The organism is Vreelandella lionensis, assembly GCF_002087295.1.
Classification (GTDB): Bacteria; Pseudomonadota; Gammaproteobacteria; order Pseudomonadales; family Halomonadaceae; genus Vreelandella; species Vreelandella lionensis.
This window is the reverse complement of record NZ_MWVI01000094.1, coordinates 57,672-115,116: the sequence shown is the minus strand read 5'-3', so window position 1 is coordinate 115,116 and position 57,445 is coordinate 57,672. Positions and strand designations below refer to the sequence as shown.

At 53.8% G+C, this 57,445-nt stretch carries 49 protein-coding genes, 4 tRNA genes and 8 pseudogenes (2 of these 61 only partly in view); 42 read left to right on the top strand and 19 right to left on the bottom strand.

All coding sequences use genetic code 11. The features are described from left to right. Positions 1-163: the beginning of a nucleotide 5'-monophosphate nucleosidase PpnN gene (gene ppnN / locus B4967_RS14450; protein ID WP_083025964.1), read on the bottom strand. The gene continues 1,220 nt to the left of window position 1, outside the view; the window shows 163 of its 1,383 coding nt (coding positions 1-163); its start codon is at positions 161-163; its stop codon lies beyond the left edge, outside the window. Between the two features lie 215 nt (positions 164-378). Here ppnN and B4967_RS14445 point away from each other — a divergent pair, with 215 nt between their 5' ends. Then, on the top strand, positions 379-1,281 hold the full coding sequence (locus B4967_RS14445; RefSeq protein WP_044630534.1) for a LysR family transcriptional regulator: 903 nt from the start codon (positions 379-381) through the stop codon (positions 1,279-1,281). Between the two features lie 39 nt (positions 1,282-1,320). Here the strand turns inward: B4967_RS14445 and gcvP are convergent, their stop codons facing one another. Beyond that, positions 1,321-4,215: an aminomethyl-transferring glycine dehydrogenase gene (gene gcvP, locus B4967_RS14440; protein WP_083025962.1), complete on the bottom strand. Its 2,895-nt coding sequence runs from the start codon at positions 4,213-4,215 to the stop codon at positions 1,321-1,323. Positions 4,216-4,300: 85 nt separating this feature from the next. Next, a complete protein-coding gene (gene gcvH, locus B4967_RS14435) occupies positions 4,301-4,690 on the bottom strand; it encodes a glycine cleavage system protein GcvH (RefSeq protein ID WP_083025960.1) in 390 nt (129 codons plus the stop codon). A gap of 409 nt (positions 4,691-5,099) precedes the next feature. On the opposite strand from gcvH, the gene B4967_RS14430 reads away from it, so the two are divergent. Then, positions 5,100-6,503, top strand: coding sequence for an alanine/glycine:cation symporter family protein (locus B4967_RS14430; protein ID WP_083025958.1), 1,404 nt, complete (start codon positions 5,100-5,102; stop codon positions 6,501-6,503). 90 nt (positions 6,504-6,593) lie between these two features. Beyond that, a complete protein-coding gene (gene gcvT, locus B4967_RS14425) occupies positions 6,594-7,706 on the top strand; it encodes a glycine cleavage system aminomethyltransferase GcvT (protein WP_083025957.1) in 1,113 nt (370 codons plus the stop codon). 68 nt (positions 7,707-7,774) lie between these two features. Here gcvT and B4967_RS14420 read toward each other — a convergent pair whose 3' ends face one another. The 3 genes and pseudogenes from B4967_RS14420 to B4967_RS14410 form a co-directional block, all read right to left on the bottom strand. Next, on the bottom strand, positions 7,775-8,746 hold the full coding sequence (locus B4967_RS14420) for a LysM peptidoglycan-binding domain-containing protein (protein ID WP_192859217.1): 972 nt from the start codon (positions 8,744-8,746) through the stop codon (positions 7,775-7,777). Then, positions 8,683-9,563 (bottom strand): annotated as a pseudogene (locus B4967_RS14415) (acyltransferase). The gene B4967_RS14420 and the pseudogene B4967_RS14415 overlap by 64 nt, the downstream one beginning before the upstream one ends. 112 nt (positions 9,564-9,675) lie before the next feature. Further along, the gene (locus B4967_RS14410) at positions 9,676-10,575 is read right to left on the bottom strand and encodes a LysR family transcriptional regulator (RefSeq protein ID WP_083025956.1); all 900 of its coding nucleotides are present in this window, start codon (positions 10,573-10,575) and stop codon (positions 9,676-9,678) included. 204 nt (positions 10,576-10,779) lie between these two features. Here B4967_RS14410 and B4967_RS14405 point away from each other — a divergent pair, with 204 nt between their 5' ends. Further along, positions 10,780-11,478, top strand: coding sequence for a CoA transferase subunit A (locus B4967_RS14405; protein WP_083025954.1), 699 nt, complete (start codon positions 10,780-10,782; stop codon positions 11,476-11,478). Between the two features lie 49 nt (positions 11,479-11,527). Continuing rightward, the gene (locus tag B4967_RS14400) at positions 11,528-12,190 is read left to right on the top strand and encodes a CoA transferase subunit B (RefSeq protein WP_044630542.1); all 663 of its coding nucleotides are present in this window, start codon (positions 11,528-11,530) and stop codon (positions 12,188-12,190) included. 39 nt (positions 12,191-12,229) lie between these two features. Here the strand turns inward: B4967_RS14400 and B4967_RS14395 are convergent, their stop codons facing one another. Together B4967_RS14395 and B4967_RS14390 are read right to left on the bottom strand one after the other, a co-directional pair. Then, positions 12,230-12,997, bottom strand: coding sequence for a VOC family protein (locus B4967_RS14395; protein WP_083025952.1), 768 nt, complete (start codon positions 12,995-12,997; stop codon positions 12,230-12,232). A gap of 114 nt (positions 12,998-13,111) precedes the next feature. Further along, positions 13,112-13,375 carry a GrxA family glutaredoxin gene (locus B4967_RS14390; protein WP_083025950.1) on the bottom strand — a complete coding sequence of 88 codons (264 nt, stop codon included), beginning with the start codon at positions 13,373-13,375 and terminating at the stop codon, positions 13,112-13,114. 150 nt (positions 13,376-13,525) lie between these two features. Between B4967_RS14390 and B4967_RS19740 the strand changes: the two genes are divergently transcribed. From B4967_RS19740 to B4967_RS14380, 3 genes are all read left to right on the top strand, one after another. After that, positions 13,526-13,693 carry a hypothetical protein gene (locus B4967_RS19740; RefSeq protein ID WP_243470609.1) on the top strand — a complete coding sequence of 56 codons (168 nt, stop codon included), beginning with the start codon at positions 13,526-13,528 and terminating at the stop codon, positions 13,691-13,693. Next, a complete protein-coding gene (gene hybE / locus B4967_RS19735) occupies positions 13,693-13,965 on the top strand; it encodes a [NiFe]-hydrogenase assembly chaperone HybE (RefSeq protein ID WP_243470611.1) in 273 nt (90 codons plus the stop codon). Before B4967_RS19740 ends, hybE begins: the two co-directional genes overlap by 1 nt. Positions 13,966-14,047: 82 nt before the next feature. Then, positions 14,048-14,821: a 3-hydroxybutyrate dehydrogenase gene (locus tag B4967_RS14380; RefSeq protein WP_083025947.1), complete on the top strand. Its 774-nt coding sequence runs from the start codon at positions 14,048-14,050 to the stop codon at positions 14,819-14,821. A 51-nt stretch (positions 14,822-14,872) separates the two neighbouring features. Here B4967_RS14380 and B4967_RS14375 read toward each other — a convergent pair whose 3' ends face one another. The 3 genes from B4967_RS14375 to B4967_RS14365 are packed head-to-tail and all read right to left on the bottom strand — an operon-like array spanning position 14,873 to position 17,145. Beyond that, a complete protein-coding gene (locus B4967_RS14375) occupies positions 14,873-15,412 on the bottom strand; it encodes a response regulator transcription factor (protein ID WP_083025945.1) in 540 nt (179 codons plus the stop codon). Between the two features lie 36 nt (positions 15,413-15,448). Further along, a complete protein-coding gene (locus tag B4967_RS14370) occupies positions 15,449-16,720 on the bottom strand; it encodes an ATP-binding protein (protein ID WP_083025943.1) in 1,272 nt (423 codons plus the stop codon). Between the two features lie 8 nt (positions 16,721-16,728). Beyond that, a complete protein-coding gene (locus tag B4967_RS14365; RefSeq protein WP_044630548.1) occupies positions 16,729-17,145 on the bottom strand; it encodes a hypothetical protein in 417 nt (138 codons plus the stop codon). Between the two features lie 153 nt (positions 17,146-17,298). On the opposite strand from B4967_RS14365, the pseudogene pyrC reads away from it, so the two are divergent. Beyond that, positions 17,299-18,335 (top strand): annotated as a pseudogene (gene pyrC, locus B4967_RS14360) (dihydroorotase). A gap of 74 nt (positions 18,336-18,409) precedes the next feature. Here the strand turns inward: pyrC and mtnN are convergent. Both mtnN and folD read right to left on the bottom strand, forming a co-directional pair. Next, the gene (mtnN, locus tag B4967_RS14355; protein ID WP_044630550.1) at positions 18,410-19,120 is read right to left on the bottom strand and encodes a 5'-methylthioadenosine/S-adenosylhomocysteine nucleosidase; all 711 of its coding nucleotides are present in this window, start codon (positions 19,118-19,120) and stop codon (positions 18,410-18,412) included. Between the two features lie 46 nt (positions 19,121-19,166). Then, on the bottom strand, positions 19,167-20,033 hold the full coding sequence (gene folD, locus B4967_RS14350; RefSeq protein ID WP_083025941.1) for a bifunctional methylenetetrahydrofolate dehydrogenase/methenyltetrahydrofolate cyclohydrolase FolD: 867 nt from the start codon (positions 20,031-20,033) through the stop codon (positions 19,167-19,169). Between the two features lie 211 nt (positions 20,034-20,244). Between folD and B4967_RS14345 the strand changes: the two genes are divergently transcribed. From B4967_RS14345 to B4967_RS14330, 4 genes are all read left to right on the top strand, one after another. Beyond that, positions 20,245-20,321 (top strand) — tRNA-Pro (locus B4967_RS14345). A gap of 88 nt (positions 20,322-20,409) precedes the next feature. Continuing rightward, a tRNA-Arg gene (locus tag B4967_RS14340) sits at positions 20,410-20,486 on the top strand. Between the two features lie 62 nt (positions 20,487-20,548). Next, positions 20,549-20,623 (top strand) — tRNA-His (locus B4967_RS14335). A 33-nt stretch (positions 20,624-20,656) separates the two neighbouring features. Further along, positions 20,657-20,731 (top strand) — tRNA-His (locus tag B4967_RS14330). Positions 20,732-20,849: 118 nt separating this feature from the next. Here B4967_RS14330 and amt read toward each other — a convergent pair. After that, the gene (amt, locus tag B4967_RS14325; protein WP_083025938.1) at positions 20,850-24,224 is read right to left on the bottom strand and encodes an ammonium transporter; all 3,375 of its coding nucleotides are present in this window, start codon (positions 24,222-24,224) and stop codon (positions 20,850-20,852) included. Between the two features lie 336 nt (positions 24,225-24,560). Between amt and B4967_RS14320 the strand changes: the two genes are divergently transcribed. The 4 genes from B4967_RS14320 to B4967_RS14305 all read left to right on the top strand — a co-directional run bounded on the left by B4967_RS14320 (position 24,561) and on the right by B4967_RS14305 (position 28,700). Then, a complete protein-coding gene (locus B4967_RS14320) occupies positions 24,561-25,802 on the top strand; it encodes an NAD(P)/FAD-dependent oxidoreductase (RefSeq protein WP_083025935.1) in 1,242 nt (413 codons plus the stop codon). 144 nt (positions 25,803-25,946) lie between these two features. Beyond that, complete coding sequence (locus B4967_RS14315) at positions 25,947-26,114, top strand: putative motility protein (protein WP_243470608.1); 168 nt, start codon at positions 25,947-25,949, stop codon at positions 26,112-26,114. A gap of 179 nt (positions 26,115-26,293) precedes the next feature. Next, positions 26,294-27,883 (top strand): peptide chain release factor 3, encoded by a 1,590-nt coding sequence (locus B4967_RS14310; RefSeq protein WP_083025931.1) that lies wholly within the window; start codon positions 26,294-26,296, stop codon positions 27,881-27,883. 19 nt (positions 27,884-27,902) lie between these two features. Then, entirely contained in the window at positions 27,903-28,700 is a 798-nt protein-coding gene (locus B4967_RS14305; protein ID WP_083025929.1) for a TatD family hydrolase, read from the top strand. A gap of 2 nt (positions 28,701-28,702) precedes the next feature. Here the strand turns inward: B4967_RS14305 and ygfZ are convergent, their stop codons facing one another. Further along, a complete protein-coding gene (gene ygfZ / locus B4967_RS14300) occupies positions 28,703-29,653 on the bottom strand; it encodes a CAF17-like 4Fe-4S cluster assembly/insertion protein YgfZ (RefSeq protein ID WP_083025927.1) in 951 nt (316 codons plus the stop codon). 189 nt (positions 29,654-29,842) lie between these two features. Between ygfZ and B4967_RS14295 the strand changes: the two genes are divergently transcribed. The 7 genes and pseudogenes from B4967_RS14295 to B4967_RS14265 all read left to right on the top strand — a co-directional run bounded on the left by B4967_RS14295 (position 29,843) and on the right by B4967_RS14265 (position 37,515). Next, positions 29,843-30,040, top strand: coding sequence for a hypothetical protein (locus tag B4967_RS14295; RefSeq protein ID WP_044630087.1), 198 nt, complete (start codon positions 29,843-29,845; stop codon positions 30,038-30,040). Next, positions 30,040-30,447 carry an OsmC family protein gene (locus B4967_RS14290; protein WP_083025926.1) on the top strand — a complete coding sequence of 136 codons (408 nt, stop codon included), beginning with the start codon at positions 30,040-30,042 and terminating at the stop codon, positions 30,445-30,447. The genes B4967_RS14295 and B4967_RS14290 overlap by 1 nt, the downstream gene beginning before the upstream one ends. A 25-nt stretch (positions 30,448-30,472) precedes the next feature. Then, the gene (uvrB, locus tag B4967_RS14285) at positions 30,473-32,497 is read left to right on the top strand and encodes an excinuclease ABC subunit UvrB (protein WP_083025924.1); all 2,025 of its coding nucleotides are present in this window, start codon (positions 30,473-30,475) and stop codon (positions 32,495-32,497) included. 3 nt (positions 32,498-32,500) lie between these two features. Then, complete coding sequence (nei, locus tag B4967_RS14280; RefSeq protein WP_083025922.1) at positions 32,501-33,325, top strand: endonuclease VIII; 825 nt, start codon at positions 32,501-32,503, stop codon at positions 33,323-33,325. Positions 33,326-33,505: 180 nt separating this feature from the next. After that, positions 33,506-35,011: a fumarate hydratase gene (locus tag B4967_RS14275; RefSeq protein ID WP_083025919.1), complete on the top strand. Its 1,506-nt coding sequence runs from the start codon at positions 33,506-33,508 to the stop codon at positions 35,009-35,011. Positions 35,012-35,123: 112 nt separating this feature from the next. Continuing rightward, positions 35,124-36,540, top strand: a pseudogene (cls, locus tag B4967_RS14270) (cardiolipin synthase). Positions 36,541-36,597: 57 nt separating this feature from the next. Then, positions 36,598-37,515 (top strand): LysR substrate-binding domain-containing protein, encoded by a 918-nt coding sequence (locus tag B4967_RS14265; RefSeq protein ID WP_083025917.1) that lies wholly within the window; start codon positions 36,598-36,600, stop codon positions 37,513-37,515. Here B4967_RS14265 and B4967_RS14260 read toward each other — a convergent pair. Continuing rightward, positions 37,512-38,605 (bottom strand): annotated as a pseudogene (locus B4967_RS14260) (bifunctional nicotinamide-nucleotide adenylyltransferase/Nudix hydroxylase). The gene B4967_RS14265 and the pseudogene B4967_RS14260 sit on opposite strands and share 4 nt — an antisense overlap. A gap of 178 nt (positions 38,606-38,783) precedes the next feature. Here B4967_RS14260 and B4967_RS14255 point away from each other — a divergent pair. Both B4967_RS14255 and yccX read left to right on the top strand, forming a co-directional pair. After that, positions 38,784-39,682, top strand: a pseudogene (locus B4967_RS14255) (YihY/virulence factor BrkB family protein). A gap of 17 nt (positions 39,683-39,699) precedes the next feature. Next, on the top strand, positions 39,700-39,975 hold the full coding sequence (gene yccX / locus B4967_RS14250; protein WP_083025915.1) for an acylphosphatase: 276 nt from the start codon (positions 39,700-39,702) through the stop codon (positions 39,973-39,975). A 29-nt stretch (positions 39,976-40,004) separates the two neighbouring features. On the opposite strand, the gene B4967_RS14245 is transcribed toward yccX, so the two are convergent. Beyond that, complete coding sequence (locus tag B4967_RS14245) at positions 40,005-40,955, bottom strand: D-2-hydroxyacid dehydrogenase (protein ID WP_083025913.1); 951 nt, start codon at positions 40,953-40,955, stop codon at positions 40,005-40,007. A gap of 198 nt (positions 40,956-41,153) precedes the next feature. Here B4967_RS14245 and B4967_RS14240 point away from each other — a divergent pair, with 198 nt between their 5' ends. From B4967_RS14240 to B4967_RS14180, 13 genes and pseudogenes are all read left to right on the top strand, one after another. Further along, positions 41,154-41,429 (top strand): FmdB family zinc ribbon protein, encoded by a 276-nt coding sequence (locus B4967_RS14240; protein ID WP_044630077.1) that lies wholly within the window; start codon positions 41,154-41,156, stop codon positions 41,427-41,429. A gap of 67 nt (positions 41,430-41,496) precedes the next feature. Beyond that, positions 41,497-43,278 carry an aspartate--tRNA ligase gene (gene aspS, locus B4967_RS14235; protein ID WP_083025911.1) on the top strand — a complete coding sequence of 594 codons (1,782 nt, stop codon included), beginning with the start codon at positions 41,497-41,499 and terminating at the stop codon, positions 43,276-43,278. 82 nt (positions 43,279-43,360) lie between these two features. Continuing rightward, positions 43,361-43,913: pseudogene (ruvC, locus tag B4967_RS14230) on the top strand (crossover junction endodeoxyribonuclease RuvC). 68 nt (positions 43,914-43,981) lie between these two features. Then, entirely contained in the window at positions 43,982-44,590 is a 609-nt protein-coding gene (gene ruvA / locus B4967_RS14225; protein WP_083025985.1) for a Holliday junction branch migration protein RuvA, read from the top strand. 55 nt (positions 44,591-44,645) lie between these two features. Continuing rightward, the gene (gene ruvB / locus B4967_RS14220; RefSeq protein ID WP_083025909.1) at positions 44,646-45,683 is read left to right on the top strand and encodes a Holliday junction branch migration DNA helicase RuvB; all 1,038 of its coding nucleotides are present in this window, start codon (positions 44,646-44,648) and stop codon (positions 45,681-45,683) included. After that, the gene (gene ybgC, locus B4967_RS14215; RefSeq protein WP_083025907.1) at positions 45,680-46,096 is read left to right on the top strand and encodes a tol-pal system-associated acyl-CoA thioesterase; all 417 of its coding nucleotides are present in this window, start codon (positions 45,680-45,682) and stop codon (positions 46,094-46,096) included. The genes ruvB and ybgC overlap by 4 nt, the downstream gene beginning before the upstream one ends. Before the next feature lie 11 nt (positions 46,097-46,107). Continuing rightward, a complete protein-coding gene (tolQ, locus tag B4967_RS14210) occupies positions 46,108-46,803 on the top strand; it encodes a protein TolQ (RefSeq protein WP_083025905.1) in 696 nt (231 codons plus the stop codon). A gap of 11 nt (positions 46,804-46,814) precedes the next feature. After that, positions 46,815-47,252, top strand: a complete 438-nt coding sequence (gene tolR / locus B4967_RS14205) for a protein TolR (protein ID WP_083025903.1) — start codon at positions 46,815-46,817, stop codon at positions 47,250-47,252. Further along, positions 47,245-48,403 (top strand): annotated as a pseudogene (tolA, locus tag B4967_RS14200) (cell envelope integrity protein TolA). Before tolR ends, tolA begins: the two are co-directional and overlap by 8 nt. After that, positions 48,403-49,689 (top strand): Tol-Pal system beta propeller repeat protein TolB, encoded by a 1,287-nt coding sequence (tolB, locus tag B4967_RS14195; protein WP_083025901.1) that lies wholly within the window; start codon positions 48,403-48,405, stop codon positions 49,687-49,689. Before tolA ends, tolB begins: the two are co-directional and overlap by 1 nt. Positions 49,690-49,734: 45 nt before the next feature. Then, positions 49,735-50,280 (top strand): peptidoglycan-associated lipoprotein Pal, encoded by a 546-nt coding sequence (gene pal / locus B4967_RS14190; RefSeq protein WP_083025899.1) that lies wholly within the window; start codon positions 49,735-49,737, stop codon positions 50,278-50,280. Between the two features lie 48 nt (positions 50,281-50,328). Further along, positions 50,329-51,141 (top strand): annotated as a pseudogene (gene ybgF, locus B4967_RS14185) (tol-pal system protein YbgF). A 33-nt stretch (positions 51,142-51,174) separates the two neighbouring features. Then, positions 51,175-51,936: a YciK family oxidoreductase gene (locus tag B4967_RS14180; protein ID WP_083025898.1), complete on the top strand. Its 762-nt coding sequence runs from the start codon at positions 51,175-51,177 to the stop codon at positions 51,934-51,936. A 20-nt stretch (positions 51,937-51,956) separates the two neighbouring features. Here the strand turns inward: B4967_RS14180 and B4967_RS14175 are convergent, their stop codons facing one another. Together B4967_RS14175 and ubiG are read right to left on the bottom strand one after the other, a co-directional pair. Then, positions 51,957-52,628: an HAD-IA family hydrolase gene (locus tag B4967_RS14175; RefSeq protein WP_083025896.1), complete on the bottom strand. Its 672-nt coding sequence runs from the start codon at positions 52,626-52,628 to the stop codon at positions 51,957-51,959. Continuing rightward, the gene (gene ubiG, locus B4967_RS14170; protein ID WP_083025893.1) at positions 52,629-53,372 is read right to left on the bottom strand and encodes a bifunctional 2-polyprenyl-6-hydroxyphenol methylase/3-demethylubiquinol 3-O-methyltransferase UbiG; all 744 of its coding nucleotides are present in this window, start codon (positions 53,370-53,372) and stop codon (positions 52,629-52,631) included. Between the two features lie 205 nt (positions 53,373-53,577). Between ubiG and B4967_RS14165 the strand changes: the two genes are divergently transcribed. From B4967_RS14165 to tamA, 3 genes are all read left to right on the top strand, one after another. Then, positions 53,578-54,870, top strand: coding sequence for a nucleotide sugar dehydrogenase (locus tag B4967_RS14165; protein WP_083025891.1), 1,293 nt, complete (start codon positions 53,578-53,580; stop codon positions 54,868-54,870). 9 nt (positions 54,871-54,879) lie between these two features. Continuing rightward, positions 54,880-55,713, top strand: a complete 834-nt coding sequence (locus B4967_RS14160) for a hypothetical protein (protein WP_083025889.1) — start codon at positions 54,880-54,882, stop codon at positions 55,711-55,713. Between the two features lie 66 nt (positions 55,714-55,779). Continuing rightward, positions 55,780-57,445: the 5' portion of an autotransporter assembly complex protein TamA gene (gene tamA / locus B4967_RS14155; protein WP_083025887.1), read on the top strand. 185 nt of this gene lie beyond the right edge of the window; the window shows 1,666 of its 1,851 coding nt (coding positions 1-1,666); the start codon lies at positions 55,780-55,782; its stop codon lies off the right edge, out of view.

Here is a 57,445-nt window from a genome sequence, read left to right as displayed (position 1 = left end):
CGCAATTAAGTACGGCAAGCGCGCAGCGGCGCAGTAAATCGTGCAAACCACTTTTAGACGTGCTCTTGAGCCGATTAACCTCATGCTGCGAGAGGACTTCAAGGCTTCCTTCAGGAGAAATAATGCTGGAAATCGTGGCACGAGGCGCTGGGGTTTGCGTCATTAGTCTGGCTGTCCCTAAGAGTGTTAGTAACGAACCTGCATACTAGCACGGCGCTTGGCGCTGTTCAGCAATGCGGCTAAGCGCCCGTCTTAGCAGCGTTTGTGCTACGCTAGGGGCCTGCAAGCGCACACGGCAGCGGGTGCGATAGCACGTCACAATAGTGCTTCACGTCAGCGCCTTACGATGATGGATAATGAGGATGTTGCTTAAACCCTATGTTTAATGCCCAATACTTTCGGACGTTTATAACGTTAGTGGAAACCGGCAGTTTCACACGAACGGCGCGTCGTTTAGAGATGACGCAGCCTGGGGTTAGCCAGCATATTCGTAAGTTGGAGAGCTATCTTGGCAAAACGCTGTTAGAGCGCCGTGGCAGAAGTTTTACCCTGACCGAATCGGGCCGCCGTGCCTATGATTACGCACTTAAGCTGTTTGCCGAACATGAGCAGTTCCGGCATGGCTTGGATGATGACTCGCTGGATAGCGGCGAATGCCGGATTGCATCCCCAGGCAGCGTAGGGCTGATGTTTTACCCGTATATTCTCGGTCAACAGCAGATGCACCCCAACCTGACCGTTAACTATAGCTTTGCGTTCAACCATGAGATCGTCAACGACCTGCTCGAAGGCCGCTACGATATCGGTATCGTGACCGAGCAGGTCAATCACCCGGAACTCACCTGCACGGTGTGGCATAAAGAGCCGCTCTGCTTGGTCGTACCTGCCGATTTTGCAGGCAGCACGTTGTCGGAGCTGATGGGGATTGGCTTTATCAACTATTACGATGGGATTAACCACGCCAATGCGCTGTTACGTGCGAACTACCCCGATGAGTTTCGCTCCATGACCCACTTTCGACACCAGGGATTCACTAATGAAGTGAGCATGGTGCTGGATGCAGTGGCGAGGGGGCTTGGCTTTACGGTGGTCTCGCGCTTAGTGCTCGAAACGTCGCCGTGGCAGCGGCAGGTGAAGGCGTTAGCGCTTCCTCAAGCGATTAACGAAGTGCTCTATCTTCTTCGTCGTCAAGATTCGGTCCTACCTAAACGCTATGAAAAGCTGTTGAACGGCTTTCATGATCAGCGTCTCCAAGAAAAAACGCCCCTGATACCCGAATAAACGGGCCAGGGGCGTTTCCTATCGCGCTATGGATTCTGCTTAACGGCGATACTCGTCAATGCTGGGGCAGGAGCAAATCAGCTGCCGATCACCAAAGACGTTATCGACGCGATTCACTGAGGGCCAGTACTTCGACGCCATCACTGCTTCGGTGGGGAAGGCACCTAGCTGGCGGTCATAAGGCCGGTCCCATGCGCTATCCATTAGGTCGGCTTGTGTGTGTGGCGCATTCACCAGCGGGTTATTATCCAGCGGCCATTCGCCGCTCTCTACTCGTGCAATCTCTTCACGAATCGCAATCATAGCATCGCAGAAGCGGTCAATTTCGTAGAGTGATTCAGATTCCGTGGGCTCAATCATCAGCGTGCCCGGTACTGGGAACGACATGGTGGGGGCATGGAAGCCATAATCCATCAAACGTTTGGCGATATCTTCTTCACTAATACCAGACGCGCTCTTCAGCGGGCGGATATCGATGATGCACTCATGGGCGACATTGCCGTTCTGGCCGCGATAGAGAATCGGATAGGACGCTTCTAAACGCTTAGCAATATAGTTGGCGTTAAGAATGGCCAGCTCGGTGGCTTCACGCAGGCCACGGGCACCCATCATCTTAATGTACGCCCACGAGATCGGCAGAATGGAAGCGCTGCCAAAGGCTGCCGCCGACACCGCGCCGCTCTCTGGGTTAACCCCGTTGATGGGCGTCACCACATGGTTAGACACAAACGGGGCCAAGTGTGCTTTAACACCAATCGGCCCCATCCCCGGACCGCCGCCGCCGTGGGGGATACAGAACGTTTTGTGCAAGTTCAGGTGAGACACGTCGCCGCCGAAGTCGCCAGGGCGAGTGAGGCCAACCTGAGCATTCATGTTAGCGCCATCGACGTAAACTTGGCCGCCATGCTGGTGCACCACTTCGCATACTTTGCGAACGTGCGACTCAAAGACGCCGTGGGTCGACGGGTAGGTAATCATCACCGCTGAAAGCCGCTCGCTGTGCTGCTCGGCTTTGCGGGTCAAATCCTCTAAATCGATGTTGCCGTTAGCATCGCACTCCACCACCACCACTTCCATGCTCAGCATGGCGGCAGAGGCCGGGTTAGTGCCGTGGGCGGAGCTTGGAATCAAGCACACATCACGGTGAGCTTCACCTTGAGCTGCCTGATAGCGGCGAATCGCCAGCAAGCCCTCGTATTCACCCTGCGCGCCTGAGTTAGGCTGCATCGAGATATGGTCATAGCCGGTGACTTCGACTAAGAACGCTGCCAGCTCATCAATCATCTGATGGTAGCCCGCCACCTGATCACGCGGCGCAAATGGGTGCAGGTTGGAAAACGCAGGCCATGTGACAGGAATCATCTCGCTAGTCGCGTTGAGCTTCATGGTGCAGGAACCCAGCGGGATCATGGCATGGGCCAGCGACAGGTCTTTGTTCTCAAGACGCTTCAAGTAGCGCAGCATTTCGGTTTCGCTGCGGTAGCGATTGAAGGTCGGATGTTCAAGAAAATCGCTTTCCCGCTGGTAGGCAGCCGGAATACCGCTCAGCTTATCGGTCACTACCTGGTCGTCCAACACTGCCACGGCCAGACCATGCTCATCGCCCAGCAGGACGTCGAATAGGGCGGCGACATCGTGAGCGGTGGTCGTTTCATCCAGGCTGATACCCACATCGCCATTGGCGAAGTAGTGCAGGTTAATATCGTGGGTCATGGCGCGGCCGTGAATTTTGCCCGCGTCTACCTGGGTAAGGCGTAGCGTATCGAACCAGGTGTTATTCGCTAGTTGCACGCCGGCTTGCTGTAGGCCAGTAGCCAACACAGTAGTCAGGCGGTGAACGCGACCAGCAATTTTGCGTAGGCCTTCTGCGCCATGATAGGTGGCGTAGAAACCGGCAATATTGGCTAGTAGCGCTTGTGCGGTACAGATATTCGACGTCGCTTTCTCACGGCGAATGTGCTGCTCGCGGGTTTGCATGGCCATGCGCAGCGCGGTTTTGCCACGGCTGTCTTTAGAGACGCCGATAATCCGCCCTGGGATCGAGCGCTTGAGTTTGTCGGAGGTAGCGAAGAACGCCGCATGTGGACCGCCAAAGCCCATGGGCACGCCAAAGCGCTGCGAGTTACCTACGACAATATCCGCACCCATCGCGCCCGGCTCTTTCAGCAGCACCAGGCTAAGCAGGTCGGTGGCCACGCAGGTCATAATGCCGCGCTCTTGAGCCGCCTTTAGCATCGGGGCTAAGTCGCTGACGCTGCCGCTGGCAGAGGGGTACTGAACCAGAGCGCCAAACACATCGTGTTCGGCAAGGCTTTCGGCGGGGCCGGTGATCAGCTCAAAGCCAAAGAACTCGGCACGGGTTTTGACGACGTCTAACGTTTGTGGAAAGAGGTCGTCAGCCACGAAGAACGCGTTCGACTTGCTCTTTTTATTGCCGCGCTTACATAGTGCCATGGCTTCTGCGGCGGCGGTGGCCTCATCCAGCAGGGAAGCGTTGGCAAGCTCCATGCCGGTTAAATCCATAATCACCTGTTGGAAGTTTAGCAATCCCTCCAGACGGCCCTGGGAAATTTCGGGCTGGTAAGGCGTGTAAGCGGTATACCAGCCGGGATTTTCCAACACATTGCGCTGAATCACTGCAGGCATATGAGTGTTGTAGTAACCCTGGCCAATATAGCTTTTGCTAACGCGGTTCTGGCGCGCTAACTGGCTCAAATATTCAAGGGCTTCCGCTTCACTGCGTGGGTCGTCAAGGGCAAGTTCGCGACCTAGGCGAATATCGCTAGGCACGGTTTGCTCAATCAGGTCTTCCATGCGCTGCATATTGAGCGCTTTTAACATGGTGGCGACATCATCGGGGCTGGGCCCGTTATGGCGTTTGATAAAAGCATCGTGGTCGGCCAGTTCGGCCAAACGGCGTGATTCAAAAGGCATGGGGAGATTCCGGACGTAATGAGAAAACCGTGCAGAGGCGATAATAAAGCGCCTGCCGCAGGGGCAGGCGCTTTGGCTACATGACTTAGGCGTCGGCGCTCAGCGTCGCTTGATACGCATCGGCGTCTAAGAGACCTTCAAAGGCTTGGTCGGTTACACGCACTTTCATAATCCAGCCGCCTTCATAGGGGGCGTCGTTCACCGTTTCGGGAGCGTCTTCGAGGGCTTCGTTCACTTCAATTACTTCGCCGTTGACCGGCGAGTAAAGGTCAGAGGCCGCTTTCACGGATTCAATGACGCCAAACTCTTTCCCTTTGCTTAGGGATTGGCCAACTTCAGGCAGTTCAACAAATACCACATCGCCTAGCGCTTCTTGCGCGTGGTCGGTGATACCGACGGTGACCGTGCCATCTTGATGATCAAGCACCCATTCATGGCTGGCAGCGTAACGAAGATTGGCAGGAAGATTGCTCATAGTGATTCCCTTATAAAATCAGTGGACAGAACGAAAGCATACTAGCGCTTGTCGTTCGCCTTGGCGACTGTGGCCAGCTCGCAGTGAGCGTAAGTGGGTATATGGTACCGTGTTTCTTATCGGAAACAAATTTCTTCATTGCCTCCAAAAGGCTAAAAATGGATGCTCTTTTTCCGTTGTTTCAGTGCGCCAGCCAGTTTCAAAAAGAGCAGCTTTCTCTATCAGCAGGCGACATTGGCATGGAAGCGCACTAAGAAAATGGTGTAAAACATACCCATCATCCGTTTTTCCAGCGTTAATTAAGCGCTATGGTAGGAACGCTTGGTGATTTCATCTGCTATCGGTTGGAGCGGGTGAACAACCTAACCTTCATAACAAATGCATTAATCAATTGGGTAAGGAGAGTCGTGTGGAAACGTTAACAAGCCTATTAGGGGCCATTAACGGCGTGGTGTGGGGCCCGTTAATGCTGATCCTGCTATTGGGGGTGGGTATCTACCTGCAGATTGGCTTGAAACTGATGCCGATACGTAAACTCGGCATGGGTTTCAAGCTAATGTGGCAAGGCCGCGATGCCAAGCCATCCGATAAAACCCCTGCAAAACCCAGCGATGAGGGGGAAATTTCTCCCTTTAACGCGCTGATGACAGCACTGTCTGCGACGATTGGTACCGGTAATATTGCCGGTGTGGCAACGGCCATCGCATTAGGTGGCCCAGGTGCTGTGTTCTGGATGTGGATTACCGCACTGGTGGGTATGGCGACCAAGTTTGCCGAGGCAGTGCTGGCGGTGCGCTACCGGGAAACCGATAGCACTGGCTACCATGTAGGCGGGCCGATGTTCTATATCAAGAATGGCTTGGGCCGTAAGTGGCTGTGGCTGGGCGGCCTGTTCTCGTTCTTTGGTGCTGTTGCCGCGTTCGGGATTGGTAATACCGTACAGTCTAACTCCGTGGCTGACGCCATGGATGCCACCTTTGGTGTGCCTCACTGGTTAACCGGCGTTATCATCATGGTACTGGCCGGTGCAGTGATATTGGGTGGCATCAAGCGCATTGCCAAGGTTGCTGGTAAGCTGGTACCGGTGATGGGCATTGCTTATGTGATTGCGGGCTTGCTGGTGCTGATCGTTAATGCGGGCCAAATCGGTGACGCCTTTGGGCTGATCTTCTACTACGCCTTCAACCCCATGGCAGCAGCCGGTGGCTTTGCCGGTGCTGCGGTAATGGCCGCCATCCGCTTTGGCGTGGCGCGGGGTATTTTCTCCAATGAAGCAGGTCTGGGCAGTGCACCGATTGCTCACGCTGCTGCGCAGACGAAAAACCCGGTTCGTCAGGGCTTGATTGCCATGCTGGGTACGTTCATCGATACCATCATCGTGTGCACCATCACGGCGTTGGTGATCTTGACCTCTACCGTGTGGATGGAAGGCGAAGCGGGCGCTTCGCTCACGGCGCTCTCCTTTGATGCGGCGCTGCCTGGTTTTGGTAACCAAATTGTGGCCATTGCGCTAGCAATTTTTGCTTTTACCACCATTCTTGGCTGGTCGTTCTACGGTGAAAAGTGCTGCCAGTTCCTGTTCGGTACGCGCTCTATTATGCTGTACCGAGTGCTGTTCGTACTGGCTATTCCGGTGGGTGCAATTGCGCAATTGGGCTTTATCTGGCTGATGGCAGACACCTTCAACGCGATGATGGCGATTCCTAACCTCATTGCCCTGGCGCTGCTGTCTCCGGTTGTCTTTAAGCTCACTCGGGATTATTTTGCTGGTAAGGACGTGCTGCCGGGTGAAGCCCTGGATCATGATAAATAAGGCCTGCCTGTAAGCAGGTAATGCACGATGTAATAGAGCCGGGAAGCCTAGTAAGGCTTCCCGTTTCTCTTTTTTGACAGAGGAAATGCCATGACTGATCTGAACCACACGCCACTTCATGCGCTTCACACGCAGCTAGGGGCCAAGATGGTGCCTTTTGCCGGGTACGATATGCCGGTGCAATACCCGCTAGGTGTTAAAAAAGAGCATGAGCATACCCGCGAGCGGTGTGGCTTGTTCGATGTGTCGCATATGGGACAGATTCTGGTCTCCGGAGAAAAGGTCGCTGAAGCGCTGGAAAGTCTTATCCCAGCGGACTTGGTAGGCTTGCAAAAAGGCCAGCAGCGTTATGGCCTTTTTACCAGCACCGATGGCGGTATTATCGATGATTTGATGGTGGTGAATGCTGGCGATCACTTCTATCTGGTGGTGAACGCGGCATGCAAAGACCAAGATATTGCCCATTTGCGCGCCAATCTTGGTAACACTCATCAAATTGATGTGCTTGATCGCGGCCTGCTGGCGCTTCAAGGGCCACAGGCCCGCGATGTGATGCAGCGCCTCTGCCCGCAAGCCTGTGAGCTAACGTTTATGCAGCATGGTCGTTACACCCTAGCAGGATGTGACGTGTGGATCAGTCGCAGTGGCTATACCGGCGAAGATGGCTTTGAAATCTCTGTCGCGGCTGACGAGTGCCAGGCGCTTGCCGAAGCGCCGCTGGCCGAGCCTGAAGTAGAAGCGATTGGCTTGGGCGCGCGTGATTCACTGCGCTTAGAAGCGGGCTTGTGCCTATATGGTCACGATATGGATATGCAAACCACGCCTGTCGAGGCCAGCTTGATCTGGGCCATTGGCAAGCCGCGTCGCCATGGCGGCGAGCGAGCAGCGGGTTTCCCCGGAGCCGATGTGATCTTGCACCAAGTGGATACCAAAGATCATACCCGCAAGCGGGTTGGGCTGGTGGCAGAAGGGCGCGCGCCGGTGCGAGAAGGCAGTCTGCTGGTCGATGAGGCGGGCAATGAAATTGGCGTAGTGACTTCCGGAGGTTTTGGGCCGAGCGTCGGTAAACCTATTGCCATGGGGTACCTCGCCCGTGAGTGGGAAGCGCCCGGTACTACCGTCTACGCGTTAGTACGCGGCAAGCAGCTACCCATGAGCGTTTCCGCGATGCCATTTGTGGCCCCTGGTTACTATCGCGGTTAATTAGCGAGCGCAGTTAATTCAAAAAAGGTGCAAAAGCCCCTCGCGGGGCTTTTGCATGCGGAATATGCTTACCTTAGCACCTGTCGTGGGTCGATGGGTTTCCCCCCCTGGCGTAAGTCAAACAGCAGATCATAACGCTGTGTCGCGTTACTTTGTCCTACATCACACAGCTCATCACCTGTACTCACCTGGTCCCCTACGCGGACGAGAATCCGCTCGCAGAGCGCGTAAACGGTTTGCAAGTTATCGGCATGGTGCACAATCACGACATCGCCGAGCTGTCGCATGCTATCTGCAAAGCGTACTTCACCAGGGGCAACGGCCTTAGCACGAGCGCCTGCCTGAGTTGCCAACAACATGGGCTGTAGTGTGCCGCGGCTGTCGGCACCAAACCGACGAACCACACGATAATCTTCTAAAGGCCACGGCCATCGGCGTGCCGAAGCTGGCACACTAGCGCTTGGCGCAGGGGCGGGCGTTGATGCATTACGGTTATTGGCGCTACTAGCGGCTGAACTACTGCTTGATGATGCCGTTCTAGCGGTACTGCTAAGCGGTACGCTAATGATTTGCCCCACACGCAATGCCGTGGGGGAAGTGCCTTGGTTAGCACTCTGGATTCGCCCCGTTGTGGTGCTAAAGTGCCTAGCAATACCTGAGAAGGTATCGCCGGGCCGGATTTGATAGCGATAAGGGCCGCCAGAAGGCGCTCGCTCCTGCTGGGTTGGGATCAATAGGCGCTGACCAACGGCTAAACGGCGAGAGTCAACCCCGGGGTTGAAGCGCTCTATCCGTTCAAGTGTTACGTTAGCCCGTGCCGCGAGCCGCCCTAGCGTATCCCCACGCCTAACCTCTACCCAGTTGCCGCCAATAGCGCTGGCGCTACTAGCGGCGGGCACCCGCTGGCTAGAGGGGGGGGCAGAGCTGGCGCAGCCAGTTAGCACGCTGGCCAATACACAAATAGTGAGCCAGTGGCTTAGTCGTGGTCGCTGAGGCGATCTAGCAAGGTATCTTTTTCCTGCCAGAGTGAGTTGATCCATGCGTGGAAGCGTTCCTTGTGCTGCGGTTCGTCATGGTAGTTGGCAGTTTGCATCCATTCAGGAATGGCTAGCTGCCGGGCTTCAAGCGTAATGGGGGCTTCTTTACCGCATAAAAAACCCATAAACGTGGGTGATGGGTTGGTATAGCTAATAGTGACGTCAAGAATACCATCCAACTGATCACCCAGCAGGCTAAGTACTTGGGCAATTCCTCCTGCTTTAGGGCGAAGCAGATGCTGGAATGGACTGTGCTGCGACTCACGTTTGGCGACGGTAAAGCGGGTTCCCTCGACAAAATTAAAAATAGCGATAGGGGCATGGCGAGCTTGGCGGCACATGCGCTCAGTGGATTCCCGGTCAACTGTGGCTAGCTTGGGGTTATTGGCGATCTGCTCACGGCTAAAGCGACGCATAAAGGGAAACTCAAGCGCCCAGAAGGCGAGACCAACAATCGGGATCCAGATAAGCTGGTGTTTGAGAAAAAAGCGCGGCATAGGAATGCGTCGGTGCAGTGCCATAAATAGAATAAAGATATCGGTCCAACTGCGATGGTTAGAGATGACCAGCCACCACTGCTCAGGGCTTAATGTATCTGGCACGTTGATCGAGACATTAGGTTTTAACCAGTGGCGCATCCACCACAAATTGACGCCAATCCAGTTTAGTGCGACGGCACATAGCCCTTTAAGCAGCCACTCTTTTTGCCGCCGCCCAGGGACGATGACTTTAGCAGCGTCAGAATAATCAGGGGGACACCCCAAACCAGCGTGTTCAACGTCAGCAGCAAGATGCTAACGCCCCCTTTAATAATTGGCATACCACAATCCTCACAGCAATTCGTCTGCGTGCTAAAGGCCTTTTAAACACGCGCTTAGCGATAAATGCTAATAGATCAGCGCCACGCTGCCCAGCATAACCGTATCAAAGCGTTATGCATCAATGGGTAGGTAAGGTGCTTTAACACTCTCAAGCAACACGCTACGCAGCGCATGCGCCGCCACAGAAAGCTCTTCCTGGGTCAGGATCCCCACTCGGCAAGCGATGCTTGGCTCGACAAGTGGTATGCAGAGCGCACCTAGCTCATGCATTTGCTGAATGCACATGGAAGGCACAGCGCTGACCCCTAGGCCTTCCGCGACCATTCGTCCGACGGTAGAGAGCTGGTGGCTTTCAAAGGCGACAGGGAGGTCTATATGGCGCTTGCCAAGCTCTTGCTCCAGTAAACGCCGTACCATGGAAGGGCGTTGTAGCGTGATAAAGTCATTCTCAAGCAGCTGCGTCCAGGGCAGTGTGTCGCGGTGAGCCAGGGGCGAGGTGGGAGGAACCACGGCGACAAACTGATCTTCAAACAAAGGTGTAAAACTTAAGCTTCCCTGGCCCTCCGGCGAGAAGGCAATGCCAATCTCTACCTGTCGGGAGCGCACCATATCCGTGACTTCTTCATTGATCACATCGTGCACCGTAACGTTGATTTTGGGGTACTGTTGTCGAAACTTAACCAGTGCACTGGGTAATAGATTGCAGGCAAAAGACGGCATGGCCGCAACGCTGAGTCGCCCTAGCTGTAACGTAAACCGCTGGCGCAGGCGTTCCTCGGTGTTATCCCACTGCGCCAGCAGGTGTTTGGCAAGCGGGAGCAGCGACTCCCCCTCTGGGGTTAGCCGCACGCTGCGGGTGCTACGGATAAGCAGTTTGCCGCCTAGCGAATCTTCTAACCCTTTGATGGCAAGGCTTAGGGCGGGCTGTGAAAGGTGCAGGCGCTCACATGCCTGGGTAAAGCTCAGGGTCTGTGCCACGGCTAAAAATGCACGAAGCTGCTTGACGGTCATGGCGTCTCTTTATAAGTTATTAAAATAAATTGATAAGAAAAACAAACTTAACAAATATATCATCTAGGACAACACTGGCAATACTGATCTGATCGTCATACGCACTATGTATGGCGCGACATTCCAACAAACGCTTCTTACACACTATTCTCGACAAACGTTCTCAACACCGATACGTACTCAACAACAATGTGAGGCATAACAATGGCAGGATTCGACAAGCGTGTAGCTTCTTACGAAGAAGCAATGGAAGGCATCGAAAGCGGCATGACCGTCCTCGCAGGTGGCTTTGGTCTGTGTGGTATTCCAGAAAATCTGATCGCAGAAATCAAACGTCGTGGTGTGAAAGACCTTACTGTTGTCTCTAACAACTGTGGCGTCGATGGTTTTGGCTTAGGCCTTCTGCTCGAAGATCGGCAAATTAGCAAAATCTTCGCCTCCTACGTAGGCGAAAACGCGCTGTTTGAGCAGCAAATGCTGAATAATGAAATTGAGGTGGTACTGACCCCTCAAGGAACGCTGGCAGAAAAAATGCGTGCTGGCGGAGCGGGCATTCCCGCCTTCTACACGGCTACTGGTTATGGCACCCCGATTGGAGAAGGCAAAGAAGAGCGTGTGTTCGATGGCCGCCACTATATTTTAGAAGAAGCCATTAAAGGCGATTTTGCGATTGTGAAAGGCTGGAAAGCCGACCGCTATGGCAACGTGATGTATCGCCATACTGCACAGAACTTTAACCCCATGGCCGCCACGGCAGGCAAGATCACCGTTGTAGAAGTTGAGGAGATTGTTGAACCAGGCGAACTGGAGCCAAGCCAGATTCATACGCCGGGTATCTACGTGGATCGTATTATTCAAAGCACATTCGAGAAGCGTATTGAGAAGCGCACGGTGCGCAGCTAAGCGCAACAACGCCAACAATCAACTAACTGCTAAGACAAGAGGTGGCACCATGGCTTTAACTCGCGAACAGATGGCACAGCGCGTTGCCCGTGAACTGCAGGATGGTTTTTACGTCAATTTAGGCATTGGTATTCCTACCCTGGTAGCTAACTATATCCCAGATGGTATAGATGTCATGCTCCAGTCTGAAAACGGCTTGCTGGGCATGGGGCGCTTCCCCACTGAGGAGGAAGTGGACCCCGATATGATTAACGCGGGTAAGCAGACCGTTACCGCGCGTCCTGGCGCTGCCATTTTCTCATCCGCTGAGTCGTTCGCCATGATTCGTGGCGGACATGTGGACTTAACCGTACTGGGTGCGTTCGAGGTTGATCAGGAGGGCAATATCGCCTCTTGGATGGTCCCCGGTAAGCTCATCAAGGGTATGGGTGGAGCGATGGATCTTGTGGCTGGCGCAGAAAATATTATTTGCACCATGACCCATGCATCCAAACACGGTGAATCCAAATTGCTGGAAAAATGTAACTTGCCGCTCACTGGCGCCGGGTGCATCAATCGAGTGCTAACGGATCTGGCTTACCTGGAAATTAAAGACGGTGCCTTCATCCTCAAAGAGCGCGCGCCCGGCGTTAGCGTTGAGGAAATTGTCGAGAAAACCGCAGGCAAGCTGATCGTTCCTGACCACGTTCCGGAAATGACCTTCGACGAGTAACACTGACAGCGAGCATGGTGAAATGGCGTGGGCCTTGGCTCACGCCATTTCACACCGGGCATGAAAGGGTAATAAAATTTCAGCAACACGCTCATGATCATCGCTTAGCTGTTTTTGGGTGAGTGCCAAGCCTCCCAAGCATAAACGGTGCTCATCGCCATCGCTAAAGACCACTTTTTGCGGCGTGGCAGGGTAAAAGCGATGTTCAAGCAGTGTGGATACCGAGAATACGCCATTCTGTTGACCGCTTAGTGATGGCATGCCTGCGTTTTCCAATTGCTTGCTAATCGTATCGATCGACTCATTAATCCGGTAACAGTCAAAGCCTGCATGGTGTAAACGTGGCCCCATCACGGACAGCCAGGCAGCAAGCGGGTGGGCATTTTGTAACTGCTGATAAAGCTCCCAGGAGGGCATCGGCCATGGCCTGCCGCGGCAAAGCAGGTTTTGCCCCTTACAGTCGGCGGGGTGGCTCTGATGCACTAGCGAGGTCAGTGCTTCACGGGGTACTTTCGATAGGGTGCCTATCTGTAGTTCTGCCAATACTAGCCAACTGCTCTCATCCGCAGGAGCCATTAAGTGGATGAGCAGCCCTTTATCGGCCATGGCATAGTGCCCCACCGAACGATAGCCCATACGCGCTAGCGGCACGCTTAAGGCATTCATGGCAAAAGGGCCGTAGTTAAGCGTCACCAGCGTTAAATATTCAGCAGTGGTGCTAAGCGGCCATAGCCTTAAGCTGCCAATATCTGGATGGGTATGGATATAGTCGAGCCACAGCTGTTGTACAAACTCCTCGCGCTGCATTGGGGTTCCTCGCCGCCTATAGACGTCCGTGAGTAAACAGGTAACTGAGAGGTCAGTATAGGCAAGCAAGGAGTTCGTAGGTTCAACGGGGTTTAACGGCGATTTTAACGGCCGCTAAGAGGCCATTAATTGCTTATCGCGGACAAACTGGTCGAATTCGGTAAAGCCGCCAACGTGCTGCTGGTCGACAAAGATTTGCGGTACGGTATGAATGGGTTTGCCCGCAGTTTTGGCGATATCTTCCTTGGTAACGCCTTCTGAGGGCATGTCCACATAGCGGTAGCCATCAATTTTGCCGTTACTCTCGAGGTGTTCGGCAAGATGCTTGGCACGTACACAGAATGGGCACGACATGCGCCCAAAAATGACCACAAACATGGCAACAACTCCTTTACGATACAGAAATAAGTAAGTGCTTGGATTAGGAATCAGCGCCCATTGTGGCGTAGGGCACAGGTTTTCGCCAATAGCACCACACTACGTGCCCTATAAAGCCGCACAATGAGCAATGGAACAGTAGGAGAAGCCATGCAAACCCTGGCACCGCATGAATATGGTTATTTAGCTGAGCTTGCTAAGTGCTACCGCGATGAGCACTTGGCAGGACTTAAGCAGCAGGCGCACTTCAATCCGCGATTAGGCGTTGATGCGCTCTGTTTTCAGCATATTGAGTCGCGCATAGCGACTCCAGCGTGATGGCTGGCTCTTTAATTACGCCTTGTGAGCTATGGCTTGTCGCGCTGCCAGAGCAGTCTGCTTTACAAGCGCCGCTTGAGTCACAGTGTGCGTTAACGCTTCCTTCAGGCCGTTACTCACTGCAACTAGAGCGTTTGCCCGCGGGTATCGAGCTTTATAAGCGAAAAATCTTAGAAGATTTAAGCGATCTTGAAACGCTTCAAGAGACGGCACGATTAGCACAGCGCATGATGGAACAGCTAATGACCCCGAACGCTGTACCGCAAGGGTAGAGTAGGCAGAAGCTGCCGGCGACTCCTATACTCATGAGCGTTTATACATTCATTACCGTGCAGTTAATAAAAGGAAGTCTGAATGTCATCCCAAAAAGCTTCAACCCCTCGGGTTGCCGTGGTGACTGGTACCAGCAGTGGTATCGGTGAAGCCGTTGTTAAACACTTTTGCGAGCAGGGCCATCAAGTCCTGGCCGTCGATTTTAATCCTGCTGGAAAAGAGATTGCAGAAGCGGCAGGCGCGGCGTTTTACCAAGCGGATCTCACCGACGCAGATGCATGCCGTGGCGCGATTGCTGAGGCAGTGAAACGCTTTGGTGGCGTGGATATTTTGGTGAATAATGCCGGAATTCAGCATGTCGCTTCTATCGAGACTTTTCCCGAAGAGAAGTGGCGGCAAATTATCGACCTGATGCTGACCGCGCCATTCCTTCTCACCCAGGCCGCTTGGCCTTATATGCGTGAAAAGGGCTGGGGGCGAGTGGTAAATATTGCCTCAATCCATGCGCAGGTGGCATCGCCGGGTAAGGCGGCGTATATCAGCGCCAAACACGGCATGATTGGGTTAACCAAAACCGCTGCGCTGGAAGGCGGCGAACAGGGCATTACCGCCAATGCGATTTGCCCTGCGTATGTTAAAACCCCGTTAGTAGATAACCAGATTGCCGATCAGGCCAAGCTGCATGGTATGGATGAGCAAGAGGTGATCGAGAAAATCATGCTCAAAAACGCCGCGATTAAGCGCTTAATCGAACCCTCCGAAGTTGCTCAGTTGGTCGCTTACCTGACGTCAGATGCGGCGGGCGCAGTCACTGGCGCTAGCTGGGATATTGATCTCGGCTGGACAGCACACTAATCCAACCCCCCGCCTGTTACGATAGCTAGTGGAGCTTGATAACGGGCGGGCTCAGCGGCGAACCGGGCGTTTTTGCAACTTGCGCTGTAGTGTGCGGCGGTGCATGCCTAGCGCCCGAGCCGTGGCGGAAATATTGCCATCATGCTCTTGCAGCACTTTTTGGATATGCTCCCAGGTAATCCGGTTGATGGAAGGGGGATTATCCGCCAGCTCGATATTGGGGTCAGCGTCAGGGTGTTCAAAGGCCGCCATCACATCGTCGGCATCTGCCGGTTTACACAGGTAGTTGATCGCGCCAAGTTTGATAGCTTCTACCGCCGTAGCAATGCTGGAGTAGCCCGTGAGCACAACGATGCGACAGCTTGGTACTGCGGAGAGCAGTTCAGGCAGCAGCTTAAGGCCAGAGCTATGCTCCAGCTTTAAATCAAGCGTGGCCATGGTGGGCATAAACTGTTCCGCGATATTCAGCGCTTGGTCGGCGTCGTGAGCGACCATCACTTCAAAGCCGCGGCGGGTCAGTGCGCGGCTTAGCACGTGGCAAAACATTTCATCGTCATCGACAATCAGCAGACGTTGCTCTTGGTTCTGCATAGTACCCTCATTTGTCTAAATAGCTGCCGTCTCACCCTAGGTTGGTGCTGAGCAACGCGGCAGGGTGACCTCGGTCAGCGTTCCACCTTCTGGATGGTTATAAAGGCTAACGCCGCCGCCGAAGCGGTTAATCGTGGCGTGGGTGAGAAATAGGCCAATGCCCATGCCTTTGCTTTTAGTGGAGACAAAGGTATCGCCTAGCTGATCCGCAATTGACATCGCCACGCCTGGGCCGTGATCACGAATATCAATCACCACCTCCTCGTCTTGCCAATCCAGGCGAATAGCAATGTGCTCGGGGTTGGCATCGGCGGCGTTATTCAACAAGTTAGTCAGCGCTTGGTCTAAGGTGGCATCAACTGCCAGCCAAGGTCTGCCGCGGCGTTCAGCGACTTCAAAACGATGGCTAACATCGGGCCGAATTACGAGCCAGCGCTGTACCACGCCTGCCAGCCATACTTCCGCATCGAGTATTTCAGGTTCGGCCATACGCCGACGGTCAGCATTGCTGACCAAGTGCTGCAGGCGCGATTTACAGATATCCACCTGCTGGCGCAGCAGCGCAATGTCTTGCCCTAGTGGGCTCTCTTGCTCCGCGTCTGCCTGCATCTCTTTCAATAGCACGGCCATCGTAGAAAGCGGCGTTCCCAGTTCATGAGCAGTACCCGCTGCTTGGGTGGCCACGGCGAGCACTTGCTCGTTGCGTAGCGCAGCCTCCCGGGTGCGGGAAAGCGCTTTATCCCGGCTGCGCAGGGCGTGGGCCATTTTATAAATAAAGAAGGTGACTAGGCCGGCAGAAAGTCCGAAGTTTAGCCACATTCCTAGGATATGTAGGCTTAACGGGCCATCGCTACTGATATGTCCTAGCTGCGGTATCGGGTGGTAGTAAAACATCAGGAAGCTGTAGCCTGCCATGGCGCAGGCGGCGATGATCCACGCGTGGCGCCAAGGTAGGGTGGCTGCGGCAATAGTCACCGGCACCAAGTAGTAAGTGATAAACGGGTTGGTGGAGCCCCCTGAAAAGTAAAACAGCAGCGTGAGCCCTGCGATGTCGGCTAGTAAATGCGATAAATACTCGCCATGGCTAACGGCTCTAGGCCTACCCAGCCGCCACCACGTGGCAATGTTCAACATGCCCATGGCAATGACTACGCTGACCACGGCTGTGACGGGCAAGTTAAACGCTAGTAGTTCGATGCCTACAATAATGGCCATCAAAAAACCCGTCCAGGTGATCCCCCGAACGATGGTGAGCCGTACCAGATTGCGGTTAGGCGTAGAGAGCGGCAGGGGCAGAGCAGTAGGCATGAGGCGGCTTATTTACTTGATGTTTTGACGCTATGGATAACGAACTTAATAAATAGGGTCATGACAAACGTCATCCAACCCGCAGAGGCTAACAGGTTAAAAAGCAGCATCTTAGGAGGGAGCCAGGCCGAGCCGAGCAACGCTTCCAACATAATGTGGAAAAACATCGCCAGTAGCAGCGGGAGCGCCAGCGTGTGAATCCACATGTCAGTGCGGCGCTTACGAATGTGGTAACGGCGCAGTAAATAGCGCATAGGTCGATGTGCCCAGCTAAACAGGACCAGCGTTGCCACCACAAATAGCATCGCCAGAGTAGGTTCGGTGCTTTGACGGTGCATTGATATAGAAATCGACCATGCGAGCCCCAGCCACGCCAATCCCTCGATGCTGGCGATAAAATCCGCATAGCGTCGTACGTTCTGCATAAACAACTGAATCCTTGATCTTACAGCGTGCCGCCATGATACGACACTTGCGCTTATCTGTGGGGGTAACGCGCAGATTTATCCTATCGCCGTATTGAGTATACTGTGGCAGCTCTCTGAACTCCCTTACCCAAGATCAGAATAGGATTTGCCGTGGACGCTATTACCATTACCCGCCCCGATGATTGGCACCTGCATTTACGTGATGATGAGGCGTTAAACGCCGTGGTGGGGCATACTGCTGCGCAAATGGGGCGCGCTATTATTATGCCTAACCTGAAACCGCCGGTGACGACGACAGAGCAGGCAATAGCATATCGCGAGCGAATCCTGGCAGCGCTACCAGAGGGCAGTGCGTTTGAGCCTTTGATGGTGCTTATCTGACGGATACGACGCCCCCTGAAGAAATTAAGCGCGCGGTAGAAAGCGGTATTGTTAAAGCCGTGAAGCTCTATCCAGCAGGGGCGACGACCAACTCTGCGTCAGGTGTGACGGATATTGCTCACTGTGACGCCACGATTGCTATGATGGCCAAGCTGGGCATGCCGTTATTGGTGCATGGAGAAGTCACTGATCACGAGATCGATATTTTCGATCGGGAAGCGATGTTTATTGAGCGGGTGATGAAACCGCTGCTGGCGCGTCATCCTAGTTTGAAAGTGGTATTCGAGCACATTACCACTCAGCAGGCCGCTGAGTTTGTGGCCAGCGCCTCCGATAACGTAGCGGCGACTATCACCGCTCACCATTTGCTGTTCAATCGCAACAAAATGTTAGCGGGCGGCATTCGTCCTCACTACTACTGCTTGCCTATTCTCAAGCGCGAACAGCACCGCCAAGCCCTGCTGAAAGCGGCGACCAGCGGTAGCCCGAAATTCTTTTTAGGCACGGATAGCGCACCCCACGCGAAAGGCGATAAAGAGTCGAGCTGCGGCTGTGCTGGTGCGTATACCGCTCCCGCTGCCATCGAGCTATACGCGACGGCGTTCGAAGAGATGCAGGCGCTGGATAAGCTAGAAGCGTTTGCTAGCCTGCACGGCCCACGCTTCTACGGCTTGGCGCCGAATACGGATACGGTAACCCTTGAGCGCCGTCAATGGGTATTGCCGGAGAGTTACCCCTACGCATCGGGACAAACCATTGTGCCCCTGCTGGCAGGTGAAACACTGCAATGGGCGATGAAAAAGTAACGCGCTGTATAAGTCTCAAAGAAAACGGAGCCATTAAGGCTCCGTTTTCGTTAGTGCAGTTAGGCCGATGACACTTACTTAGTTTCGCCCAGGGCGATGAGCATCTGATCCACCATCCGTGATGAGTGGTCGGCGGCAATATCGAGGAACTGCTCGAAAGAGAGGTGGTTGTCGCCACTGCCAGGGATGTCAGAGAGGGCGCGAATGACGACAAACGGGCAGTCATAGAGGTAGCAAGTTTGGGCAATCGCAGCGCCCTCCATTTCCACTGCCAGCATGGTGGGAAATTGGGCGCGTGTGGTGGCTACCCGCTCGGGGTCGGCCATAAAAGCATCGCCAGTGGCAATCATCCCTTCGCGTACGTTTACCTCGCCAAGCGCTGCAATCGCGCCGCGAGCGATGTCGCGCAAACGGCTATCCGCATGATAGGCAGCCGGCATGCCTGGTACTTGGCCTAGCTCATAGCCAAATACCACTGCATCGACATCGTGGTGGCGAACTTCATCGGAAATGATAACGTCGCCAATGGCTAAGTCGGTGGCAAACCCGCCAGCTGAGCCAGTATTGATGATCGCATCCGGCTGATGGCGCTCTAATAAAATCGCCGTGCCAACCGCCGCGTTCACTTTTCCAATACCCGATTGCAGAATGATTACTTCCAAGCCGTGGCGCGTACCGGTATGAAATACAAATCCGGCGTGCTCGTAGCGCTCGGCATTATCAAGCTGCCCCGCTAAAATATTCACTTCCTGCGCCATTGCGCCAATAATTCCAATCCGTTGCACTGTCGCATTCTCCGTCGTAATTCGTGAGGTTTAATTGTTGAAACGCTCAGTGCTTAATGCTGCTGATCGTGTCTTCGGCGGCTTCAAGAGTGTTTTCCAGCAACGTGGCAACAGTCATGGGACCAACGCCACCCGGTACGGGAGTGATATAGCTGGCGCGCTCTGCAGCCGCAGCAAAGTCGACGTCACCGACGAGGGTACCGTCATCTTGACGGTTAATGCCGACATCAATCACCACGGCGCCTGGTTTGATCCATTCGCCCTTCACAATGCCGGGCTTGCCAACGGCAACAACGACTAAATCTGCACGGCTGACATGGCCGGCTAAATCCTGGGTGAAACGGTGGCATACCGTAGTGGTGCAGCCTGCCAGCATTAGCTCAAGTGCCATCGGGCGTCCAACGATGTTAGAAGCTCCCACAATGGTGGCGTCCATGCCGCGTACCGCGATACCGCTTTGCGCCAGCATGGTCATAATGCCTTTTGGCGTACAGGGGCGTAGTGAAGGTAAGCGCTGGGCCAGGCGGCCAATGTTATAAGGGTGAAAACCATCGACATCTTTGTCAGGGCGGATGCGTTCCAGAATTGGCCGAGCGTCGAGGTGGGCGGGCAGAGGGAGCTGAACCAGAATGCCATCCACAGTTGCGTCGTTATTCAACTCATCGACCAATGCCTCTAACGCTTCCTGGGTGGTGTCCGCTGGCAGGGCATGTTGATAAGAGAGAATGCCAGCCTGCTCACATGCGCGATGTTTATTGCTTACGTACACATGAGAGGCTGGATCTTCGCCGACCACAACAACGGCTAGTCCGGGTGCACGAGCGCCAGCTTGCTGACGTGCGGTAATTTTCTCGGCAACGCGTTGACGGACATTAGCGGCGATGGCTTTACCATCGATGAGTTGGGCGGTCATGTAATGAGATCCCTATGAAGGTTGAAAAGCAAAGCAAACTGACAAGCGCTGGTGGCAGAACGCGCTTTTAAGGGGGGCAATTTTCGCATGGTAGGGCGGCAAGGCAAAGCGCCTATCGAATCAATCACTTTAAGTGTTGACTTTAAAATTAGAAATAGTAATATATGCCTCGCTTGAGACGGGACACGCAGCAACGTCTAAGGTAAGAAATCGGGATGTAGCGCAGTCTGGTAGCGCGCCTGCTTTGGGAGCAGGATGTCGGGGGTTCGAATCCCTCCATCCCGACCACGTACCTAGCACGGAAGGTGTTAGTCTGCTTCTCCAAACTTTGGTTGTGGTCAAGTGCTCATCAGTATTCACTCTGGATACACTATGTGCGCCCATAGCTCAACCGGATAGAGCAACGGCCTTCTAAGCCGTAGGTTGCGGGTTCGAGTCCTGCTGGGCGTGCCAATCAAATACTTTTCAGTGTTTGTTCTCCAGTTGGGTATTCTCAAGTTTGCTTTTTGTCTGTGGTGGATGTAGCTCAGTGGTAGAGTCCCGGATTGTGGCTCCGGTGGTCGTGGGTTCGATCCCCATCATCCACCCCATTGACAAGGCAGCATTAAAAGTTTCAGGTTGTGGTGGATGTAGCTCAGTGGTAGAGTCCCGGATTGTGGCTCCGGTGGTCGTGTGTTCGATCCCCATCATCCACCCCATTGACCTGTAATTTACTCTCTTATATCTCCTCTTCTTTTACAAAGCTCTCCAGCGTTTCTGCTGGTTAAATAAGCATTTCTTTTTGGCTTTTTTAGCCCTTGTCTGTTTTATACCCCTCTATCGCGGCATCACTTTAATCTGGTTACCTGCTGTAGCGGTAATAGGCTCCGGTTTGCCCAGCAAATACCCCTGTGCATAGTCAATTCCTAATGAACGCAGCTTGTCCAGCGTTGCTTGATTCTCTACGTATTCGGCAACTGTATCGATATTGAGCGCTTTGCCAACGGCGTGAATCGCCTCTACCATGGCGCTATCAATCGGATCGTGGTGGATATTGCGGATAAAATTGCCATCAATCTTCAAATAGTCGACTGATAGCTGTTTTAAGTAGCTGAAAGAGGAGAGTCCGGTGCCAAAGTCGTCCAGCGCGAATCGGCAGCCGAGTGCTTTCAGCGCTTGAATCAGTTCGCTCACCTTTGAAAGCTGCGCAATAGCCGCACTTTCAGTAATTTCAAAACATAAGGTGCCTTCAGGTAACCCGGCGCGACGTACCTGCTGTACCAACTCCTGACAAAAATCGCTGTCTGATAGCGAATCCCCAGATAAATTAATACCCCAGTGGCCTATGGTATGGTTCTCCGCGCAGCGATAACGGTCACCCAACCACGCCAACGTGTTGCGAACCACCCAGCGATCAATTCTGACCATAAAGTGATAGCGTTCGGCGGCGGGTAGAAAACTGCCGGGTGTAATGAGTATGCCGTTCTCCTCCAAACGCAGTAAAATTTCCCGATAGCCCGGCCCGTTGCCGCATACGGCGCTAATCGGTTGCGCGTAAAGTCGAAAGGCGTCGTTATCTAGGGCATTTTGTAGCCGCTGAACCCACTGCAGTTCGCCGTGACGTTCTAGCAGCAGGTGGTCGTTAGGTTGATAGCAGTGAATTCGGTTGCGACCAGCCTCTTTGGCGGTGTAGCAAGCTGCATCGGCTGCGTGTAGTGTATCAGATAAGCGTCTGGGATGTTCCTTGTCGATCGCTACCAAGCCAATACTGACGCCAATACCAAACGTGTGCCCCTGCCAAGCAAAGCGAAAGTGATCAATGTCTCGGCGTACGGCTTCACAAATAATCTTGGCCTTTTCTAGTGGGCAGTCAGGTAGCACCAGGGCAAACTCATCGCCCCGCAGGCGGGCAACCGTATCGCTATTGCGCACATGGGCTTTGAGCTTCATGGAAACTTGGCGAAGCAGTTCGTCTCCTGCTAAATGACCACAGGTATCGTTAACGATTTTGAACTGATCTAAGTCTAGATAGCAGAGCACATGATGATGCTTCGTTTGGGCAAGCAATTTAGTGAGCAGCGTCTCGAACGCGCGCCTGTTCAGGAGTCCGGTAAGGTTGTCATGGGTGGCTTGGTAGTTAAGCTGCTCTGATAGCTTGCGCGTCAGACTCACGTCTTGAAACACCACAACGGCCCCCAGCGTGATGCCACCGCGGGAACGGATAGGGGCGGCGCTATGCTGAATGGGATAGCGTTTGCTGGTGCGATGAACAAGCTGGCAGTGCTCGCTGTAATGAACCGCTCGGTGCTGGGTGAGCACTTGGCGGGCAGGGTTGTTGATCGGTTCATCGCTTAGCTCGTCACGTAGTTGATAAACCGTCTGGATAGGCTTATTGGTGACTTCTTGAAGCGGCCAACCGGTTAATCGTTCGGCTTCCGCGTTCATAAACGTGATGTTGCCGCTGGCGTCGCAGGTAATAACGCCGTCGCCAATGGAAGCCAGCGTGGTACGGGCGAGGTCGCGCTCACGGTTCAGTTGCTCTTGAAGCTGTTTGCGCTCGGTAATATCGCGCACCATTCCCGAACACTCTGAGACTGAACCAGCGGCTCCTTCGCTTACCTGAATTTCTAGGTAGCGTACCTGCTGATCATCCGTACGCAGTTTGATTTCATGCAGCGCCCCAGGCGCAAGCGGTTTATTAGGCAGTAGCGTACTGACAGGCTGGCCAATCAACTGCTCCGCATTAACACCAAAGAGGGCTTCCGCTCCTGGGTTTAGGCCGGTCAGCGTTCCGTCGGCTTGCCAGGTAATCACTCCGTCGCGAAGATTGCGTAACATCACCCGGGTGTGACCTACCGCGCGTTCAAGCGCCGCAGATACGCGGTTGTAGCTTGCTGCAATTTCCCCGACCTCGGTAAATGGGTCGGCATCAATGCGTTGGCGCATATCCCCCTGTTTTTCGTGCTGGCGCATATGCTCCAGAAGCTGATGAAGCTCATTTTGAGCCCCGTGTTCTGCTAGGTTAAGCCCCATTTTTTCCGCATCTTTGGAGACGCGAAGGGGTAAAAAACGCCTCGTGATACGAAATAGCAGCCAAGCAGTCCCAAAACTCCATAGGCCGCACACCACCACGCCCAGTAGTTGCACCGTGAATTGATCAAAACGGCTAAGCGAGGTACCTAATTTATTTAGATCTGCCAGCCAGGGTAGGGCCAGGGTGCCCCATAGGCCGGTCACCAAGTGTGCGGGGATGGCTCCCACTGCATCATCAATGCGCCGTTTTAATAGCCATTCGCTTGCCAGCACCATGAGTACGCCGCTAACGCCTCCCATTAAAAAGGCGGCTGGTAAGGAAAGCGCATGAGCGCCAGCGGTGACGGCGACCAAACCTGCAATTGCGCCGTTAATGGCGTACATCACATCCGCATAGCGGCGCACCCGCCAACCAACCAGCATGGCGGATAAGATGCCGCCTACGGCGCCCAACATGGTATTCGCGATAATGCCAGGCACCGAGCTATTCAATGCCAGCGTGCTACCACCATTAAAGCCGAACCAGCCCAGTACCATAAAAAGGGCACCCAGCATGGCAAGCGGTAAATTTCCAGCAGGAAACGCAGTAGGGGGCTTGTCTACTTGAAAGCGCCCCTCACGAGGGCCTATCACCATCACAGCGGCTAACGCGACCCAGCCGCCTACGCTATGCACCGCGGTGGCCCCGGCAAAATCAATAAACCCCAGCGCCGCTAGCCAGCCTGGCGTTCCGCCCAGCAGGCCGCCCCATGCCCAGTGGCCAAATACCGGGTAAATCAGTAGTGCAATCCAGAAGGCCGTCCATAAATAGCCAAGGAACGGCATCCGCTCGGCGACTGCGCCAGCCACGATGGTAGCTGCCGTTGCGCAAAACATGGCTTGAAAAATAAATACAGTGACAAGCCAGGTGTCGGTCGACTCCAGTTCCCATCCAAACAGTGAGCTACCCATCCAGCCTGATTGGGAAGTTCCAAACATCACCCCAAAACCGACAAGCCAAAAGACACTGACGGCAATGGCAAAATCCGCTAGGTTTTTCATAGCGACGTTAATGGCATTTTTTGTTCGTGTGGTGCCCGCTTCCAGGCAAAGAAAACCAGCCTGCATGACGAAAACCAGCGCAGCTGCCCACAGTACCCAAAGCATATCGATGAGTGTTGTATCAAAGCTGTCGGTCATTGGCGTGATCCTTGTGCTGATCTGGTGCAAGGTGAACACTGACATGGTGCATTGTTAGGAAAGATGTCTTCTATTAATGCCGCGCTGTGGCTTCTGTCGCGGAAGGTTTCTGGGGTGTTAAACGCAGTGTTAACTGAGATTAAGCAAATGTTATGCCGTGCTTAGCAAAGTCATCCTTAATTAAGCTTTTTGCGTCATAAAAGACTAAAAAAATGTCTAAAAATAGTGTTTATAACTGTGCAAAAGCTGTTTGATTGGTGATATTTTTCAATATGTTACTTGTGTGATTAACAGCATATGGCTGGGCAAACAATAGAGCGAGAGGAGTGCATCATAATGGCGCGTCAAACGGTGGTTTTAGGAGCAGGCATGGTGGGTGTCAGTATTGCTTGGCAGCTGCAAAAGCGTGGCTATCAAGTAACGCTGGTGGATCGCCGCCAGCCTGGACGCGAAACCTCGTTTGGAAACGCGGGCATTATCCAGCGTGAAGCAGTTAGGCCTTATCCGTTTCCCCGTGATATGAAAACGATATTGAGTGTGCTTCCAAACCGTCGGGTCGATATCCGTTACCGGCCTGCCGGTATGGTCAATGCGGCCTCGCCACTGCTGAGTTACTGGCACCACTCTTCGTCACGGCTCTACAAAAAAATCGTGCCTGAGTACGCCTCGTTAATTCAGCTCTGTTTGGACGCCCACGCGCCGATGATTGAGGCCGCTGGTGCTGAGCATCTAGTGCGTAAGGAAGGGTGGCTTGAAATCTATCGCACGCCGGAAAAGCTCGCTAAGCGAGTTAAAGAGGCTGAAGAAGCCCGCGAGCTTTACGGCGTACAGTTCACCGTTCTTGATCGCGAAGCGCTGAGTGAGAAGGAGCCGCAGCTAGGCAATAAAATCATCGGTGCTATTCACTGGCTAGACCCCTGGACAGTCGCTGACCCGGGTGGCTTGGTGGCTGCCTATGCGGCGTCTTTTGAAGCGATGGGCGGACAACTGGTACAAGCGGACATCACTGGTGTCACTCAGCAAAATGATCACTGGAAAGTGACGACCAGTGCGGAGTCGTTTGAGGCTGATCAAGTTGTCATGGCCCTTGGCCCCTGGGCTGGCCAATGGATGAAGCCGCTGGGTTACCACTTCCCCACGTTTGTGAAACGTGGCTACCACATGCACTACGCGACACAGCCAATGGCCAAATTAAACTACTGGTTGATGGACGCCGAGATCGGTTATTTGCTGGCACCGATGAATGCAGGTGTGCGGCTGACGACGGGGGCAGAGCTAGACCGCCTTGAATCTCCCGCGGATGAAGAGCAGCTGGGCGCTGCCGAAAAAGTGGCGCGGACAATTTTCCCGCTAGGTGAGCGAAAAGATAGCGCGGCGTGGAAAGGCGCACGGCCTTGCTTGCCAGATATGAAGCCCGTCATTGGCCCAGCGCCGCGCCATGCGGGTCTATGGTTAGCCTTCGGGCATGGCCATCAGGGCTTTACCCTAGGTCCCGCTACTGGCCAGCTGTTGGTTGATATGATGGAAGAAAAGCCAACAGCAATCGACATGACTCCCTTTCGAGCAGATCGATTTTAAACGGAGCGCCTCACCCTGTTACATAATGGAAAGTGACAAATGTGGCTTAGTCAGGTTGGGTTTGCTACGCTGAATAAGTCACTCAATAGATTGAGGTGCAGTATGGATGTAGCTGCGAGCAATGCAGTTAGTACAGCGCTATATATGAATCAAGCGCAAACCGCTGAACAGGCGCAAATGCAAATGTTCCGACAAGCTCTTGATATGCAGGCTGAGCAAATCACCGAGGTGCTGGCTTCTTCAGATGCTGGTGCTCAGCAAAATTTGGCGCAAGAAGGCAGTGTGGGTACTCAGGTAAACACTTACGCCTAATTCTTGTGGTAAAAGCACTCAAACGCCGACTCTGTCGGCGTTTTTTATATCTACAGAAAAAGCTCTCTGCACGTGGTGGTATGCCGTTGAAGGCGAGTTGCGTTACCATAGGCACACACAACGCCGAAGGTTTGGCGCTACGTTTTAAGTCATCACGTTGTACCATCTTAGAGAACTCCATGTCTGACGCCCAATTAGCGCGCGAAGCTGAGCTACGCCGTACCTTTGCGATTATTTCGCACCCTGATGCCGGTAAAACCACTATTACAGAAAAGATGCTGCTGTTCGGGAATGCGATTCAGCTAGCGGGTTCTGTGAAAAGTAAACGCAATGATCGTCATGCTACGTCTGACTGGATGAAGATGGAGCAAGAGCGCGGCATCTCGGTGACCACGTCGGTGATGCAGTTCCCCTATGGTGGGCGTATCGTCAACCTACTGGATACGCCGGGGCACGAAGACTTCTCTGAAGACACCTACCGCACGCTGACGGCGGTTGATTCCGCGCTGATGGTCATCGACGGCGCGAAAGGCGTCGAGGATCGCACCATCAAACTGATGGAAGTGTGTCGTCTGCGCACCACGCCTATCCTCACGTTTATCAACAAAATGGACCGCGATATCCGCGATCCTATTGAAGTGATGGACGAAGTAGAAACAGTATTGAACATCCAATGTGCGCCCATGACATGGCCCATAGGCATGGGGCGTCACTTTAAAGGGGTTTACCACCTCTATAATGATGTTATTCATCTCTATACCCAAGGTCAGGGCAGTCGCATTCCTGATGACAAGCGTATTGAGGGGCTAGATAACCCAGAAGTTGACGCCGTGCTAGGTGAAGAGCAGGCGGAAGAGCTGCGTATGGAAGTAGACTTAGTGCGAGGTGCTTCCCATGAGTTTGACTTGGAAGCCTACCGTCGTGGTGAGCTAACGCCGGTCTATTTTGGTACCGCTATGGGTAACTTCGGTGTGCGTGAGATGCTAGACGGCTTTGTCGAGCACGCGCCGGCTCCGCAGCCCCGCGAAACTGATACGCGCGAAGTGACCGCCCATGATAATCGCTTCACCGGTTTCGTATTTAAAATTCAGGCCAATATGGACCCGAATCACCGGGACCGTATCGCCTTCCTACGGGTGTGTTCCGGCAAGTACGAAAAGAACATGAAAATGCGCCATGTGCGCATTGGTAAAGACGTCAAAATCGCTGACGCCCTGACCTTTATGGCCTCAGACCGCTCTCAAGTGGAAGAAGCATGGCCGGGCGATATTATTGGCCTGCATAACCACGGCACTATTCAAATTGGTGATACGTTCACCGTGGGTGAAGATATGCGCTTTACCGGCATTCCTCACTTTGCGCCTGAACTTTTCAAGCGCGTGCGCCTGAAAGATCCGCTCAAGATGAAAGCGCTACAGAAAGGCCTGCAGCAGCTGTCGGAAGAGGGCGCCACTCAGGTCTTTATGCCGATGGATAACAACGACCTGATCCTAGGGGCGGTTGGTACGCTGCAGTTTGATGTTGTCGCTCACCGCTTGAAGGAAGAGTATAAGGTCGACTGCATTTATGAAGGCGTTAACGTGCAAACCGCCCGCTGGGTGTATTGCAACGATGCCAAAATGCTTGAAGAGTTTAAGCGCAAGGCCAGTACTAACCTCGCCATTGATGGCGGCGGTTACCTGACCTATATCGCGCCTACCCGGGTTAACCTGCAAATGACCCAGGAGCGCTGGCCGGATATTCGCTTCCAGCCTACCCGCGAGCATTAAACGTCTTAAAGAGAGCAATATGCTGATAGACGCCCACTGCCATTTGGATGTTGCGGAGTTCGATACGGATCGTGATGCCGTGATCGACGCCGCCCAGGCAGTGGGCGTTTGCCGTTTTATTGTACCTGCCACGGTGCGTGCGCGTTGGCAAAACGTACTAGCGCTGGGTGAGCGTGACGATGTCAGCATCTGCTTAGGGCTTCACCCGTACTTCATTGAGCAGCACCAGCCAAATGATTTGAAAGCGCTCGAAACCCTCATACTTCAGCAGCTTGCTGGCGCTTACCCAGCCCGGCCAGTCGCCATTGGCGAATGCGGTATTGATGGTCGCTTTACGGATAGCCTGAATAAGCAATGGCACTACTTTGATGAGCAGTTAAACATCGCTAAACGCTGCAAGCTGCCTGTGGTGGTGCACTGCGTTAAGGCAAATGATACGGTCAGCAAGCGGCTTCGTCAGCAAGCGCTGCCAGGCGCCGGGCTCGTTCACGCCTTTTCCGGTTCTTACGAGCAGGCCGTCAAGTTTTTGGACCTTGGTTATGTGCTGGGGCTGGGCGGCGCGGTGACCTATGAGCGCGCTCAAAAGTTACGCCGTGTGGTGGCAAAACTACCCGATGATGGGTTTGTGCTGGAAACCGACAGCCCCGATATGCCGTTAAGCGGTTATCACCGCCAGCGGAATGAGCCTTCTCGGGTAATGCTGGTGGCTCAGGAGGTGGCGAGGCTGCGTCGGCAATCTTTTGATACCGTGGCAGCGCTGAGCAGTGACAACGCCGCACGAGTATTTAAGTTAACAGGCGATGAGACCAATTCCTGACCTCAAGCAAGCTGATCCGCGATCTGCTCTGGGTCCAAGCGCTCAATGGGGTAGGGCATCTCATACAGCGCGATAGGCTGCTGCTGACAATAAACTGCTAAATTCTCTTCCATGACCTTGGTATTCATCACCGCTAGCAATTCTACCTGCTGCTCGCCGCTAAATGCGCTGCTGACCACTTCTCCCAACGTCTTACCGTTGTCATCAAGCAGCGACTCGCCAATCTCAGGAAGGGTGGCCGCATTAACGCTAGCGTGAACTAAGCGTTTTTTCACCTGGCCACGAAAGTGAGCGCGGGCGACGACTTCTTGGCCTGTATAGCACCCTTTTTTAAAGCTAATGCCGCCTAATGCTTCCCAGTTCAGCATTTGGGGGAGAAAGTGATCCTGCTGTTTAGCGGTAAGCCAAGCAAGACCGCTGCGAATATCTGCAAGCTGCCACTCGTTGTGTAATGCATCATCACTGTTGACGAGGTCGCTGGCATCCTCTTCAAACATCAACAGCCAACGGGGTTTGCCGGGCATCCGCAACGCCGTTCCCTTTGAACTGGTAGTGTGGGTATAAGGTTGGTCGGGCAGCGTGATGTCTAGTTGATTGGCAAGCGTATCTGCAGGCTCGCTGGCGCCTGCAAACGTGACGCTGCCTACCACTGAAAGCTCTGCTTTATAGAAAGCGGCAAATTTTTTCAGATGGGTGAGCAGTCCGTCCGCAAGAGAGGCATCTAGTACCAAGCGGAAATGGTCGCTGCCGAGCCTCAATAACTGCCCATTGGCCAACATGCGCCCTTTAGGGGTGCAGAAGCAGGTGAGCGGTGCGAAAGTGCCATTCGCCAACCCCACCTGTGCGCTAGTTTGGCCCTGTAAGAATTTCTCCGCATCGGCCCCTTGAATATCGAGCGCGGCATACTGGGTCAAACGTACGGCGCTGGGGGGCTGCGTGTTCGCGGTGGCCATAGTCACTCCTGGGCGTAGTCAGTGAGATGTGTCAGTAAAGCGTGCTTGTAAAAGTGTGGGCAGGATAGGCAGATTGCAAGGCCTTGGGAGCATGCTAGACTCTTTATCCTGTATCAGGTTTGCATAGGTAATCTCCTGTATACAGTCCCGTTGTATGTGAGTTGACAATTATTCAGCAAAGGACGCGGCATGGCAGTTCAATCATTAAGCTTTCAAGGCGTCACTACCGCCGAACAAGTTAACAAAATCACCACCGCACTGATGATGCTTGACGGCGTCGATAGCGCCGAAGTGGGGCGCTATGGGGCGGAAGTGGAAGGTCGTGCTAAGCGAGAAGCGCTAATTAAAGCGGTTGAAAAACTTAATCTTCGCATCAAGGTATCGTAATGCATCCGCCTATCGTGGTGATTAGCGAACGAAATAGCGTTTTTCGTCAGCGTATCGAGGTAAGTGGTATGGAAGATCTCTATGCCGACGTACCCACTGCGGTGGGGGGCGATGATAGTGCCCCGGACCCCCACGACTATTTCGATATCGCGTTGGGAACCTGTAAGGCCATTACGGTCCAAATGTACGCCAAGCGCAAACAGTGGCCACTGGAAGGCATCACCGTCAAGGTTCAGCGTGAAGACCGCGAAGAGCGCAAAGGCGTTTATAAGCTGGATGTGACGTTAGAATTGCATGGCATCAGCGATCCAGAACAGCGAGCAAAGCTGGAAGACATTAGCCACCGCTGTCCGATTCAGCGCCTGATGACCCAGGCAACGATAGAGATAGCGACCCATACCGCGTAGGCCTACTTCCTCAACAGGAGCAACGATGAGCAAGGAATTTCGTCTGCAGTCAAAATTTCAGCCTGCAGGCGGCCAGCCTGCGGCCATACGCGGGTTGATCAGTGGTTTGGAATCCGGGCTTGCCCATCAAACGCTGCTCGGGGTCACCGGTTCAGGTAAAACCTTCACCATGGCCAATGTGGTGCAGCAACTTCAGCGGCCCACCATCGTGATGGCGCCGAACAAAACCCTGGCGGCACAGCTGTACGGCGAATTTAAATCGTTTTTCCCCGATAACGCTGTTGAGTACTTCGTCTCCTACTACGACTACTACCAGCCCGAGGCCTATGTGCCCTCGTCAGATACGTTTATTGAGAAGGATGCCTCAATCAATGACCATATTGAGCAGATGCGTCTTTCCGCTACGAAAGCGTTACTGGAGCGCCGTGATGCGCTAATCGTGGTATCCGCATCGGCGATCTACGGCTTGGGTGATCCAGACCAATACCTGAAGATGCGGCTGCACTTCACTCGTGGTGAGCTGATTGACCAACGCGCCTTCCTACGCCGCTTGGCAGAGCTGCAGTACACCCGCAACGATATGGATTTCCGCCGCGGTACTTACCGCGTGCGCGGCGACGTGATTGATATCTTCCCGGCGGATTCGGATGAGGAAGCGGTGCGCGTTGAGCTTTTCGACGACGAAATCGATTCTATCCGTTTATTTGACCCGCTCACTGGCGATGTGCGCGGGCAAGTCCCAAGGATGACGATTTACCCAAAATCCCACTACGTGACGCCTCGTGAGACCATTCTAGAAGCCATCGACTCCATCAAAGCAGAGCTCAAAGAGCGCTTGGAGTGGCTGCGTAAGCACGAGCGTTTAGTAGAGGCCCAGCGGCTTGAGCAGCGTACGCTTTACGATATTGAGATGATGCTGGAGCTGGGGTACTGCAACGGTATTGAAAACTACTCTCGCTACCTCTCTGGCCGTGCTCCTGGCGAGCCACCGCCCACGTTTTTTGATTACCTGCCGGATGATGCGCTGCTGTTTATCGATGAGTCACACGTGAGCGTGCCCCAAGTAGGTGGGATGTACAAAGGCGACCGTTCTCGTAAAGAGACACTGGTCGAGTATGGTTTCCGCCTGCCGTCAGCGTTGGATAACCGCCCCATGAAGTTTGAGGAGTGGGAAGCTATCTCGCCACAAACGATCTTCGTATCCGCCACGCCAGGCAATTATGAAGCTGAGCACGCAAGCCAGATCGTCGAACAAGTCGTTCGGCCGACAGGGCTGTTGGATCCGCAAATTGAAGTACGCCCGGCCAGCACGCAAGTCGATGATCTGCTGTCGGAGATTGGTTTGCGAACAGCGGTAGGAGAGCGGGTGCTCGTTACTACTTTAACCAAGCGCATGGCAGAAGACCTGACTGATTACCTTGATGAGCACGGTATTCGCGTGCGCTATTTACATTCCGATATTGATACGGTCGAGCGGGTGGAAATTATCCGTGACCTACGCCTGGGCAAGTTTGACGTGCTGGTGGGCATCAACTTGCTACGGGAGGGGTTGGATATTCCTGAAGTCTCTTTGGTGGCGATTCTGGATGCCGATAAAGAGGGTTTCCTGCGCGCCGAACGCTCGTTAATTCAAACCATTGGTCGTGCAGCGCGTAACGCCAATGGTAAAGCGATTTTATATGGCGACCGCATTACGGATTCCATGCGGAAAGCAATTGATGAGACCGAGCGTCGGCGCCATAAACAGATGGCGCATAACGAGAAGCACGGCATTACCCCCACGACGGTTACCCGCTCGGTTGCAGATATCCTAGAAGCCGCGCAGACACCAGGTAAGAAGAGCAGTCGGCGAAAGGGCAATGAGCGTAAGGTGGCCGAGCCTGAAGGTGGTTACGATGTGGCTGCCATGAGTAAGCAAGACTTGCTCACGGCCATTAGTAAGCTTGAAGATGCCATGTTTGAAGCGGCTCAAAACCTCGAGTTTGAAGAAGCGGCGCGGTTGCGCGACCAGCTCCATCAAATGAAAGAGAAGCAGCTGGCGCTAGGATAAGCGATGCCTGAAGGTCCAGAGATTCGCCGCGCAGCGGATCTCATTGAAAAACAGATTGGCGGTAAAGTGCTGGATGATGTGTGGTTTGCCTTTCCAGAGCTCGCTAGCCAAGCAGGTTCGCTAATCGGTGTGAAAGTGGTGGCCGTGGATACCTGGGGCAAGGCCATGCTGATTCGGTTTGCCGATAAGCGGGTGCTTTACTCTCACAATCAGCTATACGGCGTGTGGAAATTGCATGCAGAAGATAATCTGCCTAGCACGTCGCGCTCCTTGCGTGTTCGGCTAGTGGCAGAAGGGCGTGCCGCCAGTTTGTACAGCGCCTCGGATATATCGCTTTGGGAAGAGTCGTCGCTGGCGCATCACCCCTTTCTTGCTCGATTGGGCCCCGATTTGCTCAGCCAACAGGTCAGCTCAGGTGATGTGAAGCAGCGGCTACTAATGCCTGAGTTTAAGCGTAGAAGCCTAGGGACACTGCTTTTGGATCAGGGGCTGGTGGCAGGCTTAGGCAACTACTTGCGCTCGGAGATTCTATTCTTTTCCCAACTGCACCCTAAGCAGCGGCCTAGCGATCTTACCGACGAGCAGTTAAGTACGCTGTCATCGCATATTGTCGAGATTACCCGAACCGCTTACCGAACGGCGGGGGTGACCAATCAGGAAGCTTGGATTGAACAAGCCATTGCCTCTGGCGAGCCTCGCCGCCAATGGCGGTTCAGCGTATTTGAGCGCGCCGGACTCTCGTGCCATCGTTGCGGCAGTGTGATTGAGCGCATGATGGTCGGGTCTCGGCGGCTATACGCCTGCCCGCAATGCCAGCCTTCTCCTTAGGATAAGTTTATACCGTTATCTTGATGACTATGTTTAAACAATCAGACCAAAGCGCTACGTAACAGCAAGCGGTTACTCGGTGCATTGGCTGCCGCGTGAGTCTCAATACGGTATACTTCCCGCACACTTAGACGGCCGCGAAGGCTGCAGCCAAGACGATAACCGAGGAGCTGTTAATCCATGACCGGGATTCGCCAGGACGACGTGATCCAAAGCGTTGCCGATGCTCTGCAGTACATCTCTTACTCCCCCCCAAAAGATTTCATCGATGCGATTGCCGCCGCTTACGAGCGTGAAGAGAACCCCGCCGCAAAGGATGCCATTGCTCAAATTTTGATTAACTCACGTATGTGCGCAACAGGGCACCGCCCAATTTGCCAGGATACCGGCATCGTGACCGTATTCGTTCACGTGGGTATGAACGTCACATGGGACGCCGAGTTAAGCCTCGACGACATGATTAACGAAGGCGTGCGTCGTGCCTATCAACTTCCGGATAACGTATTACGTGCCTCGGTTCTTGCTGACCCGGATGGCAAGCGTCAGAACACCAAAGACAACACACCCGCCATCATCCACCACAAAATTGTGCCGGGCGATAAGGTCGATATCCATGTGGCGGCGAAGGGCGGCGGTAGCGAAGCGAAATCGAAGTTTGCCATGCTCAACCCTTCCGATAGCGTGGTCGACTGGGCGATGGAACAGCTCCCCAAAATGGGCGCTGGTTGGTGCCCGCCGGGTATGCTCGGCATTGGTATTGGCGGTACCGCTGAAAAAGCGATGGAAATTGCCAAAGAAGCGCTGCTTGATCCTATCGATATCCAAGAGTTGCAGGCGCGCGGTGCCAGCAACCGTGCCGAAGAGCTGCGCCTTGAGCTGTTCGATAAGGTGAACAAAAGCGGTATTGGTGCCCAGGGCCTAGGTGGCCTGACCACGGTACTGGATATCAAAGTCAAAGATTACCCGACCCACGCTGCCAACAAGCCAGTGGCGATTATTCCCAACTGTGCAGCTACCCGCCATGCGCATTTCACGCTGGATGGTTCTGGCCCTGTGGCCTTGCCTGCTCCGAAGCTGGAAGACTGGCCAGAGATTACCCGTGAAACGGGCGATAACGTCAAGCGTGTCAATTTAGACACTGTCACGCCTGAAGAAGTCAAAACCTGGCAGCCCGGCGATACGCTGCTGTTAAACGGCAAACTGCTGACGGGCCGCGACGCTGCCCACAAGCGCATGGTGGATATGATCGCCAAAGGCGAGCCGCTGCCGGTCGATATGAAAGGGCGCTTTATCTACTACGTTGGCCCAGTCGACCCTGTAGGCAATGAAGTGGTTGGCCCTGCAGGCCCCACCACGGCTACGCGGATGGATAAGTTCACTCGGACGATGCTGGAAGAGACTGGTTTGCTAGGCATGGTCGGCAAAGCAGAGCGCGGCCAAGCTGCCATTGAAGCGATCCGTGACAACCAAGCGGTGTATCTCATGGCGGTGGGTGGCTCTGCTTATCTGGTTGCCCAAGCGATCAAAAAGTCACGCGTGGTGGGCTTTGAAGACCTGGGAATGGAAGCCATCTACGAATTTGAGGTGGAGGACATGCCGGTCACGGTCGCGGTAGATAGCCAAGGCACCTCTGTTCACCAGACAGGCCCGGCTAAATGGAAAGAAATTATTGCCGAAAAAGCATGATACGCTGAGGTGATATAGGCGTTGCTTAACCACAGGAGCCCCGTTCTAACGGGGCTCCTGTGTATGGGGTAGTCAGAAATAACAGGTCCTAACGGATGGTGAGGAATAGCGAATGACCTCTTGGTTGCTAGGGACAGGGATCATGCTGATTCACGTGCTGGGAATGATCTCGGCGGTGATGCATTAATGTCGAGCCGTACGTCACAGGGGGCAGTGGCGTGGATTATCTCACTGCTAACCTTTCCCTATGCGGCGGTGCCAGCGTACTGGCTGTTTGGCAGGCCACGTTTTTATGGGTATGTCACGGCTAGAGGCGCCAGGGATTCGGTGTTGCGCCGAGTGCTTGTTCGCTATCGACATAACGTAAAGCCGCATGTGGCTATTTCCGACAATACCGATATTCAAGCGGTTGAGCAGTTGGCCATGATGCCACTGACGAAAGGCAATAGCACCGAGCTGTTAATTGATGGCGATGCCACTTTTGACAGCCTGTTTGCAGGCATTAATCAAGCGCAGGATTATCTACTGATCCAGTTCTTTATCGTTCGCGATGATGAGCTTGGGCGGCAGTTGCTGAGCATTTAATAGCGGCGGTTAAACGCGGTGTGCGTGTCTGCTTCCTATATGACGAAATTGGTAGCCGCAAGCTTAACGAGGGTTATTTAAAAGAGTTGAGTGAGAGTGGGGTAGAAGTAAGCCCTTTCCGTTCGTCTCGTGGGCTTAAACATCGCTTTCAACTTAATTTCCGCAACCATCGCAAAATCGCTGTTGTCGACGGTAAGCAAGGGTGGATCGGCGGCTTCAATGTAGGCAACGAGTATCTGGGCAAGAGTGCGAAACATGGCCCTTGGCGCGATACTCACTTAAAAGTACAAGGCCCCTGTGTGCTAGGCCTGCAAGAAGCCTTCTGGGAAGATTGGCACTGGGCGACAGGCGCCGTGATTACGTTAAACTGGCACGCTGAAAGCCACCCACAGCAAGACCAGCAGGTGGTCATTGTGCCTTCCGGCCCAGCCGATAAACAGGATACGGCTGGATTACTTGTTCAGCAGCTGATTCATAGCGCTAACCAGCGGTTTTGGGTTACGAGCCCCTATTTCGTACCTGATCAGGGCGTCCAAGACTCTTTACGATTGGCAGCTATGCGAGGCGTCGACGTGCGCGTCATGATCCCGGAGCGCCCCGACCATTTGCTGGTATTCCTCTCTGCGTTCTCTTTTTTGCCGGATATGTTAAAAGCGGGTGTAAAAATATACCGTTATCAACCTGGGTTTCTACATCAAAAAGTCATGCTTATCGACCATTCATCCGCCACTGTAGGTACGGTGAATCTTGATAACCGATCGTTTCGGTTGAATTTTGAAATCACTGCGTTCATTCCCAGCGCCGATTTTGCCAACGATGTTGCCACCATGCTGGAAGCCGATTTTTCCAAGTGCCGCCGAGTGACTCTCGATGAAGTGAGTCAGCGCCCCATGTGGAAAAAAGTCGTGTCCCGTGCTGCTTATTTAATGGCACCCGTACAGTAATCGTTTGCCCCAACCAAATGACGCAAGCCATCAACGTTCAAATAACAGGAGTCATGGGTGAATCTAGAAACAAAATGGCTAGAAGACTTCGTCGCACTGGCGAACACCCGCAGTTTTTCTGCCTCTGCCCGACAGCGCCATGTCACCCAGCCTGCGTTTAGTCGGCGTATTCGGGCATTAGAGCAGGCAGTTGGCGTCACCTTAGTGGACCGATCAACGACACCGATTGGCTTAACCTCAGAAGGGCAGCTTTTTTTGGTGACTGCCCGCAACTTAGTCGAACAGTTAAACGAATCGCTCAGCCATTTGCGAGGGCTATCCATTGCCAACGAAGCGTTAGATATCGTCGCGGCGCACTCGTTAGCGCTCAGCTTCTATCCGCCGTGGATTTCTAGGCTACAAAAAGGGTTAGGGGAGTTGCCAACGCGTTTGGTTGCCATGAACGTTGGCGAAGCCATTCATGTGCTGCGTGAGGGGAACTGTGACTTAATGCTGGCCTACTACGACCCTTTCGCCACAATGCAATTAGATGCGGAGGTATTTCCTTCGTTTTCTATCGGTAAGGTCAAGATGCTTCCTGTTTCGCTGCCTGACGAGCATGGGAAACCGTTGTTCTCTTTGCAGCGCGATAGCTCCATTCCTTATCTGGCTTATACCCAGGGGGCGTTTTTAGGTCGCAGCGTGCGGATGCTGCTGAAAAACGACCCGCTGCGTATGAAGCTAAGAACCGTCTATGAAACCGCCATGGCTGAAGGCTTAAAGGGCATGGTATTGCAAGGCGTAGGGGTTGCCTGGATTCCAGACTTCTGTATTCGCGAGGAGCTAAAAAGCGGCAAGCTTGTGCGAGCCGGTGATGAGAGCTGGGATATCCCGCTGGAAATTCGCCTCTATCGCTGCTCGCTGGTCCACAAGCCGGGAGTAGAGCGCCTATGGCGGCAGATGATGAAACTGCCGCGTGATTTCCTGCAGGCTTAAAGGGACCCAAAATCCGCAGGCAGGCCGAGGAAATTCTGAATAATAAAGAAGTGATCTTCAAAGAGGCTCTCTGGCTCCAAGTCGGCGAGTGCCACCCAACGGGCATGGTCGCCGCCCTTAACAGGTTTAAGGCGCGGTAACTGCTGGTCTGGGCGTAAAGCAAAGTAGAACGCTTCGGCCAGTGTGCGCCCTCGCCAGCTACGGTGGGGCTCATCAAACAGCCGCTGACCTCGCAGAGAGCCTTTCAATACCGGTTCTGGCACTTTTAAGCGCAACCGTTCGCGCAGCTCACGTAAGCAGGCATCTAGTAATCGCTCATGGGGGTTGATAAACCCGCCGGGTAGCGCGAATAGGCCTTTGCCGGGGCCGCAGTACGTTTCACCAGTAGCACGTGCCCTGACTGCACAACCACCGCGTTAACGGTGACAAAGATGGGTGGGTAGGGCGCCTGTGACCATGCTTGTCGATACTGATCGAGCAACTGCTGCTCTTCCAATAGTCGATGATAGGCCTCGCCTTTGCAGAATTTACCCACGCTTTCTACCACGCCAGGGGGCAAGTCATGGTAAGCCCCCGTACTGAGATAATCATCGGTTGAGCCAGGTGAGCGGAAAAGCCGCTCTCTAATTTGGCTGGCCGAAATGCCCTCCACGAGCGGTACACTCACCGACTCCCATTGGGGAAAAAGCGATAAATAGTAGCTGGACTGCCCACGATTTGCGCCGATTAGACCAATCCTTGGCAACCGTGCATTGGCGGGAGCTGCTAAATCGCGCACTTTCCGCTGCACGTCCCTGACCCATACATCGTCGTTGTAAAGCGCATCCAGAAGCGGAGTGATTTCAAGTCGTTGATTATCCGCATTATCAAATCCTGAGCGGATCATGGCTTGGCGCTCATCAAAATGCCACGGGTTACGAAGCGAGCGCGCCTGCCAGGAGGAGCCCACCATGACGATTACCTGTCGAGCCTGTTTAAGGGCTTCACGGATGATGGCAAGGTGGCCTAAATGGGGAGGCTGAAAGCGACCAATAAATACTAAGCAATCAAAGTCATAAGACGTTACAGACCGAGCTGCATCTGAGTTCATTGCGTGTCCTTGATTGCTGAAAATGTGAGAATAAAGCGTGGCCATTATGGTCGGCCCCATCAGCCTCTGCAACGCAATCATACCTGCGCTGAGCGTTTTCATTGGGTATGCTTATTGATTAATCAGTATATAAGCGTTGTATGAAAACGCTGTGATTTGCTTTTAAGGGAATGTGATGATGCTTAAGCGCACGCTCGTTTTTTGGTGGAAGGTAATTCAAGATGCAACGTCACTCTGGCTTGAGCGTAACGCGTTTAGCTACGCCGGGTCGCTGGCGTTCTACACGCTGTTCTCGTTAGCTCCCACGGTGATTATTGCGGTTACAGTGATTGGCGTGGTCCTCGGCGAAGAGGCGGCTCATGGTCAGATCGTGGCGCAGTTACAAGGAACCTTAGGCACAGAAGCTGCCTTGGCAATAGAGCAGGCGGTTGCCCAGTCTCGCATTGAAGAGTCGGGGTTCTGCCCACAATTCTTGGCTTTATTGCCCTTGTAATCGGTGCAACGACCGTATTTGCGCAGATGCAGTTCTCGCTGAATACCATTTGGGGGGTTAGAGCGAAGCCAAATAGCAACAGCGCACTTATTTTTATCAAAAACCGTTTGTTATCGTTAACCGTTGTACTGTCTATCGGCTTTATTTTGCTGGTGTCGCTAGTGCTTGGAGTGGTGCTTCGCGGCATGCTAGACGCGACAAACGACCTGTTGCCATTTGCAAGCCTACTAACCACCACCGCCGAGTCGTTAATATCGCTTGCCATGGTCGCTCTGCTGTTTGCGACTATTTTTAAAGTGCTGCCCGATGTAGTGCTACGCTGGCAGGATGTCTTCATTGGTGCGGTGGTGACAGCAGTGCTGTTTACCATTGGTCGCAGTGTTATTACCATTTACCTCGCCTACACGGCCACGGCATCCACCTATGGTGCGGCGGGTTCGGTGGTTATGATTTTACTATGGGTATACTACAGCTCGCTTATCTTACTCTTTGGTGCAGCGTTCACACGCTCGTTGCTACTACGACGTGGGCGTCCACTGGTGCCCCGCAATAGCGCTGTTCTGGTTAAGCATGAGCTGCTTTAACGACGGAGGAGTTTGTCATGGCCCATTGCTGCGTACGTGCCTACGTAACAGGAAAAGTGCAGGGAGTATGGTACCGGCGTGCCACTCAAGAGCAGGCATTGATGCGTGGCTTAACCGGCTACGCTAAGAACCTGCCTGATGGCAGGGTTGAAGTGCTAATGTGCGGGCCCTCTTCAGCCGTTGCCGAGCTTAGCCAATGGCTTTGGCAGGGCCCAGAAGGGGCGCGGGTGACCCATGTCACACTTGAAACACTGGATGCTCATCACGCTCCTGACCACTTTTCGACCTATTAGGCACACGTTTAGTGTGCCTAGCTGGCAAGTTAGTGATTCTCTGTCTGCCACGCACGAATATTGTCGGCGGTTAAGCCGACGATGTTTTGCCGTGCTTGGGGCGTGATCCACGCGTTGTGCGGCGTTACGATCAGATTGAGAGGTTCTGCATTCGCCAGCGCATCTAATAGTGCGTGTCCATCTCTGGGTGGTTCGGCAGGTAGCACATCGACGGCTAGACCACCGATGCTACCGCTACGAAGCGCTTCCAGCGCGGCTTCTTCATCAATAATACCGCCACGAGCACAATTGACGATTAGCAGCGACGACTTGGCTTTTGCTAGACGCTCTTTGTTGAGAAGGTGCTTAGTAGCATCGTTCAGTGGGCAGTGCAGGCTAATCACATCTGCCGAGGGCAGCAGGTCATCCAGCGAAGGTCGCTGATCGTTTTGCTCGTTGCCAGGACGGGCGGCAAACGTGACCTGCATACCAAACGCCTCTGCAAGCCGAGCCACTTCAGACCCCAGCTCTCCTTGACCTACCATCACCAACTGCTTGCCAGCAAGCTGGAGTGTTGGATGATCTTGTAAGCAGAAAAAATCACTCGCTTGCCATTTCCCATCGGCAATATCCGCCTGATAGCGGGGTAAGCGATTCGCCAGTGATAACATCAGCATCAGCGTGTGCTGCGACACACTGGCGGTGCCATAGGCCGACACGTTTTTAACGATAATGTTGTGGGCTTTGGCAGCATCTAGGTCAATGTTATTCAAGCCAGTGGCCAGCACGCAGATCAATCGTAACGAAGGAAGCTGTGAAAGCGTCTCAGCATCCAGCCTTACTTTATTGACGACGGCGATTTCAGCATCTGCTAGGCGTTCACGCGCCTGCGCTGTGGTGCTTTGCTGATGTATTTCTAAGTGCGTGACGGCATCACGAATAGCCGTCAAATCAATGTCAGGGCCAAGGCTTTGGGCATCCAGTATGACCGCATTGGGCATTTTATTTCTCCATTAACTGCCGAAAGCCGCTTGGCCTTGCTCGGCAGGGGGCACAAAAGGGTATAATGACCGCTCTATCGACCGCAGTCTTGGAATTTATCCCGACAGGCCACATATTGTCAGCCTGGTAGCATTAAGTTTGCCACGACACTGTCAACATAAAACCTGTCGGAGTTGAGCTTTTCAGGAGCCATCAACATGCCCATCTATGAGTACGAGTGCAAGGCCTGCGGCCATCGCATGGAAAAACTTCAGAAAATTAGCGCCGATCCGTTAACAAGCTGTCCTGCGTGTCAGCAAGATGATCTAGAGCGCTTGGTCTCAGCAGCCGGGTTCCGCTTAGCGGGTGGCGGTTGGTACGAAACTGATTTCAAAACAGGTAGCAAAAAGAATTTAGCTGCCGACGGACAAGCAGCGGGTAGCGCGAAAAGCGATGTCGGCAGCACGTCAACGAAAAAAGGCGCCGCGGCGTAGCCGCGGCTGTCAGGGCCTTTAAAGGCTCAAGACAACTTAATTGCCACGAAACAGAACAGGATTAGACATGCGCAGCCATTATTGCGGCCAGCTTAACGAAACATTGGTGGATCAAACGGTCACCGTTTGCGGTTGGGTTCACCGCCGTCGTGACCACGGTGGGGTTATTTTTCTCGACATGCGTGACCGTGATGGTATCGCTCAGTTTGTCGTAGACCCCGATACCGCCGAGGCGTTTGCTAATGCCGACCGTGCACGCAGCGAATATGTTCTGCGCATTACTGGTCGTGTTCGGCTGCGTCCTGAAGGCACCCAGAACCCCAACATGCCCACCGGCATGATTGAAGTGCTGGCCAAAGAAGTTGAAGTACTGAATAGCGCAGCGACACCGCCTTTCCAGCTTGATGAGCATGGCAAAGTCGGTGAAGAAGTGCGTCTGAAACACCGCTATATTGATCTACGCCGCCCGGATATGATCGAAAAACTGCGGCTTCGTTCGCGTATTTCTCATAACGTACGTGCTTACCTAGAAAACCAAGGCTTTCTAGATATTGAAACGCCTGTGCTGACACGAGCCACGCCTGAAGGTGCCCGGGACTACCTCGTGCCTAGCCGTACTCACGCGGGCAGCTTCTTTGCACTGCCACAGTCTCCCCAGCTGTTTAAGCAGCTGCTGATGGTGGCGGGTTTTGACCGCTACTACCAAATCGCAAAGTGCTTCCGCGATGAAGACCTGCGCGCTGACCGTCAGCCTGAATTCACACAGATCGATATCGAAGCCTCTTTCGTGGAAGAAGACGACATCATGGGCATTACCGAAGCCATGATTCGTCAACTGTTCCAGGAAGTGCTGAGCGTCGAACTGCAGGAATTCCCGCGAATGAATTGGCAAGAAGCCATGGATCGCTTTGGTTCGGATAAACCCGATCTGCGTATTCCGCTGGAGCTCACCGACGTTGACGACCTGATGCAGCAGGTTAGTTTCAATGTGTTCTCAGGGCCGGCCAAGGCAGAAGATGGCCGCGTGGCGGCTCTTAAAGTACCGGGTGGTGCCAAGCTTTCCCGTAAAGAGATCGACGAATACACCAAGTTCGTAGGTATCTACGGTGCTAAAGGCCTTGCCTGGATCAAAGTGAACGAGCGTGCCAAAGGGCTAGATGGCCTGCAGTCGCCGATCGTTAAGTTCATGGAGAACGTGGTCGAAGAGCTGCTTGATCGTGTCGGCGCTGAAGATGGTGACATTATCTTCTTCGGTGCGGATAAAGCGCGTATCGTCAACGAAGCCATTGGCGCGCTGCGTGTCAAGCTGGGTGCCGACCTGAACCTTTACACTCAAGCCTGGGCGCCGCTGTGGGTCGTTGACTTCCCCATGTTCGAAGCCGACGACAATGGCCGTCTAAGCCCGCTTCACCACCCGTTTACAGCGCCCTCCTGCTCGCCGGAAGAGCTGAAAGCAGACCCGGCTAAAGCGCTTTCTCGCGCTTATGACATGGTGCTTAACGGTACCGAACTGGGTGGCGGCTCTATCCGTATTCACAATCAAATCATGCAAAGCACCGTGTTTGAAATTTTGGGTATTGGCGAAGAGGAAGCGCAAGAGAAGTTCGGCTTCCTGCTAGATGCCTTGCAGTACGGCGCACCGCCCCATGGCGGCTTGGCCTTCGGTCTGGACCGCTTAGTCATGCTCATGGCCGGTGCGAAAACCATTCGTGAAGTCATCGCCTTCCCGAAAACCCAAAGTGCTGCTTGTTTGATGACCGATGCACCGGGTGAAGTCAGCGCTGATCAGCTCAAAGAGCTGAACATTCGCTTACGCCAAAAAGCCAAAGCGGAAGCAGCGGGCGAGTAAGACCGCCTTCACGTTTTGACGAGTACAACACCGACGCTTAGCGTCGGTGTTTTTGTTTTAGGCAGTGCCAAGAGAAAAATCCATGGACGAAAAACAGCTGGCGACCACGGTCAGAATTTTAGGCATTGACCCAGGCTCACGTATCACCGGTTACGGCGTGATTGATCTAATAGGCGTGAAGCCTCGCTATGTGGCCAGTGGCTGCATTCGTACGGCTGATGGTGCACTGGAGCAGCGTTTGGCGCCAATATATGCCGGTATTAGCGAAGTGTTTGGCCTGCACCGCCCTGATGCTGTTGCAGTAGAGCGGGTTTTTATGGCTAAAAATGCTGATTCGGCCCTCAAACTAGGCCAAGCCCGCGGCGCAGCATTGGTTTGCTTGGCTAACCATGGGCTGAGTATCGCGGAGTATGCCGCTCGGCAGATTAAGCAAGCGGTAACCCGGACAGGGCGGCGCTGATAAAAGCCAGGTGCAGCATATGGTCACCACGCTGCTCGGCCTGTCGGCGACACCCCAGGCAGATGCCGCCGATGCACTAGCCATTGCACTGACCCACGCTTTTGCTGGCAACGCCCTGGTGGCGGCGACTCCTTCACGCAGTAAGCGCCGTTCATCAGGGCGATGGCGGCTCTAGGCATTACTGGTCATCTGTACAGAGTGGCTTTATAGTGGCTGCTGTTTTGATTGGCTGCGAGGCTTATGATGATTGGACGTTTAACCGGCCTGTTGTTGGAAAAACAGCCGCCCTGGATGGTGGTAGATGTGCATGGCGTTGGTTATGAGCTTGAAGCCTCCATGAACACCTTTGTAGCGCTGCCCGCTCCCGGCGAGCAGGTGTCACTCTATACCCATCTCACCATCCGTGACGATGCGCATTTGGTCTATGGATTCGGTCGAGAGCATGAGCGTGCGCTGTTTCGCGCCTTGATCAAAGTGAATGGTGTAGGGCCGAAACTTGCGTTAGCGATCCTGTCGGGTATGGATGAAGATGCCTTTAGGCGCTGTATCAGAGATGACGACAGCAAAGCGCTCACCAAGCTACCTGGCGTTGGCAAGAAAACGGCTGAGCGGCTTATCATCGAAATGCGTGACCGCTTTCCTGAGTGGGAACATGGCAACGATGCGCCGCTGGCTCTTGAAGCGACAAGCGGGCGAGCCGCTCCAAGAGATCATTTGGCAGATGCAGAAGCAGCCCTGGTGAGCTTGGGTTATAAGCTGACAGAAGCGGCGAAAATGTTAGCCGACGTCGACCCCAATCAAACTACCGAAGCTTTGATCAAAGCCGCGTTAACCAAACGCATGTCCGGTTAGACCAGCACGAGTGCAATAGTGTGTACTCATTAGTCAGCACTCTAGAAGAGTCTTTATGTTAGAACACGACCGATTAATTGCCGCTGAGCCAGAGCAGGGCGAAGTGCGCATCGACTATGCTATTCGTCCGAAACATCTCAAGGACTATATTGGCCAGCCTCGGGTTCGCGAACAGCTTGAGATTTTTATTGGGGCAGCCAGGCTACGCGAAGAGAGCTTGGACCACACGCTGGTGTTTGGCCCGCCAGGCTTAGGAAAAACCACGCTGGCAAATATTATCGCCACTGAAATGGGCGTGGGGCTTAAATCTACTTCTGGCCCGGTGCTGGAGCGCGCGGGGGATCTCGCCGCTATGCTGACCAACCTTGAACCGGGTGATGTACTGTTTATTGATGAAATTCATCGCCTTTCCCCCGTGGTGGAAGAAGTCCTTTACCCTGCTCTGGAGGACTTTCAGCTCGACATCATGATTGGCGAAGGGCCCGCCGCACGCTCTATTAAACTCGACCTGCCCAGGTTTACGCTGGTGGGCGCCACCACTCGTGCGGGGTTGTTGACCTCACCGCTGCGTGACCGCTTTGGTATCGTTCAGCGTCTTGAGTTTTATAACCTGGAAGAGCTTACCGAGATTGTCGCCCGCTCAGCACGGCTATTAGGCGTTGAAACCAGCCATGAAGGTGCCATTGAAGTGGCACGCCGCTCCCGTGGTACGCCGCGTATCGCTAACCGACTTTTGCGCAGGGTGCGGGACTACGCCGAAATAAAGGGCGATGGCGTTGTGGATGTGACATTAGCGGATGCGGCGCTCAATATGCTAAATGTCGATCACCACGGTTTGGATCACATGGACCGCCGTTTACTGCTGGCGATGATCGACAAATTCGATGGCGGCCCGGTGGGCGTTGACTCACTCTCTGCGGCCATCGGTGAAGAGCGCGATACCATCGAAGATGTGATTGAACCTTATCTGATTCAGCAGGGGCTAATGATGCGTACACCAAGAGGCCGTGTGGTGACTCGTCAAGCCTGGCTGCACTTTGATAGGACGCCCCACGAACAGTCAATTGATGTTGAGGGAGAACGTCGGCCATGACGGGCGAATTTAGCATACCAGTGCGTGTATACATGGAAGATACTGACGCCGGTGGAATTGTCTACTACGTTAACTACCTGAAGTTTATGGAACGGGCGCGCAGCGAGTGGCTAAGAGAATTAGGCCTTAATCAGCAAACGTTGCTAGACGAAGGTACACAGCTAGTGGTATACCGCATGGCCTGCCACTATGCCAAACCCGCACGATTGGATGAGGCACTGACGGTAACTGCCAACATTGCGGAAAAAGGTCGTTGCCGGATGACATTTGAACAACTGGTTCGGCGCGACGAGGAACTCTTGTGCTCCGCAACAGTCGAGATAGCCTGCTTAAACGCTACGACACTGCGTCCAAAAGCGTGGCCATTGTCGCTTAACACCACACCCCAGTCGAAAACGACATTAATTGATTGATGAGGGCAACTGTGAACGATAACACCATGTCCATTCCCCACTTAATAATGAGTGCCAGCATTGTGGTACAGCTGGTCATGCTGCTGCTAGTGGTGGGGTCAATCCTCTCATGGGTGGTGATCTTTCAGCGCAGCATTGCGCTACGCCGAGCCAAGCAAGAGTACAACCAGTTTGAAGAGTCGTTTTGGTCAGGTGTTGACCTAAACGAGCTCTACCGCGAAATTCCCGCTGATGATCCTCGTCATGGAGCAGAGCACATTTTCCAGGCAGGTTTTCGGGAATTTAACCGCCTGATGCCCAAAACCCGCAGTGCCGATACGGTACTGGAAGGTGTTCAGCGCAGCATGCGAGTCGCCTGGTCGCGGGAAGAAGACCGCCTGACCCAACATCTTGTTTTTCTGGCAACGGTTGCCTCCGCCAGTCCTTATATCGGCTTATTTGGTACGGTATGGGGCATTATGGGCTCATTCCAATCGCTTTCCATGACCCAGCAAGCCACACTAGCGACCGTTGCACCCTGGATTGCAGAAGCGCTGATTGCCACGGCAATGGGCCTTTTCGCAGCGATTCCCGCTGTTATTTTCTACAACCGTCTATTCAATAACGCTTCTCGCTTACTGGGTAAATACGAAGACTTTGCTGAAGAGTGTCACGCAATCTTGCACCGTAACTTGCAAGGGCGTGACGGCAAACCTAGCGCTAGGTAAGGGAGTCTGCCATGCAAGGTCCGTTCAATCGTAGCGGCAAAAGCAAGCCGATGGGGGAGATCAACGTCGTCCCTTTTATCGACGTGATGCTGGTACTGCTTGTCATTTTTATGATTACTGCTCCCATGCTGACGCAAGGCGTTCAAGTAGATCTGCCTCAAGTCACCTCTGAGCCTATTGAAACCCAGGAAGATAATGACCCGATCATCATCTCGGTAGATCGCGATGGCGGCTACTTTATTACTCTGGGAGAAGATTCGACGGCGGTTTCTCTGGAGCAAATGTCGGAGCGAGTGACTGCTATTCTTCAGCGTCGTCCCGGTACGCCTGTGATGGTGCGAGGAGATCGCAATGTGCCTTATGGCCAGATTGTGCTGCTGATGAGCACGATGCAGAGCTCGGGTGTCGCCAACGTAGGGCTGCTCTCAGAGCCGCCCCAAGATGGTTAAGGGCGAGTCGCACATGGCTGTAAAACCACCGCGTGACCCCCAGGACGTTGGCTATACGTGGCCAACGATTTTGGCTGTCGCTGTGCACTTGCTCGTGATTGTGTTTAGCCTGGTTAAATTACCCAGCATGACAGCCGAGCCAGACTCTTCATCTATTGTGCAGGCGACGTTTGTCAGCACCGAGACCTTTACTGATCAAGCGCAGCAAGTGACAGAGCAGCAGGAAGCGATGAATAACGCTGCCGAGCCAGACGTAGCCGAACCAGAGCCACCCAGCGATGAGCCTTCGTCCGAGCAACAAGCGACTGCGCAGCGCAGCAGAAGCAGAAGCAGAAGCAGAAGCAGCTGAGCAGGCCCGAGCGCTGGAGCAGGCGCAAGCCGAAGCAGAAGCAGAAGCCCAGCGCCGAGCGGAAGAGGCTGAGCGCTTAGCTGAACAGCAGGCTGCCGAAGCGGCAGCACGCGAAGCAGAAGAGCAGCGCGCTCGGGAAGAAGCCGAAGCACAACGCCAGCGGGAGGCGGAAGCAGAGCGTGCACGGGCGGAAGCAGAGGCTCAGCGCCAACGTGAGGCTGAAGAGCAACGCGCCCGGGAAGAAGAGGCCCAACGCCAGCGCGAAGCGGAAGAGCAACGCGCCCGTGAAGAAGCCGAAGCGCAACGCGAGCGTGAAGCCGAAGCACAGCGCCAGCGGGAGGAAGAAGCTCGTCGCCAACGGGAAGCCGAGGAGCAGCGCGCTCGCGAAGCAGAAGCCCAGAAACAGCGTGAAGCAGAAGAGCGTCGTGCTGCTGAGGCAGCCGAAGCGGCCATGCAACGTCAGTTAGCGGGCGAGGCAGAAGCGGCCGCTAATGCGCAGCAGGCCCAACAGGCGGCAAACAGCTTTATTAACATTGTCCGGCGTGCTGTAGAGCAAGCGTGGGTTATCCCTCCAGGAGCGAGCAACGCAATGAGTGCTACGATACAAGTGAGGCTTGGTCCATCGGGTGAGCTACTAGCGACCTCTGTCGCTTCATCCAGCGGTGATAGTGCTTTTGATCGCTCAGCTATGCAGGCGGTGGAACATGCAGCACCGTTTGGCGAGTTACGTGACTTGCCAGCGGAACAGCAGCGTACTTTACGTCAATTTAATCTGCGATTTACCCCGGGGGATGTTCGCTGATGCAAACGTTAAGCAAAGTGTGGCTTTTTTGCGTACTGCTACTAATCAGCAGCGTAGCAAGCGCCAATTTAACCATTGAGATAACGCGTGGTAGCGATCAGGCGTTGCCTATTGGGGTCGTGCCATTCGCAGGCAGCGAAGGCCTACCTGAAGATGTCGCGCAAATTGTACAAGACGACCTTGAACGCAGCGGATTTTTCGCACCGCTAGAGCGTAGTGCTATGTTCGACCGTCCAAGCCAAGCGTCTGACGTAGAGTTTGGCACCTGGAGATCGCTGGACGTGCGTTATCTCGTCGTTGGGCGCGCGCAGCAGACAGGCAACGGTTATGAGCTGCAGTTCGACCTGGTCGATATTAGCGGCCAACGTCCGATGATCAGTGAAACCGTGACTGCCAGTGGTAACGACCTGCGTGGTGCGGCGCACTACATCAGTGACCAAATTTTCGAGGCGATTACCGATATTCGCGGCGCTTTCTCAACCCGCATTGCTTACGTTACGGCTCAGGGCCTAGGCGATAACATGCAGTTTGGGCTGTATGTGGCTGATGCCGATGGCCGTCGAAGCCAGCAGGTGCTGACCTCGGATCAGCCCATTATGTCGCCCGCTTGGTCGCCGGATGGCCGCAAGCTGGCGTATGTCTCTTTCGAAACAGGCAAGGCGTCTATCTACATCCAAGACGTTAATACAGGTCAGCGCGTTCAAGCCACCTCATTTGATGGTATCAATGGTGCGCCAACATGGTCGCCAGATGGCCGTCGTATCGCCATGTCGTTATCCAAAGATGGTCAGCCGGAAATTTACGTACTGGATGTGGCCAATCGTTCGCTGGATCGTATTACTGAAAGTAATAGCATCGATACCGAACCCGCTTGGTCACCTGATGGCCGTAGCCTGATTTTTACATCAGATCGCAGCGGTGGCCCGCAGATTTATCAAACCTCGTTAGGCGGTGGAGAGACCAACCGACTGACCTTTACGGGCAACTACAACGCCCGTGCACGCTTTTCGCCAGACGGTGAAGAAATCTTTTTGATTCACCGTTCCAGCCGCGGTTTCCAAGTGGCGAAGCAGGATCTTGAGGGTGGCCGCTTAGTGGTATTAAGCGAATCAACAAGAGATGAATCTCCTAGTGTTGCGCCGAACGGGACCATGGTAATCTTCGCTACCCAACAGGGTGGTAGCGGAGTACTAAGTGCCGTTTCAGCCGATGGCCGCTCGTCATTTAGGTTGCCCGCAGCACAAGGTGATGTACGTGACCCCGCGTGGTCACCTTTCTTAAATTAATAGATGAACAGCACTAACTTCTGTTTTCAGGCAAGGAGTCTGATTATGCAACTTAAGCCGTTGGCTCGCTCATTGGCAGTCGCGTTATCTATCGTAGTTATCGCTGGCTGTTCCAGCACCGGCGGAACCCAAGACGGAGACTCGTACGGAAGCCAGGATGGCAGCAGTATGGGATCTAATACGTCTGGTGTTGGCACCAGTGGCCAGTATGGCTCAACGTCAGGTTCAGGAGCGGGCGCCGGGCAGCAGGCTGATTCCCGTATCCCCGAAGTACGTACCATTTACTTCGATTACGATCGCGATACCATTAAGAGCGAATACGAGTCTGTCGTAATGGCACATGCACGCTACCTGCGTGCTAACCCGAATGCTCGCGTTGTTCTGCATGGTCATACCGATGAGCGTGGTACCCGTGAATACAACATGGCACTGGGCGAGCGTCGTGCTGGAGCCGTGCAGCGTTTCCTGAATATTCAGGGCGTATCACCTTCACAAATGAGCGTGGTTAGCTACGGTGAAGAGCGCCCGGAAGCGAGCGGCCAAAGCGAAAGCGCCTACTCGCAAAACCGTCGCGTCGTCTTTAACTACTGATAGCATTGGCGTGCCCTCGGCACGCCAATAGCATCATTCGGAGCTATCATGAATCACAGTCTCAAACGCAATTTTGAGAGGCTGTGCGGTGCGGGAGCCTTAGTGCTCCCGCTGTCCGTATTGCCCTTATCACTACTGCCTGTGTCCGCTCTTGCTCAGCAGCCGCTCGTTCAAGACCTCTCTTCAGATTCGTCGAACAGCTTTTATCAGCAAACTCAGCGACAAGAGCCTTAAGGCGGTAACCTTGTGCTCTTTAACCAAGTCCAGGGGCACCAGCAAGAAATTCAGCAGTTACGTGGTCAAATTGAAGAGTTACGCCACCAGCTGGAGCAACTGCGCAATCAAACACAGCAGCAGTATTTAGATATCGAAGACCGCTTGATGACCAGCAGTGCACCAAGCCAGATAGAGCAGGCGACTCCTGAAGTTGAGCCTGAAGCGGCTGAGCAGGTTGTGCAAGCGCCTTCCGCCCGTAATGTAAGTGAAGACGCACAAGCGGCTTATCAAGCTGCATTTGCCCACGTTCAGGCGCGCCAGTTTGAAGATGCTATTGCGGCCTTTGAGTCCTTTGTGGCCGACCACCCAGAAAGTAGCTTGACGGCGAACGGCCATTACTGGCTGGGCGAACTTTATGCTGCAGAGGGTGAGTTAGATGCAGCTGATCAAGCCTTCACGCGCGTTATTGAGCAGTACAACGGTAGTACCAAAGTACCCGATGCACTCTACAAACTCGGCTTGGTTAAGGCGCGTAAAGGCGAAGCAGAGCGTAGCCGCGAGCTGTTGGAACAAGTGCGGGATGACTACCCCCAAAGCAGTGCCGCTGGGTTGGCTAATGACTTCTTACGCCAGTCGGCGGGTTAATACCGTTTACTTTTTTAGCTTCAAGGAAACCTCATGAGCTGCAAAATCGACTATCAACCAGCGCCCAATCTGCTAGAAAATCGCGTCGTGTTGGTAACCGGTGCGGGAGATGGGATTGGCCGCGCGGCGGCATTAACCTATGCCCGTCATGGGGCTACCGTTATATTGCTAGGCCGCACTATTGCTAAACTTGAACGCGTTTATGACGAAATTGAAGCGGCTGGCGGGCCACAGCCGGCTATTTTTCCGCTCAATTTTGAAGGGGCGACACTCAAAGATTTTCACGATATGGCAGAAACGCTGGATAAAGAGTTTGGCCGTCTAGATGGGTTATTGCACAACGCTGGGCTGCTTGGCCGCATTACTCCGTTCGAGCAGTATAATCCCGAACTTTGGGATCAGGTAATGCAGGTCAATATCAATGGTCCCATCTGGATGACTCAAGCGCTGCTGCCATTGCTCCAGGCGTCTGATGATGCATCGGTTATCTTCACTTCCTCCAGCGTTGGCCGTAAAGGGCGAGCGTATTGGGGTGCCTATTCTGTGTCAAAATTCGCCACAGAAGGATTTATGGAGGTGCTGGCTGATGAATTAGAGAATCAGACGAATGTTCGGGTGAATACGCTGAATCCAGGCGCTACGCGTACCCAAATGCGCCGCACTGCTTACCCAGGTGAAGATCCGTTTACACTGCGTACGCCTGAAGAGGTTATGCCCACTTACCTATGGTTGATGGGGCCTGATAGTAAAGGCGTTAGCGGCCAGAAGTTTGATGCCCAGCCGCCACGCGTCTAACGTTTCCACACTGGCGAAGGCTAATCAGTGCGGTGGTCATGAAGAGCGGCTACCAGCTCATCACACGTTGTAAACCACAGGTCGGCAGGCCAGCTCTGGTAGTCGTCTTCTTCACTGATATAGCCATAGCCCACGGCGACAGCCGTCATACCGGCTGCTTTAGCCGCTTGCATATCGCGAACATGGTCGCCGATATACCAGCACGCCTCGGGGGAAACACCGAGGCGTTTTGCTGCTTCCCAAAGCGGCTCAGGCGCAGGTTTTTTAACACTTAAGTCATCAGCGCAGAGCAACGCCCCTGGCGTTAGCGCCAGCGCTTCCAAAAGCGGCAAGGTATAGCGCCGCGGTTTATTAGTCACAATTCCCCAAAGTCGCTCTTCACTGTGCCACTGCGTTAGCCACTCATTTAACGGCTCGAAAAGCTTGCTATGGACCGCCACCGCTTGCTCGTAAGCATCCAGCAAGAACTGCCTTGCCTCATCATGCTCGTCACTACCGCTTTCAAGGCCAAGCGCCAGCGTGACCAGGGCGCTGCCACCATTAGACACTTGCCCACGTATTTCCTGGAACGGCAGGGCCGCTAAGCCGTGATGGGCTCTTAACGCGTTAGTTGCAGCAGCCAAGTCGGGGGCGGTATCTACCAATGTGCCATCTAAATCAAACAGTATCGCCTGGGGGGAGGGCATCAACATTTACTCGCTCGCTTTGCGGCAGTACATCATGTAATTGACGGATACATCATGAGGAACCAGACGATAGTGCCGTGTAATAGGGTTATAAGTAAGTCCCGTTTGCTCACGCACCTCAAGAGATGCCGCACGCGCCCAGTTCGCCATTTCGGAAGGGCGAATAAACTTGGCGTAGTCGTGGGTACCACGGGGCAGCAGCTTCAACACGTATTCGGCCCCTAGGATGGCAAAGGCGTAAGACTTCGGCGTGCGATTGAGCGTTGAGAAAAACACATAGCCACCGGGGCGAACCAGTACACTGCAGGCACGGATAACCGAGGCGGGGTCGGGGACATGCTCCAACATCTCCATGCAGGTCACCACATCGTAGTACCCTGGCTCTTCAGCGGCTAAACCTTCAACGCTGATATGCCGGTACTCTACCGTAACGCCACTCTCTTCAGCGTGAAGCCGCGCCACCCCTAGCGGTGCTTCCCCTAGGTCAATGCCCGTCACGCTGGCTCCTCGATGGGCCATCGATTCGCTCAAAATACCGCCACCGCAACCTACATCCAGCACTTTCTTACCAGCCAGCCCAGCCCGAGCATCGATAAAGTCCAAGCGCAGAGGGTTAATATCGTGAAGCGGTTTAAATTCGCTCTCTGGATCCCACCAGCGACTGGCAAGTGCTTCAAATTTCGCAACTTCTGCGGCATCGACGTTGTCTTGATAGCGGCGAGTGGTGCTATCCTGAAGTGTCACTGGCATGGTGTAACCCCCATCGGCAGTTGGTCTTGAGTGAAATGAATATGGTTTGCCATTTCGCGGTGGTTAGCGGCAAGGTGGCATCCACTCAAACGTTGAGTATTATGGTTATTCTAACCACTCCTGACGCGAAACGCATGGAAAGGAACTCAGCATGACGCCTAACACTTTATTTTATCGGCGCTTATTGGCCAGGGAGAGCATCTGAATGCGTGTATTGCTGCATGGTAGTGAATTAAGCGCCGCAACTGCGGTGGCGGCGCTTGCTTGGGTAGGTCATCACGTTGACTGGTTACTCCACGAGAGCGTTCCGTGGCCAACGCTGGCCAATGCTGACTGGCTACGCCGAGAACCATCGCTGATGGCACAGATTGAGCAAGCCATGGCAGCAGGCAACTTAACCATCGTTGCTACTCCTGACGTCTCTGAAACGCCTGATATTGTTTGGTTAGCGCTTTCTCCTAGTGAGCGTCAGTCAGCCAATTCGCTTTTACAACACCCAATGTTTCAGGAGTACAGCGGCGCGGTGCTGGTCAATAATTCAACATTCCCAGTGGGCGAGACCGAGCGTTTGCATTCGCTAATGGGACACCAGCATAGCCGTGTGGCACTGCCTGACACTCTGGAAGAAGGGCGAGCCTGGCTCTCTTTTACTCGTCCAGTGCGCTGGCTGCTCGGGTGCGATGACGCCATGGGTGAGCAAATGACAAGAGAGCTACTGCGTGCCTTCAATCGTCGTAGCGAAGTGTTTCAATGCATGCCTTGTCGTGCCGCTGAACTGACCAAGCTGGCCATCAATGGTATGTTGGCTACCCGTATCAGTTATATGAATGAAATTGCAGGTCTTGCCGATACGTTAGGAGTGGACGTTGAGCATGTACGCCAGGGTATGGGCGCAGATACGCGGATAGGGTTTGAGTACCTTTACCCAGGATGTGGCTTTGGTGGCCCTAACTTCTCGCGTGATTTGATGCGCTTAGCCGATGTTCAGTCATCCAGTGGTCGCTACTCGGCGCTGCTTGAGCAGGTGATGGACATCAATGAGCAGAAAAAAGAGACGCTGTTCAGAAAGTTGTGGGGATTTTTTGAGGGAGATTTAGCAGGCAAAACGGTGGCGATCTGGGGTGCCGCGTTCAAACCAGGCACCGCCCGAATTGATCATGCACCGGTGTTAACGCTGCTTGAAGCGCTCTTGGCACAGGGAGTCACGGTCAAACTACACGACCCGGCGCCTATTCCAGCGCTCTACTCGGCGGTTGGGCAGCGGGCTGATTTAATGACGTTCGCGGATGATCCTTATCTTGCCTGCCAGGGTGCAGACGCCCTGATGCTAGTGACCGAATGGAAAGCCTACTGGAATCCTGACTGGCACCGCTTAGCCTCACTGCTACGCGAAAAGCTAATATTGGATGGACGCAATATCTACGACCCCGCTTTTGTAGCCAGCTGCGGCTTACATTATCGGGGAATTGGACGACGCGCCGATCCAACGACGCTCTAAGGAAAACATATGTCCGATGCCACTTCATCTCAGCGTATTGTTCCCGACGTGGATCAAAGCCTGACAGCACAGCACTTACGCCATCGCAGGGGGCCGCGATTATGGCCGCTTTGGCTCGTATTGATTCTGTTGATGTTGCTATTAGGCGCAGCAGCAGCAGGGGTTTGGTACGAAAGAGAGAGGTTGCTAGCAGAAGTGCATCGTGTGAGTGGTGAGGTGTCTAATCTTCATGCAAGGCTCGACTCCGATGACACAGAGGTCAAAGATGCGATAACCTTTGTACAAGCTCAGATGTCCACTCTGTTCCAAGAGCAGGAGCAGCTGGCTGTGGCATTGACTAATACGCGTGAAGAGCTCTATGGGCTTCTCACAGAAAATGAAGAGCTTGTATCAAATGAGGCGCTTGAGACATTTTCACAACGATTCGAGCAATTTCAGGAGCAAGCAGCCCTTCGTGATAGCCAGCTAGCCGCTATTCGGACATCGCTAGATGCCTTAGAGCAAGCGGGTACCTCTGGTAGGCAAAATTTAGTGGAGGAGGTTACTCATTTAGAGGGGGTCATCAACCAGCGGCTCGATACCATGGAGCGCCAGGTAGCCAGCGACCGAACCGCTACTGAAGAGCAGTTGAGTATCTGGCGGGAAAATGTCGAGCAGCAGTTAACGCAGCTCTCTTCTACTGTCGCTGAATTCAATACTCAAGAAGAGCCTGCTAGCCAAGCTGAATTAACAGCGCTGGAAGCGCAGTGGACCCAGCGCTTAAACACGCTTGAGAGCGACTTACGGCAGGTCCGGCAGGCGCAGCTAGCCTTTAGTGCGCAGATGGAAATGCTGCGCAATTAAATAGCAGCATCACGATGTGGAAGAAACAAGCCACTAAGCCGGTGATAGGGTTAGGGATATAACGGTATGGGAAGACAACGGCGGTGGCCTACGGCCAAACAAGTGGCGTATTTACTGGTGCTGCCGCTGATGTCTGCTTCATCGGTCTCTTGGGCCCTTGAAGCAGACATCAGCGGTGTTGATGGGCGTGTGCTAGTTAATATTGAGGCCTATTTAGAAAATATTGAGGCCGACCAGTACACCGATGCCCGCTTGGAAGGTGAAATACGCCAGCGCACGCAAGAAGCCATGCGAGTATATGGCTATTACGAACCTGATATTACTGTCGAGCTAGATCAGTCGCCCATCGCCGTGCGTATTGAATCAGGGTCTCAGGTAGTGATTGAAGTACTCGACATCAGTATTACAGGGGATGCGAACAATGACCCCCCTTTCCAAGACGCGCTTGATGATTTTCCTTTAAAGCAGGGGGAGCCGCTGCGCCATGCCCCCTGGGACAGCCTACGTAGCCAGTTTGCCGGTCTAGCTATTGAGCGGGGCTACTTCGACTGGGGCTTTTCAGATCGACGGATGGAAGTGCGCCCTTACTTGGAAAGCGCTCGCCTCTATATGACCTTTGATAGCGGACCACGCTATCACTTTGGCGATACATTTATTACGGGCAGCCATATTGAACCTGAGCGGCTGCGACAAATGCAGACGTTTCGTGCTGGTGAGCCTTACCTAGCGGAATCCCTGGCCCGCTATAATCAGCGTTTAGCTGAAACAGGATGGTTTAGTTCTGTCTCCGTACGGCCCCGGCTGGAAACAGCTCAAGAATTGACAATCGCTCCGCCGAGCGGAGGGTCGCCCTGGTGGAACGAAGCCACTGCATCGCAGCCTGAACGCTCTAGAGTAAGTAGTGCAGCGCTTGCCAGTGCTCTCAATATTAATAGCCGTGACGATACCCGCTTGCCCATCGATATCAGTGTCGAGCCGGCAGATCGCCACCAGTTTGAGGTAGGTATAGGTTATGCCACAGATGTAGGCCCACGCCTGCGTTTTGGCTGGCAGCAGCCATGGATCAACCGGTTTGGTCACAGTCTGGATCATGATCTCTATCTTTCTGCCCCTGAACAGCGTTTTACGGGGGTATACAATATTCCGCTAGAGGACCCGATACGGGATAACTACCGCCTGCAGTATGGCGTGCGCAATATTGACGATGGCGACACAAAATCCTTGGAAGGCACCGTAGAAGTGGCTCGGCGTTGGGAATTTGAGAACCGTTGGGTACAAACGCTCTACTTCCGGACAACGTATGAAGACTTTACCCAGGGCGGCCAAGCTGATGAGGTTTGGCTGTTTTATCCAGGGATTCAGTGGTCGCGAACCCGCACTCGTCCTCAACGTTTTCCTCTGTGGGGCGATCGTCAGCAGTTATCGATTGAGTACTCTGACAGAGCCTGGGGGTCTGACGCCAAATTCACCCGGCTAACCGGCGATACCGAATGGATTCGCACCATCGGCAGTGACAACCGCTTTTTAGCTCGATTAAGCATTGGCGCTATCGAGACCGGTGACTTTGACAAGCTTCCGCCATCGCTGCGTTTCTTCGCAGGCGGTGATCGCAGCGTACGCGGTTACTCCTACGAGAGCTTGTCACCGCGTAATGAAGAAGGTCGCTTACGTGGCGGCCAACAAATGCTGACCTCCACATTAGAGTATCAGCGTCGTGTTACGGGAGACTGGT

Bases quoted from the DNA above. Each gene is read 5' to 3' on its own strand.
- B4967_RS14445 (WP_044630534.1), top strand. From the start codon at position 379: ATGTTTAATGCCCAATACTTTCGGACGTTTATAACGTTAGTGGAAACC.
- gcvP (WP_083025962.1), bottom strand. From the start codon at position 4,215: ATGCCTTTTGAATCACGCCGTTTGGCCGAACTGGCCGACCACGATGCT.
- gcvH (WP_083025960.1), bottom strand. From the start codon at position 4,690: ATGAGCAATCTTCCTGCCAATCTTCGTTACGCTGCCAGCCATGAATGG.
- gcvT (WP_083025957.1), top strand. From the start codon at position 6,594: ATGACTGATCTGAACCACACGCCACTTCATGCGCTTCACACGCAGCTA.
- B4967_RS14420 (WP_192859217.1), bottom strand. From the start codon at position 8,746: ATGGATCAACTCACTCTGGCAGGAAAAAGATACCTTGCTAGATCGCCT.
- B4967_RS14410 (WP_083025956.1), bottom strand. From the start codon at position 10,575: ATGACCGTCAAGCAGCTTCGTGCATTTTTAGCCGTGGCACAGACCCTG.
- B4967_RS14405 (WP_083025954.1), top strand. From the start codon at position 10,780: ATGGCAGGATTCGACAAGCGTGTAGCTTCTTACGAAGAAGCAATGGAA.
- B4967_RS14400 (WP_044630542.1), top strand. From the start codon at position 11,528: ATGGCTTTAACTCGCGAACAGATGGCACAGCGCGTTGCCCGTGAACTG.
- B4967_RS14395 (WP_083025952.1), bottom strand. From the start codon at position 12,997: ATGCAGCGCGAGGAGTTTGTACAACAGCTGTGGCTCGACTATATCCAT.
- B4967_RS14390 (WP_083025950.1), bottom strand. From the start codon at position 13,375: ATGTTTGTGGTCATTTTTGGGCGCATGTCGTGCCCATTCTGTGTACGT.
- B4967_RS19740 (WP_243470609.1), top strand. From the start codon at position 13,526: ATGCAAACCCTGGCACCGCATGAATATGGTTATTTAGCTGAGCTTGCT.
- hybE (WP_243470611.1), top strand. From the start codon at position 13,693: ATGGCTGGCTCTTTAATTACGCCTTGTGAGCTATGGCTTGTCGCGCTG.
- B4967_RS14380 (WP_083025947.1), top strand. From the start codon at position 14,048: ATGTCATCCCAAAAAGCTTCAACCCCTCGGGTTGCCGTGGTGACTGGT.
- B4967_RS14375 (WP_083025945.1), bottom strand. From the start codon at position 15,412: ATGCAGAACCAAGAGCAACGTCTGCTGATTGTCGATGACGATGAAATG.
- B4967_RS14370 (WP_083025943.1), bottom strand. From the start codon at position 16,720: ATGCCTACTGCTCTGCCCCTGCCGCTCTCTACGCCTAACCGCAATCTG.
- B4967_RS14365 (WP_044630548.1), bottom strand. From the start codon at position 17,145: ATGCAGAACGTACGACGCTATGCGGATTTTATCGCCAGCATCGAGGGA.
- folD (WP_083025941.1), bottom strand. From the start codon at position 20,033: ATGACCGCCCAACTCATCGATGGTAAAGCCATCGCCGCTAATGTCCGT.
- amt (WP_083025938.1), bottom strand. From the start codon at position 24,224: ATGACCGACAGCTTTGATACAACACTCATCGATATGCTTTGGGTACTG.
- B4967_RS14320 (WP_083025935.1), top strand. From the start codon at position 24,561: ATGGCGCGTCAAACGGTGGTTTTAGGAGCAGGCATGGTGGGTGTCAGT.
- B4967_RS14315 (WP_243470608.1), top strand. From the start codon at position 25,947: ATGAATCAAGCGCAAACCGCTGAACAGGCGCAAATGCAAATGTTCCGA.
- B4967_RS14310 (WP_083025931.1), top strand. From the start codon at position 26,294: ATGTCTGACGCCCAATTAGCGCGCGAAGCTGAGCTACGCCGTACCTTT.
- B4967_RS14305 (WP_083025929.1), top strand. From the start codon at position 27,903: ATGCTGATAGACGCCCACTGCCATTTGGATGTTGCGGAGTTCGATACG.
- ygfZ (WP_083025927.1), bottom strand. From the start codon at position 29,653: ATGGCCACCGCGAACACGCAGCCCCCCAGCGCCGTACGTTTGACCCAG.
- B4967_RS14295 (WP_044630087.1), top strand. From the start codon at position 29,843: ATGGCAGTTCAATCATTAAGCTTTCAAGGCGTCACTACCGCCGAACAA.
- B4967_RS14290 (WP_083025926.1), top strand. From the start codon at position 30,040: ATGCATCCGCCTATCGTGGTGATTAGCGAACGAAATAGCGTTTTTCGT.
- uvrB (WP_083025924.1), top strand. From the start codon at position 30,473: ATGAGCAAGGAATTTCGTCTGCAGTCAAAATTTCAGCCTGCAGGCGGC.
- nei (WP_083025922.1), top strand. From the start codon at position 32,501: ATGCCTGAAGGTCCAGAGATTCGCCGCGCAGCGGATCTCATTGAAAAA.
- B4967_RS14275 (WP_083025919.1), top strand. From the start codon at position 33,506: ATGACCGGGATTCGCCAGGACGACGTGATCCAAAGCGTTGCCGATGCT.
- yccX (WP_083025915.1), top strand. From the start codon at position 39,700: ATGGCCCATTGCTGCGTACGTGCCTACGTAACAGGAAAAGTGCAGGGA.
- B4967_RS14245 (WP_083025913.1), bottom strand. From the start codon at position 40,955: ATGCCCAATGCGGTCATACTGGATGCCCAAAGCCTTGGCCCTGACATT.
- B4967_RS14240 (WP_044630077.1), top strand. From the start codon at position 41,154: ATGCCCATCTATGAGTACGAGTGCAAGGCCTGCGGCCATCGCATGGAA.
- aspS (WP_083025911.1), top strand. From the start codon at position 41,497: ATGCGCAGCCATTATTGCGGCCAGCTTAACGAAACATTGGTGGATCAA.
- ruvA (WP_083025985.1), top strand. From the start codon at position 43,982: ATGATTGGACGTTTAACCGGCCTGTTGTTGGAAAAACAGCCGCCCTGG.
- ruvB (WP_083025909.1), top strand. From the start codon at position 44,646: ATGTTAGAACACGACCGATTAATTGCCGCTGAGCCAGAGCAGGGCGAA.
- ybgC (WP_083025907.1), top strand. From the start codon at position 45,680: ATGACGGGCGAATTTAGCATACCAGTGCGTGTATACATGGAAGATACT.
- tolR (WP_083025903.1), top strand. From the start codon at position 46,815: ATGCAAGGTCCGTTCAATCGTAGCGGCAAAAGCAAGCCGATGGGGGAG.
- tolB (WP_083025901.1), top strand. From the start codon at position 48,403: ATGCAAACGTTAAGCAAAGTGTGGCTTTTTTGCGTACTGCTACTAATC.
- pal (WP_083025899.1), top strand. From the start codon at position 49,735: ATGCAACTTAAGCCGTTGGCTCGCTCATTGGCAGTCGCGTTATCTATC.
- B4967_RS14180 (WP_083025898.1), top strand. From the start codon at position 51,175: ATGAGCTGCAAAATCGACTATCAACCAGCGCCCAATCTGCTAGAAAAT.
- B4967_RS14175 (WP_083025896.1), bottom strand. From the start codon at position 52,628: ATGTTGATGCCCTCCCCCCAGGCGATACTGTTTGATTTAGATGGCACA.
- ubiG (WP_083025893.1), bottom strand. From the start codon at position 53,372: ATGCCAGTGACACTTCAGGATAGCACCACTCGCCGCTATCAAGACAAC.
- B4967_RS14165 (WP_083025891.1), top strand. From the start codon at position 53,578: ATGCGTGTATTGCTGCATGGTAGTGAATTAAGCGCCGCAACTGCGGTG.
- B4967_RS14160 (WP_083025889.1), top strand. From the start codon at position 54,880: ATGTCCGATGCCACTTCATCTCAGCGTATTGTTCCCGACGTGGATCAA.